This window comes from Erwinia sp. S38 (genome assembly GCF_016624545.1).
GTDB classification, from domain to species: Bacteria; Pseudomonadota; Gammaproteobacteria; order Enterobacterales; family Enterobacteriaceae; genus Erwinia; species Erwinia coffeiphila.
On sequence record NZ_JACVTS010000021.1, the window covers coordinates 57,672 to 112,181 of the forward strand.

Sequence of the window (54,510 nt, forward strand, 5' to 3'; positions counted from 1 at the left end):
CGGGGTTTCAATGCGGGTCAGCATATGGTGCAGGCCGTGACCGAACTCATGGAACAGGGTGGTCACTTCGTTGTGGGTAAACAGCGCAGGCTTGCCGCCGAGCGGGCGGTTGAAGTTACAGGTCAGATAGGCCACCGGCTTTTGCAGGCTGCCGTCGGCTTTGCGCATCTGGCCAACGCAGTCATCCATCCAGGCACCGCCGCGCTTGTGCTCGCGTGCGTAAAGGTCCAGATAGAAGCTGCCGCGCAGCTCGCCGCTTTCGTCAAACAGGTCGAAGAAACGCACGTCGGGGTGATACACATCGACATCGTTGCGTTCGCTGGCGGTGATGCCGTAAATGCGTTTCACCACTTCAAACAGGCCGCTCAGCGCACGCTGCTCCGGGAAGTACGGGCGCAGCTGCTCGTCGCTGATCGAGTACAGGTGCTGTTTCTGCTTTTCACCGTAGTAAGTCAGATCCCACGGCTGCAGCTCGTCCACGCCGAACTCTTTTTTCGCAAAAGCGCGCAGCTCGGCCAGCTCCTGCTCCGCCTGCGGACGCGCACGTTTCGCCAGATCGGTCAGGAAGTCGATTACCTGCGCCGGGCTTTCCGCCATCTTGGTCGCCAGTGATTTATGCGCGAAGGAGTCAAAGCCCAGCAGCTGGGCCAGCTCGTGGCGCAGGGCCAGCTCTTCGGCCATCACTTCGCTGTTGTCCCACTTCCCGGCGTTTGGACCCTGGTCAGACGCACGAGTCGAGTAGGCGCGGTACAGTTCTTCACGCAGCGCCTGGTTGTCGCAGTAGGTCATCACCGGCAGATAGCTTGGGATGTCCAGGGTCAGCAACCAGCCCTGCTGCTCTTTCGCTTCCGCCTGCGCTTTCGCGGCAGCCAGCGCGCTTTCCGGCATTCCGGACAGTTCGCTTTCATCGCTAATCAGCTTGCTCCAGCCCATGGTCGCATCCAGCACGTTGTTGCTGTAGGTCGACCCCAGCTCGGAGAGGCGTGCGGCGATTTCACCGTAGCGCTGCTGCTTCTCTTTCGACAGACCGATACCGGACAGTTCGAAATCACGCAGCGCGTTATCGACGGCTTTTTTCTGTGCCAGATCGAGTGCGGCGTAGTGGCTGCCCTCTTTCAGATCGCGATATGACTGATAAAGCCCTTCATGCTGGCCCGCCCAGGTGCTGTATTCCGACAGCAGCGGCAGGGTTTGTTCGTAGGCCTGGCGCAGCTCCGGGCTGTTTTTTACCGAATTCAGGTGGCTGACCGGGGAGAACAGGCGGCTTAAACGATCGTCGACTTCTGCCAGCGGCTGCACCAGGTTATCCCAGCTGTAAGGCGCACCCTGGGCAACAGCTTTCTCAACCGCCGCACGGCAATCATCCAGTGCCTGGGTCACGGCGGGAACCACATGTTCAGGCTTGATGGCGGAAAACGGAGGAAGAGTAAACGAAGAAAGTAACGGGTTGGTCATAGCGCAGTAGTCCTTTAATCGGTGTAAGGAGCGCGTTTTTACGCACGATTTCTTTAACATGAGGCTAAGTGTAGCGAAAATCAATGGTTGCCAGCGTAACATCTCCCCTTCATCAGCTATCGGAGCAGCTTCTCACCGCACGTTCGGCTTTGCTGGTGCCGGTGCGGCATTGCATACTCTTTCGCTTTGTTACGCTGTATTACTCATTTAAACAGGGAGTGAAATGATGTGGTTTTTGCTGGCGCTGTCTTTGCTGTTCTTGTCATTTAGTCTGCGCAGCTCACTGGTATTGTTATTTATTGCTCTGGCAATGGCGATTATCGATCAAACGCTGCTGCCACCGGGCATTATTGCGCTTGGCATTATGTTCTGCATCGCCATTTGCTGGGGATATCGCCAGCGGCAAACGCCGTTTGCGCTACCGGGCGAGATCCTGCTGGTCGCCGGCGCAATCGCGCTGGGGCTGCATATGATTCCGGGTTTTAATAATCAAATCGCGGCTTCAGGCGTGCAGGCCGGGCCGCAAAGCCTGCCGTTCACGTTTTACTTTAATCTCGATAAGGCGTTGATCCCGTTCCTGCTGCTGGGCTGCATGCCAACGCTGATCGCACGTCCGTCACAGCAGCCGCAGAATCCGCTGTGGTGGCTGGTACTGCTGCTGTCTATGCCTCTGCTGCTGTTAGTAGCGACCGTTATCGGCGCGCTGCGGGTGGAGCCCCATATTCCAGCCTGGATTGGCTCGTTTATGCTCGCCAACCTGTTTTTCGTCTGCCTGGCGGAGGAAGCCCTGTTCCGTGGCTATATTCAGCAGCGCCTGAGCCCGCTGCTGGGCGACAAGCGCGCGCTGTTGATTGCCTCGGTATTATTTGGCCTGGCGCACTTTTCTGGTGGACTGATGCTGGTATTTTTCGCCACGCTGACGGGCGTGATTTACGGTCTGGCCTGGCTGTGGAGCGGACGTCTTTGGGTGGCTACGCTGGTGCATTTTTCCTTTAATATGCTGCACCTGCTGTTCTTCACCTATCCTGTATGGCAACGCCTGCCGACCTGATATAATCGGCGCAATTCGTTCTCATGCTTTTTCCTGCATCCGTTGCTGTGCGCCGTTCTGTAGGGTAATCCGTGGGGTAATAATTGTAGAAAATTGATTCACCATCAATTAAAGCCGCATAAAATCAACAGGATAAATAATGCTCAGCTATCGCCACAGTTTTCACGCCGGCAACCACGCCGATGTACTTAAGCACACCGTACAAAGCCTGATTATCAGTTCGCTGAACGAGAAAGATAAACCCTATCTTTACCTCGACACCCACGCGGGCGCCGGTCGGTATCTGTTGAGCGGTGAGCATGCGGAGCGTACCGGCGAATATCTGGAAGGTATCGCACGTATCTGGCAGCAGGACGATCTCCCTGCCGAGCTTGAGCCGTATATTAAAGCGGTCAAGGATCTGAACCCTAACGGCAAGCTGCGCTACTACCCGGGTTCGCCGCTGATTGCGCGCTACCTGCTGCGTGAATACGACAAGCTACAGCTGACCGAACTGCACTCCAGCGATTTCCCGCTGCTGCGCGGTGAGTTCCTGAAAGACAGCCGCGCGCGCACCGATCGTGCCGATGGCTATCAGCAGCTGAAAGCCAAGCTGCCGCCGCTGTCCCGCCGTGGTTTTGTGCTGATCGACCCGCCTTACGAGCTGAAAAGCGACTATCAGGCCGTCGTGAAGGGCATTGAAGAGGGCTATAAGCGCTTTAGTACCGGCGTTTACGCGCTGTGGTATCCGGTGGTGCTGCGTCAGCAGATTAAGCGCATGTGTAAAGATCTGGAAGCTACCGGCATTCGCCGTATTCTGCAGATCGAGCTGGGCGTGCGCCCGGACAGCGACCGTTTCGGCATGACGGCGTCGGGGATGATTGTGGTTAACCCGCCGTGGAAGCTGGAGCAGCAGATGAAGAATGTGCTGCCGTGGCTGGAAAAAGTGCTGGTGCCGTCCGGGACCGGGCATTCTAAGGTTGAGTGGATCGTTCCGGAGTAATTTCTGCGGATTCGCTGCGTGGGTCGTGCGGGGAGTTCGGTATTTACTGCGGGTGGCTGCGTGAATCGTGCGGGAGCACGGCCTCTGCGGCGGCGTCGGGCGGTCCTCGCGCCGCGCTTTGCGCGGTGTCTTCGGCTCCGGCATCTGGCCGACGGACCGTTTGAGAGCGGGCTTCCTGCCCGCGCTCAAACTGACGCCAGCGTCCCTGCTGTCGTCTCCTGGCCAGCTGCCTCCACCTCAGCGCTGCGGATTGCCACTTTGCCGCCGCAGAGGCCGTACTCCTTCAGTTCTCGTGCTCGCTTTTCGTTAAGCCCAGGGGCGATCTGCGTTCGATAAATCGGCTTTACTTTCCCAACGATCAAACTGTGCGCAGGTAAAAGCACAGCATCGACATCGCCCGTTTCGCTCGCATCGTGCTGATGCAGCACACCAATGCTTTCAGATCTGAAGACAGCTCCGGGATCACAGCGCTGACGGGGCGTGGCCACGGCTGGCAATTCGCAGCGCTGAGCGGAGAGAGGAAGCCAGGATGTGCCCGCAGGACGCGGGCACAAGGCTCGGCCGGCACAGGGACGTGACGTCCGAGCCGGTCCGACAGGCTGACGAACGAAGCGAAGGCACCACGCAACGCGTGGCGCGAGGGCCGCCAGACGTGGCCACGCCCCGTCAGCGCGGGCACCAGAGCATCAGACTGCACAGCCCCCTTACAACGCAGGCACCCTGCTCCCTGACAACACAACCCCGATCTGTCAGACAACAAACACCGCAAAATCATGCGCCATCTCCGTCGCCGGAAACACCGCCCGACACTCATCCAACAGCCGCTCACAGTCCTGGCGTAAATAGCGCGAACTGAGATGGGTGATAATCAGCCGCTTCGCCCCGCTCTCCTTCGCCACCCTGGCCGCCTGAACCGTCGAGGAATGACCGCGACCGTTGGCTTTTTCTTCCATCGCCACTTCCAGCGTCGCCTCATGCACCATCAAATCAACACCCGCCGCCAGATCGTTTGCCGCCGCGGTGGGCGCCGTATCGCCAAAGATCGCCAGGCTGCGCCCTTTGATTGTGCTGCCAACATAATCCCAGCCATTCACCACCCGACCATCATCGAGCGTTACGCTGCGCCCCTGCTTTAAATCGTAATAGTAAGGGCCGGGCAGATAGCCGTCCGCTTTCAGCCGTTCCGCATCCAGCGCGCCGGGTTTGTCATGCTCATCAATCCGGTAGCCGTAACACTCCACCGGATGCGTCAGCGGAAACGCGGTAACGCGAAACTGCTCGTCGTTACACACCTCTCCGGCGGTAATCTCGACAATCTCCAGCGGGAAGGTGAGCCACGACCCGCTCAACTGCAGCGAGGTTTCCACAAAGGTCTTAATCCCCACCGGGCCGTATAGCGTTAACGGCTCGGTAGCACCGTTCATCGACCGGCTGGTCAGCAACCCCGGCAGGCCGAAAATATGGTCGCCGTGCAGATGCGTAATAAAGATTTTCTCAATTTTCCCCGGCTTAATCGGCGTACGCAGGATCTGATGCTGGGTCCCTTCTCCGCAGTCAAACAGCCAGCTGCCGCGATTGTATTCACTCAGGTTCAGCGAAATGCTGGTAACATTTCGCTCGCGGCTCGGGGTACCTGCACCGGTACCTAAAAACTGTAATTCCATACGCTTTCTACTCCGTCATAGCGTTGTTTCCTGCGGCGAACAGGAGAAAAGGGGGCGAGTTTAGCACTGGTTATCCCCGTGCAGCTGCTCCCAGCTCAGATCGAAACGGGCCAGATACTTACGCAGGCGGTCGGCATCGTTGGGCTGCTTTTTCTGCTGGCGGGATACGGCAAACAGCCTGCGCCCGGCATCGGATAGCGACGCTGACGTGCGGCAAATCGCCAGTACGCTTTCCAGCTGGGTATGATCAAAGAGATCCAGCTCAACCATCCCCTCCGGCAAACTGCCGCCCTCTAACTGATACCAACTGCGGCGCAGTCGGGCAATCTCCTCTTCCACCTGATCGATACCGATACGCCCTTCATCCGCCAGCGTCGCCATCCGCGTTACAGAAGCGCTTAACTCGCGAAAATTTCCCGGCCAGCGGGCTTCAGGCGAACAGGCAAACTGCAAAAAACGCTGCCTCGCTGGCGGCTCAAACCGCACCTGTGACTGGCTGTCACCAGCATAGCGCAGCAGTTCATATTCCAGATTAGGCTCGATGTCTTCACGCCGCTGCGCCAGACCCGGCAGCGTAAAGGTCCACATATTGATACGCGCGAAGAGATCTTCGCGGAAGCGCCCTTCCGCCACCCGCTGCCGCAGGTCGCGATGCGTACCGGCGATCAGCTGAAAATCGCTGCTCACCTCTTTATCACTGCCGAAAGGCAAAAAACGCTTTTCTTCAATCGCCTTCAGCAGCATCGCCTGCTCATCCAGCCCCAGCTCGGCGATTTCATCAAGGAACAACATGCCACCGTCCGCTTCACGCAGCAGGCCGTTTCGCGCCTGCTGCGCGCCGGTGAAGGCACCTTTCACATGGCCGAACAGCGTCGACATGGCATTATCACCGCGCAGGGTAGCGCAGTTAACGGCGACCAGCCTGCCCTTGACCCGATGCCGTGACTGGCGCAGCTGCCAGATGCGCTCGGCCAGAAACGATTTGCCCGCCCCGGTGGGGCCGGTAAGCAGAATGGGAGCCGTGGAACGCAGCGCCACCCGTTCAATCTGTTCGATAAGCGCGTTGAAGGTGGTGTTTCGCGTGGCAATACCGCCCTTCAACAGCGAAACCGATGCGGCCTGTTCGCGCATGAAGCGGCTGGTCAGCGTGGCATAACGGCGCAGATCCAGATCGATAATCGAATAAGCCCCTGCCGTTTTCGCCTCACCCTCGTTCTGGCCCGGTCCGGTTTGCAGCAGGCGGGCGGGCAGATAGCGCGCTTCCGTGAGCAGGAACCAGCAGATCTGCACCACGTGCGTCCCGGTCGTAATGTGGACCAGATACTCTTCATTTTCCGTATCAAACGTATAGCGGCTGGCAAACTCAAGCAGTGCGCCGTAAACCTCTTCAAAATCCCAGGGATCGCGGAGCACGATTTCGTTGAGCTGAACCTGCGTCGCCGGTGATACCTGCGCCACGTCTTCCACCACCTGCCCGGCCAGCTGCAGGCTGTTGTCGCCGTGCAGCAGCTCCAGTCGGTCAATGGCAAAACCCGGCTGCATGCAAAGTCCGACGGTGGGCCGCCATTTGTTCCAGCGGTTATGGCGTTTCCCGCGTTTATCCAGCGTGGTGCCCAGCATGCCAATCACAACCCGGCGCTTCATGTTTATCCTTAAATATAAAAAGCGAGATAAAAAGATAATAATCTAACTTGCGGCACCAATATCGATCATCAAAAATATTTTTTAAAAACCATATTATTCATAAAGTTAAATATAAATTCACGGCTTAAACCCGCAATGGCACGCTTCTGGCAATAGTGGTTCGTCACCCACGTTAAGCAAAAGGAATAACAGATGGCAAATGAATGGCAGCAGTTGCAGAACCCCGACGGCGCTGCGGTAAAAATGTGGACACACGGCGTACCCGTCGATCCGAAAGCGCAGCAGCAGCTGCTGAATACCGCCAAAATGCCGTTTATCTTTAAACATCTGGCAGTAATGCCGGACGTTCACGTCGGAAAAGGCTCCACGATTGGCAGCGTGATACCGACCAAAGGGGCGATTATCCCGGCAGCGGTCGGCGTGGATATTGGCTGCGGCATGATTGCCGTGCGCACCTCGTTAACGGCCGCCGATCTGCCGGATAATCTGCTCGGCATTCGCAGCGCAATTGAACGGGCGGTGCCTCACGGCCGCAGCAGCGGACGGTCGGGCCGGGATCGCGGGGCGTGGCAGAATCCACCGGGCGTGGTTGATAACCACTGGCAGGCGCTGGAACAGGGCTTCAAACGTATTACGGATAAGTACCCTGCACTGCTGAAAACCAATAACTACCAGCATCTCGGCACGCTCGGTACCGGTAATCACTTTATCGAACTTTGCCTGGATGAAGCCGAGCGGGTATGGGTGATGCTGCACAGCGGGTCGCGCGGCGTTGGCAATGCTATCGGCAACCTGTTTATTACTCTGGCCCAGCAGGATATGCGCCAGCACATCGCCAACCTGCCGGACCGCGATCTGGCCTATTTTGCCGAAGGCAGCGCGCATTTTGATGACTATCTGCAGGCGGTAGAATGGGCACAGGACTACGCCCGCCACAACCGCATGGTGATGATGCAGCAGACGCTGGCGGCGCTGGCGCAGGCGGTAACCAAACCGTTTATCTCCGAGGAACAGGCGGTTAACTGCCACCACAACTATGTGCAGCGCGAACAGCATTTCGGCGAAGAGGTGCTGATCACGCGTAAAGGTGCGGTTTCCGCGCGCAAAGGCGAAATGGGGATTATTCCCGGCTCGATGGGGGCGAAAAGCTTTATCGTGCGCGGGCTGGGCAATGAAGAGAGCTTCTGCTCTTGCAGCCACGGTGCCGGGCGCGTGATGAGCCGTACCGAGGCGAAAAGCCGTTTCACCGTAGCCGACCAGCAGCGCGCAACGGCTCACGTTGAGTGCCGTAAAGACAGCAACGTCATCGATGAAATCCCGATGGCCTACAAAGATATCGACGCGGTTATGGCCGCCCAGGCCTCGCTGGTAGAAATTGTCCACACCCTGCGCCAGGTGGTGTGCGTAAAAGGATAAGGAGTGAATGATGGAACAGACGATAAGCCGCGAAATGCGCAGCAGAATATTGGCAACGCTGGAAGAAACGGAAGCAAAGCACGGGGTGCGTATCCTGTACGCCTGCGAATCGGGCAGCCGCGGCTGGGGTTTTGCCTCACCGGACAGCGATTATGATGTGCGCTTCATCTATGTACATCAGCCGGAATGGTATCTGCGGGTCATGCCGCCGCGCGATGTGATCGAAATGCCGATAGATGACGAGCTGGATGTGTGCGGCTGGGAGTTACGTAAAACGCTTGGCCTGATGCAGGCCGCTAACCCCACGCTGATGGAGTGGCTGGACTCGCCGATCGTTTATCGCCAGCATACCGAAAGCAGCAGTGCGCTACAGGCGCTGGCCCGCGACTATTGTAGCGATCGACGTGCGCGCTACCATTACCTGTCGATGGCGAGAAAAAATTTTCGCGGCTATCTGCAAGGGGAGCAGATACGACTCAAGAAATATTTCTACGTGCTGCGTCCACTGCTCGCCGTGATGTGGATCGAAGCCGGTCTGGGAACCCCACCTATGCGGTTCGACAAACTGGTCGCAGGCACGGTGACCGAGCCGAAACTGCTGGCCGAGATTGAGTCGCTGCTGGTGATGAAACGCAGCGCGAATGAGGCGGAATATGGCCCGCGCCGCCCTTACCTGCACGCCTTTATCCGCAGCCAGCTGGAGCAGCAGGATCGCCCACCGCTGGCCGACAGTGAAAGGCGCGATGCGACAAAGCTGGATCGGTTCCTGCGCGATACAGTCATGGCCCAGAGGTGAAATGGCAGAGGCATCGTTCGGCTCGGTGCCTCCGCCCTATCGCAATCATAGACGCAATCTTTGCGGCATTTGGCCGAGTGGCGTTACACTTATGCCCAGAAAAATAACTCACTTACTGAACTGGAAGATTCGATGACCAAACATTATGACTATCTCGCCATCGGCGGCGGCAGCGGCGGTATCGCCTCCATCAACCGTGCGGCCATGTACGGACAGAAATGTGCGCTGATCGAAGCGAAAGATCTTGGCGGCACCTGCGTGAACGTGGGCTGCGTACCGAAGAAAGTAATGTGGCATGCCGCTCAGATTGCCGAAGCCATCTATCAGTACGGACCGGACTACGGCTTCGACACCACCGTTAACCAGCATAACTGGGACGTGCTGTTGAAGAACCGCAGCGCCTACATCGATCGTATCCACACCTCATACGATAACGTGCTGGGTAAAAACAACGTCGATGTGATCAAAGGCTTTGCGCGTTTTGTTGATGCGCACACCGTGGAAGTGAACGGCGAAAAGATTACCGCTGACCATATTCTGATTGCTACCGGCGGTCGCCCGGTTCAGCCGAACATTCCGGGTGCCGAGTACGGCATCAACTCCGACGGCTTCTTTGAGTTACAGGCTCTGCCGAAACGCACCGCCGTCGTCGGCGCAGGCTATATTGCGGTTGAAATTGCCGGCGTGCTGAACGCGCTGGGTTCTGAAACCCACCTGTTCGTTCGTAAGCACGCGCCGCTGCGCACCTTCGATCCGCTGATCGTCGATACGCTGCTGGAAGTGATCAACACCGAAGGCCCGACGCTGCACACCGAATCGATTCCAAAAGCGGTGGTAAAGAATGCCGATGGCAGCCTGACCCTGCAGCTGGAAAACGGTAAAGAGCAGACCGTTGACTGCCTGATCTGGGCGATTGGCCGCGAGCCGATGACCGACAACCTGAACCTGGACGTGACCGGCGTTGCGCTGAACGACAAAGGCTATATCAACGTTGATAAGTTCCAGAATACCAACGTGAAAGGCATCTACGCGGTGGGCGATAACACCGGTGCGGTAGAGCTGACTCCGGTGGCGGTTGCCGCCGGTCGTCGCCTGTCCGAGCGCCTGTTCAACAACAAACCGAACGAGTATCTGGACTACAGCAACGTGCCAACCGTCGTGTTCAGCCACCCGCCGATCGGCACCGTGGGCCTGACCGAGCCGGAAGCGCGCGAGAAGTTTGGCGATGACCAGGTCAAAGTGTACAAATCGGCCTTCACCGCGATGTACACCGCCGTCACTCAGCACCGCCAGCCCTGCCGGATGAAGCTGGTCTGCGTCGGTGCCGATGAGAAGATTGTCGGCATTCACGGCATCGGCTACGGCATGGATGAAATGTTACAGGGCTTTGCGGTAGCGCTGAAAATGGGTGCCACCAAGAAAGACTTCGATAACACCGTTGCGATCCACCCGACCGGCGCGGAAGAATTTGTGACTATGCGTTAAGCACTGTTCTGATTATAAAAAAACACCTGCAGGTCGTTCTGCAGGTGTTTCTTAGCGGGTTTGAAATTAACAGTATAGAATCCATAACCCATTGATTGTTAACCATTAACAAGGCGAAAGTTTAAGAAAACGGCCATTCAAAGAAGGATAAAAACACGGAAATAAAAATATCTCCTTATTACACATTATCATGATTCTAAAATTAAACTTCCCTGATGCATGACGCTGAAAGATTAAAATAAATTTAAAATAATTGTTATACTCAACCCGCCAGAACAGTAACACACTTCACCAAAAAAGATAATCTGTACAAAGGGTCAGTCATTCGACTGTACTTTCTACCTGTACCCGTGAAAAATGATGAATAACGAGAATAAAAATAATCACAAGTAAAAAATCCTTATTATATAATAGCGTTCATAAACCTCTTGCTATCAAGGCTAAAAATACCCGATGAAAAGCGATAAAGACATTGAGTTATTTATAAAAAATTATGTTGAAGATGCATTGGGTGATTTTAGTGAGTTGACGTGGGCATATGTTGTTCTGTCAAAGAGTAATATGTCATTAAATTTTTACGTGACAAACTATCCGGACGAATGGGTTATGCTTTATAAGGAAAAAAGATTATACTTCACCGATCCGGTTGTTATCACTGCACGCACCAGATTAACGCCTTTTGAGTGGGATAAAAGTCTGATAATTAACTCCGGATATCATTACACCGGGTTGTTTGATCAGGCTGAAGAATTTGACTTGATTAAAGGAAATACTTTTGTTGTTCATGACTTTAATAATAACCTCGCGACGTTAACTTTCATTACCAGTCGGGGAAGTAAACCTGAGGTAGTTGATAAATTAACTCTAAAAAGGGGAGATATTTCATTACTTCTCGCATCCATACATGAAACATATCTTGCTCTTACTTATCCGCCAACGGAAAACATGAATAAAATAGATAAGAAAACCATTTTCACGAAGAGAGAAAATGAAGTTCTTTACTGGTACAGCATGGGTAAAACCTATCAGGAAACCAGTATTATTCTTGGGATCAAATTACGCACGGTAAAATTTCACATGTCGAACATTGTCAAAAAAATGGGTGTAACAAATGCACGACATGCCGTACGTTTTGGGATAGAGCATGGCTTGATAAAGCCCGAAATATAAAAATCAGTGGCAGCAACACTTGATCACCGCTATTGGAGCTAAAAACTCCGCAGGGGTTCATCCTGCCCCGACCTGGCATGGCTGCGCTATGTTGCACTATGCTGCAATGCCAGAATCAGTGAGGCATTATCTCTGAAAAAGATATTTACTGCCCGTAATACGCATTCGCCCCGTGCTTACGCAGGAAGTGTTTATCCAACAGCGTCTGCTGCATACTGTCAACGCCGGGCTGTAGCTGACGGGTGAACAGATTCATATAGGCGATCTCTTCCAGCACTACGGCATTATGCACGGCGTTATCCGCATCGGTGCCCCAGGCAAAGGGACCGTGGCCGTTGACCAGCACCGCAGGGATATCCTTCGCGCCAATCCCCTGCTGATTCACCGTTTCCACAATGACATTCCCGGTTTCGTGCTCATACTGACCGTTAATTTCCTCATCGCGCATCAGCCGGGTGCAGGGGATCGTGCCATAGAAATAATCGGCGTGAGTGGTGCCCAGCGCCTTCAGCGGCTGACCGGCCTGCGCCCAAATCGTCGCGTGGCGCGAGTGGGTGTGCACCACGCCACCGATATGTTCAAAGGCACGATACAGCACCAGATGCGTCGCGGTATCGGAAGACGGTTTTTTATCCCCCTCCACCACTTTACCGGTTTGCAGATCGACCACCACCATATCCTCCGGCTGCATATCTTTATAATCCACGCCGGAAGGCTTAATCACCACCAGACCGCGTTCACGATCGATTCCGCTGACGTTTCCCCAGGTAAAGGTAACCAGCTTGTGGGTGGGTAATAATAGGTTTGCTTCAAATACCTGTTGTTTTAATTTCTGCAGCATAGTTAAACCTCACGTAATAAATAATTTATTTGCAGATAACAACCAAGGCTCTGCAAATATCTATTTCATCAATTAATAAGGGAGTAGATGGGTTATTACGTTACGTCTAATACTTTGCTGCGAAAAGCCTGCGAGAATGGTAAAAGTCGCCAAACAAATACAAACGGTCGCATTCGGTCATAAATGGGCATTTATAACTTGACCGTTTATGTTGATTTAAAGCTGTTGATGATTTTTTATCTGCAATAACGCCCGTTTTTACGTGATAAAAATCACATTAAAATGCACAAGAAACATCTCAACCATCACTTAATAGTGATCTTTATCACATTAAGGCATATGGAAAAACTAGCTAACGGGTTTCTTGAAATCAGTCACTTTAAAAAAAACTGAAAAGTATGAATATTAGGCCATGTGGTAAGCAATGGGATCGGGCTATTTATGTTACAGGCTGAGCGTTACAAGATGATTTGTAGCTATGTGCAACAAAATGGCTCCGCGCTGGTTGCTGAACTGTCGACTATGTGCAGCGTTTCGCAGGAAACCATCCGCCGAGATTTAAATCTGCTGGAACGTAACAAGAAACTGATCCGTAGCTTTGGCGGCGCAGTGTCGCTTGATGACTATGACGACCGTACCCGCCCCGTGCAGGACGCTTTCTACAAAGCGGATACTATCGATCGGGCAGAATCGTTACGTAAAAGAACGGAAGAGCATCCCGACGTTAAAATGAAGCTGGCCAAGGCGGCGCTGCAGTTTATTCAGCCCGGCGACTGCATCCTGCTGGATAACAGCAGCACCTGCTGGTTCCTGGCACGGCAGATCCCGGATATTGATATCACCGTCGTAACCAACTCGGTCAAAATCATCCAGGCGCTGGCCTGCCGCGATAAGGTGCGTATCATCGGCTGCGGCGGTGAATACTCGGAGCGCCACGACGATTTCCACGGCCCGGTGGCAGAAAGCGCGATTCGTAACTTTCAGATCAATACCTTCTTTTTCTCCTGCCAGGGGCTGAATCTGGAAAACGGCATTCGTGACGGTAGTGAAATTAACGCCCGCTTAAAGCAGGTAATGCTACAGGTTTCCGGCAAGAAAATTCTGCTGGCCGATTCCAGCAAGTTCGATCAGTTCGCGTTTTGTAAGATTTGCATGCTCGATGACATTGATATTTTAATCACCAATAAAGTGGCTGAAGAAAGAAACTGGGGAGACAGCCCTGAATTTAGTGTGATTGAAGTCGACAAGTAATTTGTTAGCGAAAATAAAATCCGTCCGTTCTGGCGCAATCAGCCAGAACGATTTTATTACCGTCAACACCAGTGAAAGCTGCAATAAATAACCGGAACCGAAATACACCATCACCATTGTTTTATTCAATGGCTAAAGCGGATTAATGCATCCTTTGCATTAGCCGTTGCCGCTCATTTGATTTAGCAACGCACGGTGTAATGGCGAAGGGGATACAAACCGAATAATGCACTATTCGGCAACCATGATAACTAAAATAACCTTCTGAGGATCTAATAATGAAAAAATTACTCTTACCCTGTGTAATCGCCTCACTGATCGCTTCATTTTCCACCCTGGCTGATGACGCAGCGGTCCCTCAAAAAGCCAACAAGCCTTTTACCATGGGCGTGGTGGTGAAAGTGGGGGGAATTCCCTGGTTTAACGTGATGGAACAGGGGATTAAAGAAGAAGGTAAAGCCCTGGGCGTGAACGCCTGGCAGGTGGGGCCAACCACCGCCGACCCGGCCGAGCAGGTCCGCGCCATTGAAGATTTGATCGCCAAGAAAGTGGATGTCATTGGTGTAGTACCAAACGATGCCAAAGTGCTGGAGCCGGTACTGAAACGCGCGCAGGAAGCAGGCATCAAGGTGATTACCCACGAATCACCGGCACAGGCCAATGCGGACTGGGACTTTGAACTGCTCGATACCCAAACTATGGGCGCTAACCATATGAAAGATATGGCCGCCTGCATGGGTGAAGAAGGCAAATATGCCATGTTCGTGGGTAGCCTGACCGTTCCGCTGGTAAACGACTGGGCCAACGCGGCCATCGCCTATCAGAAAGAACACTACCCGAAAATGCAGCTGGTTGAAGACCGTTTTGGCGTCGCCGAATCGGTAGATGACTCCATGCGCACCGCCAATGACCTGATGTCCAAACATAAAGATCTGAAAGGCATTATGTCCTTCGGCTCGCAGGGCCCAATCGGCGCAGGCCGCGCGATCGACAAACGTAAGAAAAACAATGATATCTGCGTCTTTGGTACGTTTACCCCGGGCCAGGGCATCAAGCTGCTGGAAAAAGGCGCGATCGATGGCGGCTATATCTCTAACCCGATGACCGCTGGCAAGGTCTTTGTGCAGGTGGCGACCGCGATGATGAACGGTGAACCGATCAAAGACGGCGTCAAACTGGGCGACATGGGCGAAATCAAAATCAAAGGCAACACCATCCTCAGCGATAACCCGGAAAAACTGGATGTGGAAAACACCAAACGTCTGGTGAAACTGGGCCTCTGACCCTGAGCCGTATCGCCGGAGCCATTGCGCTCCGGCTTTATTCACGTCTAACACCAGGGCAAGAACGATGCTTAATAATAACAATGTCGATAATGCCGCCGCGCTGATCACGCTGAACGCGCTGTCAAAAAGCTTTGGCGGCCATCAGACATTAAAAAACATCACGCTGACCTTAAACAAGGGCGAAGTCCACTGCCTGGCCGGGGCCAACGGCTGCGGTAAAAGTACGCTGATTAAAACCATCAGCGGCGTCTACGCGCCCGATGCCGGCAGTGAAATCATCATCGACGACAAAACCCATGCACGCCTGACGCCCGATCGCGCCAGGGCTTTAGGCATTCAGGTGATTTATCAGGACCTGTCGCTGTTCCCGAATCTGACCGTCGCCGAGAACATTGCCTTCGAATACAACCTTAAGGGCTATTTCGGCTGGTTTAAGCAGAAAAAACTGAAAGAAAAAGCACAGCAGATCCTCAGCGAGCTGGCGTTCAATATCGATCCGGACGCGCTGGTGCAGCATCTTCCCATAGCCCAACGCCAGCAGATCGCCATCTGCCGCGCGCTGGTTGCCGATGCCCGGCTGGTGATTATGGACGAGCCAACCGCTTCGCTGACGCGCACCGAAGTGAACCAGCTGCTGCGCACGGTGAACTACCTGCGGGATAAAAACATCACCGTGGTCTTCGTCAGCCACCGTCTGGATGAAGTGAAAGAGATTTCCGACCGTATCACCGTGATCCGCGACGGCGAGAAGATCGGCACCTGGGACGCCGCCGCGCTCTCTACCGGCAAAATCACCGAGCTGATGACCGGATTAGTCATTGAGCATCAGCAGAAGCTGCCGAACGCCGAGCTGGGTAAGGTGGTGCTGGAGCTGAATCACCTCAGTCGCAAAGGCCAGTTTGACGATATCTCACTTAAGCTGCATCGCGGCGAAGTACTGGGCCTGTGCGGCCTGCTGGGCTCCGGCCGCACCGAGCTGGCACTGAGCCTGTTTGGTATCACCCACCCCGATAGCGGCGAGATCCTGCTGGACGGTAAAAAGGTCCGGATCAAAGACAACACTCAGGCACGGGAAATGGGCATTGCCTATGTTTCAGAAGACCGCCTGACGCTGGGTGCCATTCTGCCGCAGTCGGTTGCCGACAACATGGTGATTTCCATTCTCGATGAGATCAAAACGCCGTGGCACATGATCGATGAACAGCGCAAAGACGCGCTGGTGCAGGAGTGGATCAAAGATCTGGATATCAAGGTGACCAACCCGGATAACCCGCTTTCAACCCTTTCCGGCGGCAACCAGCAAAAGGTGGTGCTGGCGAAATGGATACTCACCCGGCCAAAAGTGTTGATTCTTGATGCGCCCACCGTCGGCGTGGACATCGGTGCAAAAGACAGTATTTACAAGCTGATCCATCGCCTGTCCGGCGTCGGTATTTCGGTGCTGTTAATTACCGATGAAGCCCCGGAAGCCTATTACAACTGCGATCGCGTGCTGCATATGAAGCAGGGAAAAATCGTTAACGAGTTAATTCCTTCAACGCTGAGCGAACCTCAACTCGCGGAGGCCATCAATGGCTAACATTTTTAAAATGCCACGTTCGGTCGAAGGCTGGCTGGGCTGGGTTATCGCATTAATGCTGGTGCTGTTTTCCACCTTAAGCAGCGAGTTTTTGTCGATCCAGAACCTACTGGATTTGACCGAAAGCTATGCCGTAACCGGGATTTTCGCGCTGGGTTTATTTGTGGTGCTGGTGACCGGCGGTATTGATATTTCCTTCGCCGCCGTGGCTTCCGTCGCACAGTATTTTATTGCCTCGCTGTTGCTCAACGATGTGATTGCCAGCCCACTGCTGTGTATCGTGCTGGCGATTGTCTGCGGTGTGGTCTTCGGGCTGATTAACGCCGTGCTGATCTACTACCTCAATATCGTCTCGATCATTATCACCATCAGCATGCAGTCGCTGCTGTTCGGCATGCTGATGTGGATCACCAACGGCCACAGCATTTACGACCTGCCCGACTGGTGGATAAACCAGCGCACTATCCTGCCATTCGAATACGGCGGCGACAGCTATCAGGTTGGCCTGCCGGTGGTGGTGATGCTGGGCATGGCGCTGCTGACCTGGCTGCTGCTGAACAAAACCCATATCGGTAGGCAGCTCTACGCCGTCGGCGGCAGCAACGAATCCGCCCGTCGTATCGGCATCCGCGTCTCCGTTATCTATCTGTTTGCCTACGGCTATTTAGGCGCGGCGGCGGCGATTGGCGGCATGCTGCAGGCGTACCGCATGAGCGAAGTGGTGCCTAACGCGCTGGTCGGCGGCGAGCTGGATGTGCTGGCGGCGGCGGTGCTGGGCGGTGCCAGTCTCTCCGGCGGCAGAGGTTCGGTGATTGGCACGCTGATGGGCGTATTCCTGATCGGCATTCTGAAAAACGGCCTGAACCTGATCGGCGTTTCCAGCTATTTCGTCAACATCGTGATTGGCGTCGTTATCGTCGCCGCGATCTGCGTCACCCACTACAAGAAACGCAAAGAAACCGATGTCGGCTTCGTCTGACGGAGACTGTTTAATGAAAAATAAACCCTTTTTACCTTTGGACGGCACCAGCACCGGCCTGCTGGCTATCTGCCTGATCGCCACGGTGGCCTTTTCACTGGCGATGCCGGGCCGCTTTCTGACCGAAAACACCTTTCTGAGCATTGCGTTTCAGCTGCCGGAACTCGGCCTGCTGACCTTTGCGATGTTTGTACCGATGCTGAGCGGTGGCCTGAATCTGTCGATTATCGGCACGGCCAACCTCACCAGCCTGTTTATGGCCTGGCAGCTGATCCACTACGTTCCGGTTGATGCCAGCGTTGGCGTACAGCTGATGTGGCTGGTGCTGGCGCTGCTGGGTGCGGCAGTGATTGCGGTGCTGATTGGCGTACTGACCGGGCTGATGATTTCCCGCGTGGGTGCGCACCCGATTCTGGTGACTCTCGGCAGCATGACCATTATCAGCGGCATTGGTGTGTACCTGACCAAAGGCGCGGCGCTGAGCGGAATGCCGCCGATCGTGCGCAGTATGGGATCGGAAGTGGTCTGGGGGGTCCCGGTTCCGCTGATTATCTTTATCGTCGCTACCGTATTTTTGGCCCTGTTACTGGGCAGAACGCGCCTCGGCAAAAATATCTATATGTGCGGCAGCAACATCAACGCCACCTGGTTCAGCGGCATCCGCACCGACCGCATCATGATGGCGATTTACGCCATTTCCAGCCTGCTGTGCGTGCTGGCGGGGCTGATCATGATGGCCCGCTTTAACTCTGCGCGCATGGGCTACGGCGACTCGTATCTGCTGCTGACGGTGCTGGCGATTGTGCTGGGCGGAACCGATCCGTTCGGCGGCGTGGGCAAAGTGATCCACGTCTTCTGCGCGCTGCTGGTGCTGCAGGTGATCGCCACCGGGCTGAGCCTGGCGGGGGTCAGCCTGCACTTCAATCTGGCGGTATGGGGCATCACGCTGATTTTCGCCCTGGCGTTCAAATTCTTTAAAAACAAATGGCAGGCGCAGCGGGCGATGAAGCTGAACCGGAAAAAGCACCAGCAGCTGCTGGCAACACGTGGGGAAAGATAATGCGTAAGCATCCATTAGGGATTTACGAGAAGGCGCTGCCGAAAGGGACCAGTTGGGTGGAGAAGCTGGCCGTGGCGAAATCCTGCGGGTTTGATTTCGTCGAGATGTCGGTGGATGAGAGCGATGAACGCCTGGCACGACTGGACTGGACGCAGGCAGAGCGCATGGAGATCATCCAGGCGATTCAGCAGACCGGCGTGCGCATCCCTACTCTGTGCCTGTCGGCACACCGCCGCTTCCCGTTCGGCAGCCGCGACACGCAGACCCGCCAGCAGGCGTATACCATTATGGAAAAAGCGGTGCGGCTGGCGCAGGATCTGGGCATCCGTACCATTCAGCTGGCCGGCTACGATGTCTATTACGAACCGCAGGACGACGACACTATCGCCCGCTTTGAGGACTCCGTGGCCTGGGCCGTTGAGCTGGCCGCCGGGGCGCAGGTGATGTGCGCGGTGGAAATCATGGACACGCCGTTTATGAACTCCATCAGCAAGTGGCAGGCGCTGAATGCGAAAATTAACTCGCCGTGGTTCACCGTCTATCCCGATATCGGCAACCTCAGCGCCTGGGGAAATGAGGTGGACAGCGAGCTGACCGGCGGTATCGATCGCATTGCGGCTATCCACCTGAAAGATACGCTGCCGGTCACACCCGACTCGCCGGGCCAGTTCCGCGATGTGCCGTTTGGTGAGGGCTGCGTTGATTTCGTCCAGTTCTTTAAAACCCTGCACCGCCTGAACTATCGCGGCACCTTCCTGATTGAAATGTGGACGGAAAAAGCCGACGAGCCGCTGCTGGAAATCATTCGCGCCCGTCAGTGGATTGAAGACAAAATGGCCGCAGCAGGCTGGGGTGAAACCCGTAGCGCGCTGCTCAGCCCGGAGGCAGTATGAGCCACTACTTTATGGGCGTTGATTTAGGCGGGACGGTAACCAAAGCGGGGATTTACACCGCCGACGGCCAGGAGATCAAAGTCGTTGAGCTGGCGGTCCCGCTGCTCAGTGAACAGATGGGGTTCTGCGAGCGCGATATGGCCGAGCTGTGGTCCGCCACTAGCCAGGTAATTCGCCAGGTGCTGAACGACAGCGGTATTGCGGCAGAGGCGATTCACGGCGTGAGCTTTTCCGCCCACGGTAAGGGTCTGTACCTGGTGGATAAGCAGGGCCAGCCGGTACGTAGCGGCATCGTCTCCTCCGACTCACGCGCGCAGCGGCTGGTCAGCCACTGGAAAAGTGAAGGCCGCGACGCCGAAGCTTACGGCCGTAGCCTGCAACAGCTGTGGCCGTCGCATCCGGCGGCGCTGCTCGGCTGGCTGAAGGAGCATGAGCCGGACAGCTATCAGCGCGCGGGCTATATTCTGATGGTCCACGACTATATCCGCTACTGCCTGACCGGCGAGTTCGCCTGCGAAGAAACCAATATCTCCGGCAGCAATTTGTTTAACCAGCAGCAGGGGGCATTCGACCCGACGCTGTTTAACATCTTCGGTATTTCCGAGATGGCAGAGAAAGCGCCGCCGGTGATCGGTTCCGCCGAATGCGCCGGATACGTCACCGAACAGGCTGCCGCGCTGTGCGGTTTAAAAGCCGGGACACCTGTCTTCGGCGGACTGTTTGACGTTGTTGGCGCGGCGCTGGCCTCGGGCGTGCACGACAGTTCCTGCCTCAGCGCCGTGGCGGGCACCTGGAGCATCGCCACCCGCGTTTTCGACCGTATTGAATCCTCTGACTATCCCTACGTGTGGGGGAAATACTGCATTCCCGGCACTTTCTTTGTTCATGAAGGCAGCCCGACCTCGGCCAGCAACCTCGCCTGGTTTGTGCAGCAGTTCTTCCCGGATCTGCCGGACAGCTATCGCCAGCTTAACCAGTGGGCGAAAAACGGCTACGAAAAGGATCTCAACATCCTGTTTTATCCGTGGCTGTACGGCTCCAACTTCCACGACAGCCTGCACGGCGGCTTCCTTGGCTTAAGCGGCCACCACAGCCGGGAAGATATGGTCTACGCCATTTATCAGGGCATCGTCTTCTCGCATCTGCTGCATCAGGACCGCGTGCAGGACCTCAGCGCGGGCAGCGATATCATCCGCTTTACCGGTGGGCCAACGCACTCGGATATCTGGATGCAGATGTTCTGCGACGCCAGCAACCTGCCGCTGGAAATCGTCGACGTGAAGCAGTCCGGCTGCCGCGCTGCGGCGATCTGTGCCGCGGTGGGCGCGGGTGAATACCCTGATTTCCAGACGGCAATGAAGCACTGCCAGCCGCCCACTCTTCGCCTGGAGCCAAACCCGGCTAAACACGCGATGCTGAGAAAACGCTTCGCGCGCTTTAAGCAGATTGCCGGGGCGTTAAGTGAAGTGAAGTAAACACGATCTCCCACCCCGGCCCGAGTGGCCGGGGTATCAGCTGCGATGATGTTTTGCCAGCGGTGAAATACCGTATCAAGTATGACTCGCCGTCAGCCTCACAAGACAGGGATGAGTTATCCACTATTTTCTTAAATACGCTCATTCCTCACACAATCCGCTGTCATTTTTTAATCCCGCTTCCTATTGTGTCATGCCGGGCCACACGCCTAACAACAACGCCTTCAGGAGCTTTCCATCATGAGCGATCCCCTGATAAAAAATAACAATCGGGATATTAACGGCGGCGAAAACACGTTAATTCAACAAAGACGCCGTCAGGCGAATATCAGCGACGATCTGCCTGTCAGCGCGCTGGCACTCTCCGGCGGCGGCATCCGCAGCGCCACCTTCTGCCTCGGTCTGGTCAGATCACTCGCGGCGAATAAAGTCCTGCGCCGCTTTGATTATCTTTCCACGGTATCCGGCGGCGGTTATTTTGGCGGGGCGCTGGGGCGGCTCTATAACGAAGATCAGCAAGCCGAAGCGGTGGAAGCCGGTCTGGCAGAAAAACGCTCATTCTTACTCTGGTGGCTGCGAAATAATGGCCGCTATCTTGCTCCGGCAGGATTTCGCGATGTCTCACAGGCGATGGCCTACACCCTGCGTGGCCTGCTGGCCTCGCACTTTGAGGCCGCGACGGTAATACTGTTCCTGGCGGCGCTGATGTTCTTTCCCGGCCTGCTGCTCACCAGTTTCAACCCGGCCAGCGATGCGGCTCCGGCATGGCTCGGCCTGATGCTGATCCCGCTTGCCTGTGCCCTGTGGCAAATTTGTGCCTGGTGGATCATCCGGCCTGCCGGTGCAAAGGGCGATAGCACGGCAAAAGGCCGCTATCAGGATTACTACTCCACGATTTCCGTGCCCCTGGTTACCCTGGCGCTGCTGCTGGCGTGGCATTTCAGCCCGCACATGGTTTATCGTGATAAGTCGATATGGCTGGGTGCGGTCGTCCTGCTGTTCTCCTGCCTGCCGCTGGCCGCTAAGCTGGTACAGGATTTCTGTGCATTAAAAATCACCACACTTTCTGTTCCTGAGCAGCGGCTTATTCGCACCAAAAGACTGGCCGTGGCGCTGCTCGCTGCGCTGGCCTGCCTGTTTTTCTATGGTGCCAGCGAATTCTGCTACTGGATAAAAGTCCGGGCGAACTTTCTCATCTTCCTGACCGTGCTGGCCCTGCTGCCACCCGCTATTTCGCTGCTGCGCCATGCGATAAGAGCCCCCGCCAGAAACCCGGTAAAGAAAAAGCCGGTGGCAGGCATAATCAATCAGATCGGTTACCTGTTTTTACTGGCACTGTTCCTGACCTGGTCAACCCTGCTACTGATCCTGCTCACCGAACTGTTTATCCCGGAAAAATCGTCCGGCTACCCGGCGCTGCTGATGGATACTTTTTTCCTCGCGCTGATGGCGGTCTATTTCTGGCTGACCCGCAAGCGGGTTGATGTCCTGAATCTGTCCTCGATGCACAACTTATATCGCGCAAGGCTGGAACGCGCTTATATCTCAGTGGGTAACTATTTTCGTCGCAACAGGCCGGAAACCGCCGATGCGCGATTTCCGTTAACCCTGCTCTCCGCCTATGAAAGGGATCGGGTAGGGGAAAATCAGAAGTGGCGCATTACCGATGTGCAGCCCGGTGATGACGTGCTGCTGCGCGACTATCATCCTCATCGCTACGGCGGGCCGCTGCACCTGATCAACTGCTGTATCAACCAGACCGTCGATGACCGCACCGGTAACTTTAACGCTGACCGTAAAGGCATGGCGCTAACGCTCAGCCCGCTGGGCATTGAAACCGGCACGCATCTGCCGCAGGCAACGGACTGGCAGGAGGAACATTTATCGAAATGGCTGGCGATCTCCGGCGCGGCGCTGGGTACGGGGATGGGTTCGAACACCCGCACGGGCACGGCCGCCCTGCTGTTTACTTCGGCAATTCGCCTGGGCTACTGGAATGAAAATCTGTTTGCCCGCAAGCATCAGCGTATTGCCACGACGGCAGAAAAGCAGGATCGGCCTAAGCGGGAAATTAAACCGGAGAAATTCCCTCATCTCAGGGCGCTGCTCGGTGAAATGCTGGCCTTTTTCCCCGGCATGAACAGCAGCCTGTGGTACGTATCGGACGGCGGTCATTTTGAAAATACCGGCGTGTATGCCCTGCTGAAGCGCCGGGTGCCGCTCATTGTGCTGGCCGACTGCGGCGCAGACCCGGACTACGGCTATGAAGATATCGAAAACCTGGTCAGGAAGGCGCAAATCGATTACGCCACCCGCATTGAGTTTCTTGATAGTGATGCGGTTGAGCCCACGATGTCGGCACTGTTCACCACGCCCGACTTGCTGAACAAAAGAGAGAATCCGGCTCCGTTTATGCTGGCGCGTATCGTCTACCCAGACCAGGAAGATTACGCCGCGCTGATCGTGGTGAAACCGCACCTGATTGAAAACCTCGGGCTGGACACCGAACGCTATGCCGACAGGCAACCCGCATTCCCGCAGCAGCCCACCAGCGATCAGTTCTTCGATGAAAACCAGTGGGAAGCGTGCCACGAACTTGGCTGGAAGATGGGGGAACGGCTGAGTGGGGAGATTCTGGATAAGGCCCTGGGCTGGGTAAATACGTCACACAGGGATATCGGCAGATAATCTGCTCCCGGCCGGGGCTTTACCCTGGCCGGGAGCCGGAACCGTTAACCAGCACGGCGGTCAAGCCCAGCCGTCAGGCCGGAACGTACACTTCGTGAATACCGTTGAAGTTCTGTAGCCGCTCGCGCCACCACATTGCCGCGTTACCGGTGGCGCTGGACTTCCACGCCAGAAACGCCTGGTCGCGGCGGGTTTCGCTATCCAGCTGGCGCTCAACCAGCGCGCCGCTTTCCAGATGCGGTGCGGCCAGATAGCGCGGCAGATAGCCGCAGCCGAGCCCCGCCACCTGCGCCTGTACCTTATCACTAAAGCTGTGCACGCTGAGGATCGGCTGATCGTCGAGGATCCTCAGATCCATCCCCTCCGCGTGGCGTGAGCTGTCGCGCACCACCACTGCACGATACTGGCGGATCTGATCGCGCAGCAGCGGTTCAGGCAGCGCGGCCAGCGGATGCTCCGGCGCAATGGCAAAGACATATTCCAGCCAGCCAATCGGCACGCACTCAACGCCCGCATGGCGCGCGGGCTGCTGCACGGCACCAAACACAATATCGGCATCGCCGTAGCTCAGCGCTTCCCAGCATCCGGCCAGCACGTCGTGGCGGAACATCAGCCGCGTGTGCTGGTGCTGCTGGTAAAACTCATCAATCAGCCCGGAGAGCAGTGAAAACGGCACCGAGGCATCCAGACTGATGGTCAGCTTGCTCTCCCAGCCGCTTTCCACGTACTGCGCCTGCTGCTCAAGTTCGCCAACCGCCCGTAATAAAACGCGTCCTTTCTCCAGCATCAGCCTGCCGGTTGGCGTGAATGTCGCACGATGGCCGGAGCGATCCAGCAGCGTGATATTCAGGTCACTCTCCATTTTTTGCACGGTATAGCTCAGTGCGGAAGCCGTTTTAAACAGCCTGGCCGCCGCTGCGGCAAAGGTGCCGTGCCGGTCCAGCGCATCCAGAATCAGCAGCGCTTCAAGGTTTAATCGCATGGTGTTCCCCAAACCCAAAAATTGTTTAACAACAACCTAAATTCTTTCCGTTATCAACCAAAGCGCGCCTCTCGTATTGTGTAAACACGCAAGACGAACTGCAAACCAACAACTTAACGAGGATTAAAAAATGTCTAAACTTGACCTGCTGGACCCACAGAACTCCACCCTGATTTTCATCGACCACCAGCCACAAATGTCTTTCGGCGTCGCCAATATCGATCGCCAGCAGCTTAAAAATAACACCGTTGCTTTAGCCAAAGCAGGCAAAATTTTTAACGTGCCGACTATTTATACCTCGGTTGAAACCGAAAGCTTCAGCGGCTACATCTGGCCTGAACTGTTAGCGGTTCACCCGGAGTCTACCCCGATTGAACGTACCTCGATGAACTCCTGGGAAGATGAAGCTTTCGTCAAAGCGGTGAAAGCCACCGGCCGCAAAAAGCTGATTATCTCCGCCCTGTGGACCGAAGTGTGCCTGACCTTCCCGGCGCTGATGGCGCTGAAAGAAGGCTTCGAAGTCTACGTGGTGACCGACACCTCCGGCGGCACCAGCGTGGATGCCCACGAGCGCTCCATCGACCGTATGGTGCAGGCCGGTGCGGTGCCGGTGACCTGGCAGCAGGTGCTGCTGGAGTACCAGCGCGACTGGTCACGTAAAGAGACCTACGACGCGGTGATGGACCTGGTGCGTGAGCACAGCGGTGCCTACGGCATGGGCGTGGATTACGCCTACACCATGGTCCACAAAGCCCCGGCCCGCAAAGCCTGATCCCCCGGCCGCCGGCTCGCATCCGGGGGCGTTTAGGAGAGTAACATGGATTATCCACATCAGCCTGAGCACGTAACCCTGGTCATCACCCACCGTCTGCTGGCGGGTAAGCAGCCGGAGTATGAACAGTGGCTGGAAAAAGTGATGCCGCAGGCGGCATTATTCGACGGCCACCTCGGCGTTAACATTTTAAGACCGGTTCACGGGGAACAGACGTATACGGTGCTGATCAGGTTTGACACGCTGGATAATCTTTATCGCTGGATTAACTCGACCCAGCGCCACGCGCTGATAGCCGAACTGCCGGCCATGCTGTGCGGCCCGGAACATATTGAACTGCGGCCGGGCGCGGCATTCTGGTTTACCCCGCCAACCCCGGAGCGCAAAGCGCCGAAAAAGTGGAAGCAGTTTCTCATCACCCTGGCGGTGATCTATCCCTCCACCAATCTGGTGCCCTGGTTCTGGGGAACGGTACTGCCCGCGGCCAAAGGCACGCTGTGGGGACATTTTCTTAACGACGCATCCGTTGTCGCCCTGGTGGTGTTTATGTGGATGCCGGTGGTAACACGTTTATTAGCTAACTGGCTCGCACCGCGCGGGAAACAAAACCTGGAGAGTAATGATGAATAATGCTTCATTGATCCTGACCAACGGCAATTTCCACACTGTCGATCGTGAAAACCCGCTGGCGACCGCCGTGGCCATCAAAGACGGCAAATTCCTCGCCGTCGGTAGCGAAGCGGAAGTGATGCAGTTTGCCGGTCACGACACCAAAGTTGTCGATTTGAAGGGCCACACCGGTATTCCGGGCCTGAACGACTCGCACCTGCACCTGATCCGCGGCGGGCTGAACTACAACCTCGAACTGCGCTGGGAAGGCGTGCCGTCGCTGGCCGACGCGCTGCGGATGCTGAAAGAGCAGGCGCTGCGTACCCCGAACCCACAGTGGGTGCGCGTGGTGGGCGGCTGGAACGAATTCCAGTTTGCCGAGCGCCGCATGCCGACGCTGGATGAGATCAATGAAGCGGCACCGGACACCCCGGTATTTATTCTGCACCTTTACGACCGTGCCCTGCTGAACCGCGCCGCCCTGCGCGTGGTGGGCTATACCCGCGATACGCCGAACCCGCCGGGCGGCGAGATCCAGCGTGACAGCAACGGCAATCCGACCGGCATGCTGATTGCCCGCCCGAATGCGATGCTGCTGTATTCAACCCTGGCAAAAGGACCGAAGCTGCCGCTGGACCAGCAGGTGAACTCCACCCGCCAGTTTATGCGTGAGCTGAACCGTCTGGGCCTGACCAGCGCCATCGATGCGGGCGGCGGCTTCCAGAACTACCCGGACGATTACGAAGTGATCTCTGAGCTGCACGCGAAAAAGCAGCTGACGGTGCGTATCGCCTATAACCTGTTTACCCAGCGCCCCGGCCACGAGCTGGAAGATTTCGAGAAGTGGACCGATATGCTGAAACCGGGCCAGGGCACCGACTTCTATCGCCACAACGGTGCCGGTGAAATGCTGGTGTTCTCCGCCGCCGACTTCGAAGATTTCCTTGAGCCGCGCCCGGACCTGGCGCCGGGCATGGAAGATGAACTGGAGCGCGTGGTGCGCCATCTGGTGGAACACCGCTGGCCGTTCCGCCTGCACGCCACCTACAACGAATCCATCAGCCGCATGCTGGACGTGTTCGAGAAGGTGAACCGCGATATTCCGTTTAACGGCCTGCACTGGTTCTTTGACCATGCGGAAACCATTACCGAAGCCAACATCGATCGCGTTAAGGCGCTCGGCGGCGGTATCGCCGTGCAGCACCGTATGGCGTTCCAGGGCGAATACTTCGCCGATCGTTACGGTAAAGAAGCGGTGAAGCACACGCCGCCGGTAGCCAAAATGCTCAACGCCGGCGTGCCGGTAGGTCTGGGCACCGACGCGACCCGCGTCGCCAGCTACAATCCGTGGACCGCGCTTTACTGGCTGGTTTCCGGCCGTACCGTAGGCGGCATGGCGATGTACGACGACAGTGCCCGCCTGGATCGTGAAACCGCGCTGATGCTGTGGACCCAGGGCAGCTCCTGGTTCTCCAGCGAGCAGGGCCAAAAGGGCCAGATCAAAGTCGGCCAGCTGGCGGACCTCGCCATTCTGTCGCAGGACTACTTCAGCGTGACGGAAGAGGCGATTAAAGGGATTGAATCGGTGCTGACCGTGGTCGATGGCGAAATCGTTTATGCCGCTGGCGGCTTCACCCCGCTGTCGCCGCCGCCGGTGCCGGTGCTGCCGGAGTGGTCACCCGTTGTCACCGTACCCGGCCACTACCGCAGCGCCCCGCCGCAGGCCAACGGCCGTGCCGCCTTCGCCTCGCAGCCGCACCAGTGCAGCGGTCCCTGCGGTGTGCACAGCCACTCGCACGACGTGGCGCGCCGCTCAACGGTGCCGGTCTCGGATGACAGTGCCTTCTGGGGCGCGCTGGGCTGTTCCTGCTTTGCGTTTTAACTGAGGGTTGCGCCGTTATCGTTTGGGTGACGGCGTATAACGATCGTCATGTCGTCTGATGTGTTTTTTTGCCCATTAAGGTGGGTACTGAGCGCTTCAGACGACAACTCGTCAGGCAACTCTGCGGGATGATTGCACCAGAATCCATCCGTTGCCAGCACCACCGGCAGAGACAAATCCAGGCTAAGTTGTCGATAATCCGGCTTCTCAAGCCGCCGCGCGGTTAACTGCCGAAACACAACATGGCGCTGAGGATGAAGGCAGAGCTGTTGCTCATCAAGGGCACCGAGAGCAAGAGGTAGGCTGTGGGGCTGAGTATGCCAGGTGATAGCGCCATCCATAACCTGACCAACACGGCAGTCGCCGAGATAAAAACAATGTTGAACATCCGTTTTTTTATCGATGAAAAGCAGAAGGAAGCTGCCTTTCGCACAAATGAATCTTCGCTTAATTTTCTCGTGAGTCATGTTGATAGCGTCAGGCACATGCTTGACCGCCAACCGATCGCCCCATGAAAGCAAACTGCCCAACAAGCTCGCGCAAAACAACGAGATAAACTCACCGCTGTCCTTTGCATTCGTTGCTCCATCGGCAACGATCCAGATCTCTGCATTTTCGCCTATGTGAAAATTTGCATAGTCCTGATAGCTATCGCGGAGGCTTCCTTTTAGCGAAGTGATGATTCCTTCAATCATTACTCAATCCGATAATTTGCTGAATTCGACCTTCGAGGTACGTCATCCTGGCCCGATCACCGTTGGTGCTGGTTTGAAGCAAATACTCGAAGTCATCCTCAGCAGTCAGTTTTACAAACTCCTGCGAGATATAGCTCAACATGTCTGGCTCGCTCGGGCTGATTTCTTCGATAAGCGTATCGCGACCATTGATGAGATTCATAATATCTTCCAAATCGCGGCTCGTTAAAAGATCGCCTTCACCCCGTCCATTCCACGCTTCAAGTTTTGTCGCAATAAAATACACCGGGCTCAGTAATCTGATGATAAGACCCGGGCGTAGCTCATAATTTTCTGCCGACTTCAATGCATCAGCGTACCATCTGTTAGTAAAACCTAAGGTGTTATCCGTGGGCATAAAATCCACCTGGATTTCACCCAGGCGTTTCCTGCAGATAACAGAGGATTCAGCATCATCCCTGAATCCTCTCCGCCTAAGTTCCTCTTCAAAGCTGGCATGCTGCACATAGCCCAACGCGCTGGTTATCAGATCGACATCATCCGTTGTTCTCACTGACTGACGCGTATAATCATCGGTAATTAGCAGTCCCGTTGTCACCCCACCAACAAAAGCCGTTTGCTCTAGCAGGTCATTACCCAACGCTTCGGCAACATGAACAATCATTTCTCGTAAGGCGTCAAAATTAGACGTTTTCATTGAAGAGTTTGTCCTCCAGTTTCTCCAGCGCCAGCTTCATCTCCCGCGGATTTCCTATTCGTACGGCATCAAGCAGGGCCAGACAGGCATACAGCTCAGGATCCTGACGGACCGCAAACGGGACCGATTTGTATAAAGGTGCTATTGAAAGCCCCATTTCTTTGCCCAGGGGGTCGGGCCACACCAGCATAAAGTCGCCAGCCGAATAGAGGCTTCCCTGTAAGACGGGCGCGGAGAACGTAGTGGGGATACCCCGCATCAGTTCCGCAGGTTTGACCGGAAAAACCAGTCTTAGACCATAGCGAATAAAATTAAACAGCGTTTTTTTATTCACTTCAATTCGCTGATTGATTCGGCTTATTTTTGCAAGATTCACATTCAGACAGCGCGTTATACAGTTATTAATTTCACTTTTACTGATGCCCAGTGATTCTGACAGCCCTCTGACGCTAAAAAGATACTCTCGCTGCTTTTCAGCCTCGTTTAGACTATCGATCTGGCGTAGCTGATCCGCTTCCCAGCTATCCCCATTCCCCCATGTATCATCAGACCAGCCAGCATCGTGTTGTGATACAGCCGAGTGGAGCAGCAATTCGCCAGCCGCAGCGCGGGTTATGCACAATATTTTAAACAACACCAAAATATCTTGACTTTTCATAAAAATAAAAATGATCCTTGTCCATGAACTTTGATTTATGGACAAAGACTTTCATTACACATTATAAATGTCAATAAATTTTTTATAATCGTATGCCGGAACCTGGCAAAAATGCCTGGGGGAATAGCCTCAGGCGTTTTGTCATATCTGGACCTTACCTGATTCAAATTTCAATAAAATGGTCATATTTGATTAAAAAATCTCTAAAAAAGTCATATTTAAACCATTTACATTCATTTAACCCATAAAAGCTCAATATTGACACCCACGACCTTTAACGATCAAATAATGAGCTAATTGAGCCATTATCTTCGCAAAAAAGGTCATCAATGAACGCTCGTCCTGACAACGCTACTGCCGACAGGCTGCGCAATATCACCAGACAGCTCAACGAGCTGCAGCACGCGCCTTCGCTATAATCCTTCAGGCATAAAAAAAGCCGGGCTAAGCGTCAGCTTAACCCGGCTCGATCGTTTTACAGAAAGTTACGGCAGCGCGTAAGCGATCACGTCATCGCCACGGTTGTCGTTGGTTCCGGTACGGGTTGCGCCACCCGCAACCACCACGATGTACTGCTTACCGTCTTCACCGATATAGGTCATCGGCGCACCCTGTCCGCCAACCGGCAGACGACCACGCCACAGCTCTTTACCGGTGTTGTTATCCAGTGCGCGTACGTAGTAGTCCAGAGAACCGTGGAAGAAGGTCAGGCCGCCTTTGGTCACCAGCGGGCCGCCCATGGTTGGCATACCCAGAGGGATGTCCAGACCCGGCGCGACGCCGTGAATTGGTGCATCCTTGATGGTGCCCATCGGAACCTGCCAGCGGGTTTTACCGGTCGCCAGATCGATAGCGGTCATCGAACCGAACGGCGGCTTGAAGCACGGTACGCCCAGCGGAGAGATAAACATGCCGCGCTCAACGCCCCACGGGGTGCCCAGCTGCTCGGAGTATTCCCCTTCGGTCGTTGCCTGCAGGCCACGGGCATCGGCATCTTCACGCTTGATAAACTGGCCCCACTGCGCCATGCGGATATCGTTAACGATCAGCGTACCGGTAGAAACGTCAATCGCGCCGCCACCCCAGTTAAAGCCACCGTAGTAGCCCGGGTAGATCAGCGTACGTTTTTTATCGGACAGCGGGGTAAACTCGCCTTCCCAACGCATCTCTTTAAACTGCACGCGGCAGTAGAGCTGGTCGAAGATTGATGCGCCCCACATATCGGACTCTTTCAGCGCCTTGGTGCCCACGGAAATCGCCGAGTACGGCTGGGTTTCGGCCACTTTCATGCCCGGCATCGCGTCGGTCGACACTTTGCGCTGTTCCACTTCCACCACCGGCTTACCAGTACGGCGGTCCAGCACAAACACCTGGCCACGTTTGGTCAGCTGGATCAGCACCGGCGTTACGGTGCCGTCTTTGCCCGGCATATCGTACAGAATCGGCTGGGAAGAAACGTCGTAGTCGAACTGATCCTGATTCGCGGTGCGGAAGTGCCACACTTCTTTACCGGTTTTCAGCTCAACGGCCACCACGGAGTCGTTGTACTCGTCAGAGTAAGGATGGCGGTTGCCGGTCCAGAAGTCGGGAGTCTGGTTGCCGGTAGGGAAGTAGGCAATGCCCAGCTTCGCATCGTAGGCCGCCGTGCCCCAGAAGTTCGGCGTTTCAATCGGATAGATTTCGCCTTCAGGCAGCGGGGTGCTGTCTTTCGCACCGCGTGACGCATCCCATGCCCACAGCAGTTTACCGCTGCGTGAGTCATAGCCGCGCACCACGCCGGAGGCTTCGCCGGTGGTCAGGTTGTCGTTAAGCTTACCGCCCACCATCACCACGCCATCGGCAGCCAGCGGCGCAGAGGTCAGGTAGTAAGATCCGTGCGCGGTTGGGCCCAGGCCGTTCAGCAGGTTAACGAAACCTTTATCACCGAAACTCTCATCCAGCTTGCCGGTTTCGGCATCCAGCGAGAAGATACGGCCATCGTTGGTGGTGCTGATAATGCGCTTGTTACCGGCGATCGCTGGCTGGGTGCCGTCCTGCGGCGCCTCGCTCAGCTCGGTGTAAGCCACGCCACGGCAGCGTTTCCAGGTTTTATTCCCGGAAGTCTCTTCGATTTTTGGATCGAAGCGCCACTTCTCTTTACCCGTCACCGGGTCCAGCGCAATCACCTTGTTCAGCGGCGTACACACGTACATGGTGTTGCCGACTTTCAGCGGGGTGGTCTGGTACTCAGAACCATTAATCGCCAGATCGCCGGTGTGATAGGTCCACGCCACTTTCAGATCTTTCACGTTAGCGGTGTTGATCTGGTCGAACTGTGCGAAGCGCTGCCCGCCGGTGTTACGGCCGTAGGCGGTCCAGTCATTGCCGCTGTCGTCCGCGGCTTTCTCATCCAGCACCGGGACTTTATCGGCGGTGGCTTCCACTTCAGGATGCGGACGGAACATACCGGCAAAGATAGCGATGATACCGATCGCCAGCACCGCAGAAACGCCGGCGGCCAGCTTGCAGGAAATCACGCGGCCCAGGTCGGCTTTACGCAGGGTTGGCGCACTCAGCGTCACCAGCAGCGCCACCACCAGGAAGGTGACCGTACGCGGCACCAGCTGCCAGAAGTCGGTACCGACTTCGCTGAATGCCCAGATCAGGCTGACGATCAGCAGTGCCCAGGCAACATACAGCGCCCAGCCTTTCTGGCGGATCAGGCCCAGACCGCTGGCGGCCATCGCCAGACCGGCAGGCAGATAGAACCAGGAACCGCCGAGGGAGATCAGGTACGCGCCGCCCGCCGCCAGGCCTAAGCCCAGCAGCAGAAGCGCAATCCCGATGAGTGTAACCACAATTTTTTTACTGTTATTCATGATCAGATATTTTCCATTAAGAAAAAGTCATTCAGGAAGATAGGTAAAACGACTTTTGCCCAGCACAATGTAGTGTTCGTTCTAATTATTTGATTTTAAATACGTAATCCCCGGATTTCTTCCCCCCTCTGCACCCCTTCTGCGGCATATTCTCTGAACGCAGGCAACACTCATCCCTGACCCATTACATTTGTTGTGGGTTTGAGCCTGCCCGGTTAATTTATTTAAAAATATGATGCAGCAATGTTTGATGTTTGTGACTTAGATCAAATGTTACCGGAGTTTGCTACCGTTGGCAAAACTTTGCCAACGGTAGCAACGATAATTGTTCTCATTTTATACAGCGAAGAAACGACGCAGCTAACACAATCACCAGCGCGAGCTGTCTCCCCGGTGAGGATTTGTTTATTCTGTGGCTCGTAATCTGAGGGCCACGAAGATAAAACGATGAAAAACAAAGTGAGAGAGAAGCAGCAGCAGAAAGCGACCGCCAGCGACGTTGCCGAACTGGTGGGCGTATCAAAATGGACGGTCCTGCGCGCCTTCAAAAACGGTGCATCTATCTCACCGAAAGTTCGGGAACAGGTACTGGAAGCCGCAAACCGGCTGGGATTCCGCCCCAACCTGTTGGCCAGAGGACTGAAACAGCGGAAAACCAATATTATCGGCGTGGTCACCGATGAATTTAACAACCCGCATACCCTGAAAATGCTCAGTGAAGTCAGCCATCAGCTGAACGAACGCGGCTATATGATGCTGCTGCTGAACACCGATTCGCAGGAGAACTATCGTTCGGTGCTGGAAATGGCCGGGCAGCTGCAGGTGGATGGCCTGCTGTTTCTCGCCACCATCCTCAGCGATGAACTGATCCTCACCGCCGAAAGCGTGCATCAGGTGCCGTCGGTTCACGTCTGCCGCAATACCGATACGCCGGATGTTGAAGTAGTCAATATTGACGGCTTCGCCGCCGGGATGGAAATGGGGCAACTGCTGCTGGACCAGGGCTATCAACGCTTTGGTTATATGGAAGGCCGCAACACGGAAACCACCCATTTACTGCGTATGGAAGGCTATGAATCGGTGCTACAGGCGGCGGGGAAAAAGCTGGATATCCTGCTGAAATGTAACCACTACGACCGCGAAATCGCGTATCGCGCCATGAGTGATTACTTACGGGTAACGCCCGCTGAATCACGAATTGATGCGCTGTTTTGCGAGAACGACGTGCTGGCTTTCGGGGCAATGCAGGCGATTCGGGATTATGATGCCGACCTGCACATCGGCATTGTCGGCTTTGATGACGTGGAAGAAGCGCGAACCACCACCTGGAATCTGACCACCTGGGCGCAGCGCTCCGACCTGCAAATTGCCGAAGCGCTCAACCGGCTGCTGGGTTCTCCGGCTGACGAACAGGGTCCGTGGCGATATGGCGAGCTGCGTATCCGCCAGTCCCATCTTAACCCTGCCGCCGACCCCATCAGTGAAGCGAAATAAAGTGATGCACCTTCGGTTTATCCTCCCCCTGATGGAAGCGGGTCACGCTGCTCTGTAAATCGGCATCAGCATTCGATACTCGCTGGTGCTGGCGCAGATGCTCGTGCCAGGACTCCACCAGGAACCACTCCATCAGCGTGCCGCTATCGTGGCTGTGTTCCGCAATCCCCCAGGCATAGGCTCCGTCACGGCGGCGCGTCAGCGACAGCTTCTTAATTTCCGCCAGGAACGCCGGACGATCTTCCACCGCGACCTGGTACTCAATCTGAATCATCACCGGGCCGCGATCGGTAGTCACTTCACCGCTCAGCTCGGGCGCATCCCAGTGGCCGGAAGGCTGCAGATCAGCTTCACCCGCCGGAAGTTTCAGGCGCAGACAGAGCAGTGCGGAAACCAGCAGCAGCAGCGCGGCAACAATCAGCGTCGGCACCAGGCCAATCTGCTGGCCCACCAGACCCCAGACCAGGCTGCCCGCCGCCATCGCCCCGTTGAAAATCATCAGGTAGACCGCCAGCCCACGGCCACGCACCCAGTCCGGCAGTACCGCCTGTGCCACGCCGTTCAGCGAGGTCAGCGCGGTGATCCAGCTGATACCGAGCAGGATCATCAGCGGCAGCGCCAGCGCTTTCACCGGCAGCAGGGCAATCACCACCATCACCAGCGCAGAGAGCACGGCGGAAAACAGCATCAGTCCGTCAACGTTCATCCGCTGGCGCAGCGCAGGCATAATCAGCGCGCCGACGATAGCACCAGTACCCACCGCGCCGAGCATAATGCCGTAGAATCCGGCGCTGCCCTGCAGCAGGTTACGCGCCACCAGCGGCAGCATCGCCCAGATAGCGCTGGCAAAGAAGAAGTAGATAGCCGCCCGTAACAATACGCGATGCAGTTCGCGGCTGGCCTTCACGTATCGAATCCCCGCCCGGAACGCGCCGAGGAAATGCTCGGACAGTTCGTTCTGTGCCTTATGCGGACGCTTCCACCAGATCAGCGCGGCAATAACAAACACGTAGCTCATCACGTCGGCACCGTAGGCCGCCCAGGCACCCAGCGCCGCCAGCAGCAAACCACCGGCAGCAGGGCCAACCGCACGGGCAATGTTGATCCCCAGCGAGTTGAGCGCTACGGCGTTTTTCAACTGTGGGCGCGGCACCAGCTCCGGCACAATTGCCTGCCAGGCTGGCCCCATCAGCGCGGCGCCAATCCCGCCGATAAAGGTTAACGCCACCAGATATTCCACGGTCAGCATATTATTATGCGACAAAATCAGCAGCGTTCCGCTGACGCTGGCCAGCAGCAGCTGCACGAAAATCAGCAGGCGACGGCGGTCCAGGATATCCGACAGCACCCCGGCAGGGATCGCCAGTAGGAAGATCGGCAAGGTCGCGGCGGTCTGCATCAGGGCAACGGCGGCCGGGTTGGAAGACAGCCCGGTCACCAGCCAGGAGCTGGCGACATCGCGCATAAAGCTCCCGGTATTACCGAGGATGGTTGCCGCCCAGATGGCGGCGAACAGCCCCTGTTTCAGCGGAGCGAAGGCCCCTGATTGCGTACTGGTGGTCATTTGCTGTTCCTCAAATCATTGCAGGCGACGTAAACCAGCGCACCGGCCAGTCCAAGGTGTTCAAAAAATCCGTTCATCACCATGCCGCGCTCCGCTACCGGCACCTGCCAGAACGCGTTAGCCATAAAGGTCGCGGCCACGGTAAACAGCGCCAGGGCCAGTGCGCCCAGCCAGCGCAGGCGGCCGCTCAGGATCATCAGTGATGCCCCCAGTTCCAGCACAATCACCGCAGCGGCCATCGGTGCCGCCGGTGACAGACCAAAATGCTGCATCTCGGCTATCGCGCCGGGGAAGTCCAGCAGCTTGACCAGGCCGCCCTGAATATAGGCGGAACAGAGGGCTAACAGCGCCAGCCAGCGAACGGCCGGGAACGGCACGCGGGACGTTAAAGCAGGAATAAGGGCATTACGCATGATTCTCTCCTGCCGGAGCCGCCTTCAGATCGGCTCCGGCATCGGGTTAATGGATCAGGCCTTGCGGGCCGGGGCTTTGTGAACCAGGGTGTAGGCGTAATCCACGCCCATGCCGTAGGCACCGCTGTGCTCACGCACCAGGTCCATCACCGCGTCGTAGGTCTCTTTACGTGACCAGTCGCGCTGGTACTCCAGCAGCACCTGCTGCCAGGTCACCGGCACCGCACCGGCCTGCACCATACGGTCGATGGAGCGCTCGTGGGCATCCACGCTGGTGCCGCCGGAGGTGTCGGTCACCACGTAGACTTCGAAGCCTTCTTTCAGTGCCATCAGCGCCGGGAAGGTCAGGCACACTTCGGTCCACAGGGCGGAGATAATCAGCTTTTTGCGGCCGGTCGCCTTCACCGCTTTCACGAAAGCTTCATCTTCCCAGGAGTTCATTGAGGTACGCTCAATCGGGGTGGATTCAGGGTGAACCGCTAACAGCTCAGGCCAGATGTAGCCGCTGAAGCTTTCGGTTTCAACCGAGGTGTAGATGGTCGGCACGTTAAAAATCTTGCCCGCTTTGGCTAAAGCGACGGTGTTATTTTTAAGCTGCTGGCGATCGATGTTGGCAACACCGAAGGACATCTGCGGCTGATGGTCGATGAAAATCAGGGTGGAGTTCTGTGGGTCCAGCAGGTCGAATTTAGACATTTTCAATTCCTCTTAATGTTTAGTTTTTCAATTTTGTGAGTGATGTTGTGCTGCTGGAAATAAGATTACGGCAGGAGATAAAAAGCGGATAGCGGAAAGAATTTAGCAACTCGTTAAGTTTTTTTTGACAGGTTTTTAGCCATTATATAGAAGAGATTATCCATACATATCATCAAGATAAGTTGATAAGAATTTTCTAACAAGTTGTCAAAATCTCTGCGATATCTATCATTCGACAGGGCATCTAAGATTAATTCCAACAAGACGCAATTAACCTAATTAACAATTCGAGGAAATAACCATGAGCACATTCAATACGCAAGACGGCACGCAAATCTATTACAAAGACTGGGGTACAGGTAAGCCGGTACTGTTCAGCCACGGCTGGCCGCTGGATGCCGACATGTGGGACAGCCAGATGAATTTCCTCGCCGAGCGCGGCTACCGGGTAATTGCTTTTGACCGCCGTGGTTTTGGCCGTTCAGAGCAGCCGTGGGAAGGCTACAACTACGATACGTTCGCTTCCGACATCAACGACCTGATCCAGCACCTTGACCTGACCGACGTGACCCTGGTGGGCTTCTCAATGGGCGGCGGCGATGTGTCCCGCTACATTGGCCGCTACGGCAGCGAGCGCATCAACGCACTGGTACTGCTCGGCGCCGTTACGCCAATCTTCGGCCAGACTGAAGATCACCCGGAAGGGGTTGAGCAGTCGGTGTTTGCCGGTATCCGTGACGGCCTGCGTAAAGACCGTGCTCAGTTTATCAGCGACTTCAGCACGCCGTTCTTCGGCACCAACGCAGGCCAGACCGTCTCTGAAGGCGTACTGACCCAAACGCTGAATATCGCCCTGCTGGCGTCGCTGAAAGGCACCATTGACTGTGTGACCGCCTTCTCGGAAACCGATTTCCGCGGCGATATGGCGAAGATTGACGTGCCAACGCTGGTTATCCACGGCAGCAACGACCAGATCGTACCGTTTGAAGCCACCGGAAAACTGGCGGCAGAGATGATTAAAGGCTCAACGCTGAAAGTGTATGACAATGCCCCACACGGCTTCGCGGTCACGCATCAGGACCAGCTGAATCAGGATCTGCTGGCCTTCCTGCAGCGCTAATTTTACTTCTCATTAAAGGGGGCGATTATGGCAATCGCCCCCTTTTTTATTACTCAGGTTTTTCCAAAGCAAAATTCACCCGCGTGCCGCCAGCCACACCGCGTAGGCTTCATCCCAGATTGCGGCCGGGGTGCCCACCTTACCCAGACCAAAACCGTGGCCGCCCTTGGAAATGCGGATCATCTGTACCGAAACGCCCATCCGGCGGCAGGTATCGTGCATGATCACGCTGTTTTCCGGGTTAGAGGTGGTGTCGTCTTCCGCCTGCGCCATAAACAGCGGCGGATAGGCGCGGGTCACGTAGTTTTGTACCGACCAGTTGGCCTCTTCGGCAGGAGAAGGATGATTGCCCACCAGCGACAGGTGGGTATTGGTATGGGTGTAAGGCGCTTCGAGAGTGATCACCGGATAAATCAGCCCCACGCTGTCGACCTTCGGCACCAGTTCGTCCAGCGCATCCTGCGGCTGATAGGAATCGTATTCAGGCCGGGCGGCGGCCATGCCGAACAGATGTCCTCCGGCGGAGAACCCGAGCAGATGTACGCTGCGCTCCATTGAGCGCACCAGACGGATAGCCCGCTGAGCATCCTGCAACGAAACGAGGTTACCGTCCTGCCAGTGTTCACCGGGAAGACGATAGCTGAGTACATAGGCAGTAAAGCCCTTCGACGTCAGCCAGCGCGCCACCGGCCAGCCTTCGCGCCCCATGCCGATCCAGCGATATCCCCCACCGGCAGCAATCAGCACGCCTTTTCCATTCGGCACTTCCGGCTGAAAACGCTGGATGCCGGGGCTGACGATATTCGACCACGAACCGTTAGGCGAGATGCGCAGCGCCCCTTTAGGGCCTCCACCGCCCGGCGGATCGTCCGGCCACAGAGGAAAAAAGTCCTGACGTGCGAACAGGTTATCGGTGCTCATGGCAAGGACAAACGCGCCGGAGCCAAGCAGCAGGCGGCGGCGACTAATCATCGTACATATCCAACATTCTCAGCAGGAAACAGGGAGGTTATCGTTGAGCGCCAGGACGGCGGATCTCAGTGGCGAAATAGTATTCACAAGCGTGGCAAATTGCTACAGGCGTCACACTTTTTTCATCACTAAATGTGGGATTACTCAGACGGAAACAGACAATAGCGGGTCCTGTTGATTCAGGACCCGGCGGGAAGGTTACTTCACGTTCTTTTTGGTGAACTCTTCGTAGTTTTCTTTGGTGATCACCTGATACGGAATCCACATAAATTTGTCTTTATTAGTACCGTCAATCACCTGCTTCGCCATGGTCACCGCGCCAACACCCTGGCCTGCCGCATCCTGGAACACGGTTAACGCCAGCTTGCCGTTTTTAATAAACTGCAGGGCATCCGGGGTGCCGTCGATGCCGGCGACCAGAATATCTTTTTTACCACTCTGGCCGAGGGCCATAATCGCGCCGATAGCCATCTCATCGTTGTTGGCGGCAATCGCATCAATCTTATCGCCGGAGAGCAGCCAGCCGGAGGTCACATCCACCGCTTCGTTACGCATCCACTGGGCGGACTGCTTCTCGATCACTTTCATATCTTTATATTTGGCGATCACTTCTTCCGTCGCTTTGGTACGCTGACGGGCTTCCTCCGCCGACAGCGCCCCCATCAGAATGGCGACGTTACCTTTGTAATTCATCTTTTTCGCCAGCGCTTCCATCTCCATCTGGCCGCCCAGCAGCGAGTCGGAGCCCACGTAGGCCATCTTGCCGGTCAGCTCAACTTCCGGCTTACGGTTAACAAAGATCAGCGGGATATTGGCTTTTGTGGCCGCATCCATCATGCGTTTAACGCCCTGAGTATCCACCGGGTTCAGAATAATCGCGTCAACGCCCTGATTAATAAAGTTCTCAACCTGCTGAACCTGGACCGCCACATCGCCCTTGGCATCTTCAAACTGCCCCTGAATGTTCTCTTTCTTCATCTCATTAGCCATCTGGGTACGCAGAGTGGAGACAAAGTTAAGATCGAAGTTAGCCAGCGCAACGCCAATGCGCAGGTCTTTCGCCTGGGAAGCCGGAGCCAGCGCCATAGCGCAAACGAGCAGTGCGATTTTTTTCGTGTTCATAGCATGATTCCTGTAGGTATAGGTAAGTTATTATTTTTTAACTACAAAACATCGGGTGAACGTCTTACTTCTTGGAAAAAAAATTGCGGCCAGGGCTGGCCGCATCGGTACTGCATTACTCAAAGTGCGCTTTAAAGCTTGCCAGAGCTGTTTCAGTGTCCCCTGACGCCCAGCCTTCCAGCGCAATTACCCCCCGGTAATTCATGGCGCGCAGCGCTTTCGCCACCGCGCGATAGTTGATCTCTCCGGTGCCCGGCTCGCAGCGGCCCGGTACATCCGCCACCTGAATTTCACCGATCGCATTACCGCTGCGCTGTACCAGCTCAATCAGGTTGCCCTCGCCGATCTGCGCGTGGTAGAGGTCCAGATTCATCTTCAAATACGGGCTGTTGACCGCTTCCACCAGCGCCAGGGTATCCGCCGCTTTGGCGAACGGCGTACGCGGATGATCGACGGCGGTATTAAGGTTTTCCAGGGTGAACACCCGCCCGGCTTTCTCGCCCAGCGCCGCCAGCTTCTCCAGCGTTCTCACCGCTTTCACCCACATCTCACCGGTGACGATATCCACCGGCTTCACCGGCAGGCCCTTATTATCCAGCCCGGTGCCGTGCAGATTCAGCGACGGGCAGTTCAGCCGCTCGGCCACCGCCAGCGACTCGGCGGCGCTGCTCAGCAGGTTTTCAATTTCTGCATCGTCGGTCAGGTTGCCGGTCAGATAACCGGTCATCGAGGTGAAGCGTGCACCGGTCGCCGCCAGCGCATCGATATCTTTATTTTCCCAGTGCCAGATCTCCACGCCGAAGCCCAGCTGGTGAATGCGCTGCACGCGTTCAATAAACGGCAGATCGAGGAAAACCATTTCGGCACTGACGGACAGGCTGTAATCGGACATGGTGACGATCCTTATAATTTAACCGGGAGGTTTTGCTGTACGGAGGCGATACAGGCCAGCGCAATCGCCAGCGCGTTCCGCGCATCTTCACCGGTAGCACGCGGGGTTTCGCCGGTGGCAGCGCAGCGGACAAACTCAGTGAGTTCAGCAATGTAGGCGTCGGCCAGCAGATCGGTGTCCTGGCGCGACGTATCAATCGAGATACCTTCCGCCGTGTAGCGCACCGCGTTGTTGACGTTGATATTGCCGATTTGCAGCATGCCGTTGCTGCCGAACACTTCGCCGCGCACGTCGTAGCCGTACACCGCCTGGAAGTTAGCTTCGGCAATGGCGATCGCGCCGTTATCAAAGCGGATAGTGACCACGGAGGTATCCAGCAGGCCTTTGTCCTTGAAGTCCGGGCGCACCAGCGCGTCGGCAATGGCATAGACTTCCACCGGTTTCGCACCCGGGTTGCAGTGCAGCAGGGTGTCGAAATCGTGGATCAGCGTTTCCAGATAAATCGTCCACGGTGGGATTGGCGTAGGATCGCGCAGCGGGGCCGGGTCGCGGGTCAGCGAGCGCAGCAGCTGCGGCGTACCGATTTTACCGGCCTTGATTTCCGCCAGCGCGGCGGCAAATCCGCTGGCAAAGCGGCGGTTGAAGCCCACCTGCAGCACCACACCGGCCTCGCGGGCGGCGGCAATGGCGCGATCGGCTTCTTCAAGGGTCACGGCCATCGGTTTTTCGCAGAAGACGTGCTTACCGGCGCGCGCGGCGGCGACCACCAGTTCAGCATGAGTACGCGCCGGGGAAACGATGACCACCGCGTCAATATCCGGGCTGTCGAGCATCGCCTGCGGTTCGCTGTAGAAACGCTCCACGCCGAGTTTTTCCGCCAGCCGCTGGGCCGCGCCCGGAACAGGATCGGCCACCGCCGCCAGTACTGCACCCGGTACACGCTGAGCCAGAGAGGCCGCGTGAAAGCTCCCCATCCGTCCCGCGCCAATCAGACCTACGCGTATAATTTTTTTTGTTGCAGACATCTTGTTCCCCTTCAGGTTACTGGCAGACATTCGTTGTGTCTTTGTCATAAGCAAAGGCTATGCCAGCCTGACAATCCCCTGACGTCGCGCTTTTCTCTGCCCGCTGCGATCACAAAATGGACATAAAAAAAACATGTCAACTTAACATGTCGATAAAATGGACACTCGATTAGCGGAGGGAAGAGCATGAATCATCAACCCGTTCTGAGGGCAGCCATTGGCGCAGAGTGCGACGGTAAGCTGAGCCTGCCGGAAAACAGTCAGGAAGCCCGGCGCTGGGATGCGCTGCTTGAGCAGGCACGCCGTGATTTTGATGCCGGTAAAGAGCCGGATTTCGTGCGCCCCGACATTCTGAACTCGTGGAAATACAGCCGCGATGCCGGTATCGACCCGGCTTTTTTTGCCTACACCTTCCCACCGCAGGATGAGGTGAAGCAGATTCTGGCGGATAACGCCGTGCTGATTGAGGTGGCGAGAGGGATTATGGAAAATCTGCTGGCCTATAATCCCGACGGCCATATTAATCTCACCGACGCCAACGGCATCACCCTCTCCTACTGCGGGCTGGATATCACCCCGGTGGGCAGCATCCTGCATGAATCCGAGATGGGGACCAACTGCACCGCGCGCTGCCTGAAGCAGCAGCGGGTGGTCTATCTGCTCAGCGGTGAAAACTGGAAGTTTGCTCTGCGCAGCCGCCACTATCCCTGTGCCGCAGCGCCAATCCGCGATGCCGAAGGGCGGATGATTGGCGTACTGACGCTGACCGCCACCCAGGACAACTTCCACTATCACACCCTCGGCACCGTACAGGCGGCGGCGGAAGCGGTGGGCCAGCAGCTGATCCTGCGCGCCCTGCTGGCGGAGCAGAAGTCGATCCTGGAAACATTGAATGAAGGGGTGATCGTGCTGGATCGCAGCGGGACGATCAAAACCATCAACCGCTACGCGCGGCAGATCTTCCACGGCTTCGCCCGCACCGGCCATCAGGTGGATGCGGTGCTGAATCCGCAAAACGCGCGGCTGGCGACCATGACCTTCTGCAACGACCGCGAAGTAGTGTTTGTACCGTCAGAAAATCAGCACGTCTCCTGCCTGGTGTCGGTGATGCCCGCGCCGACCGGCGGCAAGATTATCGCCCTGCGGGAAAACCAGCGTATTCGCGCTATTACTCGCCGGGTGATGGGCGTTAACGCCAGCTATACCTTCGACATGCTGTGCGGCAGCGCGCCCACGCTGATGGCGGCAATGGAAAAAGCGCGCAGCTGCTGCCGCAGTGACAGTACGGTGCTGCTGACCGGCGAGAGCGGCACCGGCAAAGAGCTGTTTGCCCAGGCGATCCACAATGAAAGCCTGCGCAGCGGCGAAGCGTTTATCGCCGTGAACTGCGGCGCGCTGCCGCGCGATCTGGTGCAGAGCGAGCTGTTTGGCTACGCCGACGGCGCGTTTACCGGCTCGCGTCGCGGCGGCGCGGCGGGGAAATTTGAGCTGGCCGACGGCGGCACCTTGTTCCTTGATGAGATTGGCGATATGCCGCTGGAGGCACAAACCAGCCTGCTGCGCGTATTGCAGGAGAGTGAAGTGGTGCGCATCGGCGCATCGCAGGCGGTGAAGGTGAACGTGCGGATTATCGCCGCGACCAACTGCAATCTGCTAAAAGCGGTGGAGACCGGCGCGTTTCGCCGCGACCTGTACTACCGGCTGAACGTCATCTCGATCCCCATTCCGGCACTGCGCGAACGCAGTAGCGATATTCCGGCACTCACCGAATGGTTCCGGGAAAAGGTCTGCACCCAGCTGAAAAAGGTGAACGTGCAGTTTACGCCACGGGCGATTGAGGCGCTGTGCCAGTATCCGTGGCCGGGCAACGTGCGCGAGCTGGAAAACATCGTCGAGCGCGTGATCAATACCCATAACGGGCTGCATATTGACGCCGTCGATCTGCCGGAAGAGGTGATCCAGGCAGGCCGCTCACAGCCGGAGTTGGCGGTTTCACGGGGCACCGCCACCCACGCCGTGCGGCTGGATGAAAATGAGCGTGTGCATATTATTGCCACGCTGAATTCGCTCAACGGCAATCTGCGGCAGGCCGCACAGCAGATGGGGCTGTCGCGCGCCGGGCTGTATAACAAACTGAAGAAGTACGCGATAAGCGTGGATGAGTTCCGCCGGTAGCACAGTGCTACCGGCAGGAGTCTGAGCAAATCAGATTAAGGTTTTGTCTTTATCTTTGCGCGACATGCTGTCGAGGTAGCCCATCACAAAGGCGGACAGCACGAAGGTCAGGTGAATAATCACGTACCACAGCAGCTTGTTGTCGGGCACGTTGCGCGCGTCCATAAAGATCCGCAGCAGGTGGATCGAAGAGATCGCCACAATCGACGCCGCCACTTTGTTCTTCAGCGAGCCGGAGTCCATTTTACCCAGCCAGCTCAGCTTTTCGCGGTGCTCGTCCAGATCCAGCTTGGAAACGAAGTTTTCATAGCCGGAGAGCATCACCATTACCAGCAGCCCACCGACCAGGGTCATGTCGATCATCGACAGCAGCATCAGCACCATGTCGTTTTCGGTCATCTCAATCACGTGCGGCAGCAGGTGGAAGACTTCCTGGAAAAACTTAATGCCCAGCGCCAGCAATCCCAGCGACAGCCCAAGGTAGATTGGAGCCAACAGCCAACGTGAGGTGTAAATCAGATTTTCAACGAAACGTTCCATAGCATCCAGTTCAGAGTTCAACACGGTGCACAGTATAACTGATGGTCGATGAACTTTAGCAGGCGCGGAGGACCGGAATCGGAACAATTTAAACGACTTTACGTTGCGGGAAGGTCATCCCGCAGCGAAGGCAGCTGGCCACCGGGTGGCGAAAGGCATTAGTGATACTGACGGTACTGCACGCGGTAGTCGCGCGGAGTGACGTTGAAGTGCTTTTTAAACACCCGCTGGAAGCACTGCTGGGAGGAGAAACCCAGATCCATCGAAATCGTCATAATGCTTTTGGTGGAATTAACCAGGCACTGTGCGGCCTGATCCAGGCGGCGGCTGCGGATAAAACTCGCCAGCGTAATGCCTTTTTTCTCTTTGAAGGCCCGCTGTAAATGCCACTTGGAGTAGCCTGATTTGGCCGCCACGGCTTCGATATTCAGCCCTTCTTCCAGATGTTCATCAATCCAGTCTACGATGACGTCTACGATTTCATTTTTCATTTCTACACACTCCACAACGGCAGCGAATTACCCGCATCTGCTTCTGCCATTCATTTTTACGATGGAATTATCTTTTTGATTTATATAATGAAACAGGTGATATGCAAAAATTAACGGTACATATCAATAAAAAGTAGAAAGGATGTTATTAGCAAGTTTAAAATAGCTCAAATAGATAATTTGAATCTGCTGATATAGACAGGAACTATATAACCCTATGATGGATCTTAATCTGGTTCGGGTTTTCATCGCCATTTATGAAACCCGCAGCGTCAGCGGTGCTGCCGATCGGCTGTTCATCACCCAGCCTTCTGCTAGCTATGCGCTAGCCCGTCTGCGGTCTGCGACGGATAACGAGCTGTTTAAACGCAGCCGAAAAGGGATGCTGCCGACGCCGGTTGCCAGCCATCTGTATAAGGTTTTTAAGCAGTCGCTCAGCGGGATCGAAAAAGCCGTGGCGGATACCCGCAGCTTCTCTCCGGAAACATCTTTTCACAAATTTAGCCTCGCGCTCTCCGACCTCGGCGAACAGCTGCTGCTGCCCAGGCTGGTTAAGCATCTGCGCGAGCTGGCGCCAAATGTGCAGCTGGAAGTGATGCCGATCGAGATGATGCGCATCGATGAATGGCTATTGACCGGGAAAGTGGATGCCACGCTGTGCAGCCGTAACGAAAGCATTTCACCAATTGCCCAGCGCGACAGAATTATGGATGAGCGCTACGTCTGCCTGGTGAATAACCAGCATCCGCGCATCGGCGGCGAGCTGACGCTGCATGACTATCTGGCCGAGCAGCACATTATCGTGTCGACCATCAGCGGGCATCATATGGTGGAGGCGCAAATTAAGGAGTATGGCTTTGAGCGGCGCATCGCGCTGGAGGTGCCGCACTTTACCGCGCTGGGCGAGATTATCGCCAGCAGCGAGCTGCTGGTGACCATTCCGCTCAGCGCGGCGAAAATCTATGCCGCGCGCGGCAACGGGCGCATCGTCGAACTGCCGTTCCAGCTGCCGAATCTGGAGGTTTATCTCTACGGCCATACCGAGATCGGCGACATCACCGCCAAGACCTGGTTCTATAACACGCTGAAAGAAGCCTGCCCGGTACTGATGGAGAACTGACCCGGCAATCAGCCTTTGCGGCGTGGGCCACGGCTCCAGTAGGCCATAAAGCTGATGCAGTCCTGAGCCAGGCCGCGCTCGCCGATCAGGTAGCGGCGCAGGTGCTTCACCGCGCTCGATTCAGCCGCCACCCAGCCGTGGAAGCGCACGTCGTCGTGGTCGGCGCGATCCCACACCAGCTGCCCTTCGGCCTCTTCGCGCAGATCTTCCCGCGCCAGCGCACTGTCCGGCAGGCGCACGTGCTCGCGCACCGCGCTCAGCAATGCTTCACCGTAGCTGGCTCCGCTGGCGTCACGCGGCAGCCAGTGAATATCGGCAAAGGCGTACTGGCTGAGATCGACGCAGTCGCCGCGCTCGGGCACTTCCAGGAACACCTGTAACTGCGGCGGGTTCTGCCAGCTGGAGAGCTGCTCAAGAATTGCCTTCGCCGCCGGTAGCGCGGTTTCATCCGCCACCACCAGCCCCTGCTTCACCTGCTCGTGCGGATTCCATTCGTAGCCACCGCTGTCCTGACCATATTCGCGATTCGGCGCGGCGATTTGCATCGCGTCGCCCGGCTGCGCGTCCAGCGCCCAGGCCGACGCCGGGCCTTCGGTGCCGTGCATCACGAATTCCACTTCCATCTCCGGCACCTCGGCGTCGGCGTTAACGTGGCGAAGAGTATAGGTGCGCATAATCGGGCGATCTTCCACCGGCAGCTTACCGAGGTTTTCCCACCACGTCAGGCCGTTATCGACCAGTTCGAACGGTTTGCCGCTCGGCGGTGGCAGCAGCAGCTTGATGCGCTGGTCCGGCGCATCCATCTTCATCTGGCGCACTTCCTCACCGCTAAACACGCAGCACAGCATCGAAGGAGACAGTACCTGCTTGCGCGCCAGTACGACATTGAATAAGCGATAACTCTGAGCAGCCATAGATCCACCTTGTTAACCGAAAGCCGTGCGCGCGTGCCGCACATAAGGGCAGCAAGAATAGCAAAGGCAAATGATAATGAGAATGCGTATTACCCCAATCCGTATCCAGCTGCATTTATCCGCGTGTGCCACCCGGGCGGAAGGCGTTGATCTCCGTCGCGAAAGCGTTCAACGTAAGGTTTTTCTTTATCGCGGAGTCTGTCGATGTCATTAAGCCTTCTGACGCAGCTGGCCGATATCCCGGCCAGTCAGTGGGATGCCCTGGCCCTCAACGACCAGCCTTTTATGCGCCACGCTTTCCTCAGCGCGCTGGAAGAGAGCGGCTCGGTGGGCGGACGCAGCGGCTGGCAGCCGCAGCATTTACTGTGGCGCGAGGGTGACCGCGTGCTGGCGGCAATGCCGGGCTACGGCAAACGGCACTCCATGGGCGAATACGTCTTCGATCACGCCTGGGCGGATGCCAGCCAGCGGGCGGGCATTCCCTACTATCCCAAGTGGCTGTCGGCGGTGCCGTTCAGCCCGGTGGGCGGCGCGCGGCTGCTGGGCGAAGCGCAGGCAGCCGACCGGCTGCTACAGGCGCTGCCGGAATTTCTTTCCACCCATGGTTTTTACAGCGGCCATATCAACTTTAACGACGCTGCGCTCGGCGATCGGCTGGCGGAGGACGGTCGCTGGCTGCCGCGCCTCGGCTGCCAGTATCACTGGCACAATCGCGGCTACCGCGATTTTCAGGATTTTCTCGACGCGCTGACCTCGCGCAAGCGTAAGCAGCTGCGCAAGGAGCGCGAAGGCGTACGCCAGCAGGACATTGAATTTTGCTGGTATCAGGGACACGAACTGAGCGAAGCGCAGTGGGATTTTGTTTACACCTGCTACGCCAACACCTACTTCGTTCGCGGCCGCCAGCCCTATCTCACCCGCCCGTTTTTCAGCCTGCTGGCGGCACGCATGCCGGAAGCGCTGCGCATCACCATCGCCAGCCAGCATCGCCAGCCGGTGGCGATGGCGCTGAGCCTGGTCGACGGCAGCACCTTCTACGGCCGCTACTGGGGCTGCCTGGCGGAGTTCAACCACCTGCACTTTGAAACCTGTTTCTATCAGGGGATGGAGTATGCGATCGATAACGGGCTACAGCGCTTTGACGCCGGGGCGCAGGGGGAGCACAAGCTGATACGCGGTTTTGAACCGGTACTGACCGAATCCTGGCACCTGCTGCGCCACGGCGGCCTGCATGACGCCGTGGCGGATTTCCTGCAGCAGGAGCGCGACGGCGTGCGCGCCTGGGCTGAGGAAGCCCGCGACGCACTGCCGTACCGGCTTAACGCCGGATAACGCTACTGTTCGCCGACGAAGCCGCCGGTCTGATGCCGCCACAGCCGCGCATACAGGCCGTCCTTCGCCAGCAGTTCGGCGTGGCTGCCGATCTCGACAATCCGCCCCTGTTCCAGCACCACCAGCCGGTCCATGCGGGCAATGGTCGACAGGCGGTGGGCGATGGCGATCACCGTTTTGCCGCCCATCAGCCCTTCCAGACTTTCCTGAATCGCCGCTTCCACTTCGGAATCCAGCGCCGAGGTGGCCTCATCCATAATCAAAATCGGCGCATCCTTCAGCAGCACACGGGCGATGGCGATACGCTGGCGCTGACCGCCGGAAAGCTTCACGCCGCGTTCGCCGACGTGTGCATCCAGTCCGGTGCGGCCCTGGAGATCCGACAGCAGCGGAATAAACTCATCGGCCTTCGCCCGGTGGATCGCCTGCAGCATCTCCTCTTCGCTGGCGCCGGGGCGGCCATACAGCAGGTTTTCGCGAATGGAACGGTGCAGCAGCGAGGTATCCTGAGTAATCATCCCTATCTGCGCGCGCAGGCTCTCCTGGCTGACGTCGGCAATGTTCTGGCCGTCGATCAGAATCCGCCCGCCGTTGAGGTCGTAGAGCCGCAGCAGCAGGTTAACCAGCGTCGATTTCCCGGCACCCGACGGGCCAATCAGGCCAATTTTCTCGCCGGGACGAATGGTCAGTTGCAGGCCGTCAATCACCCGCCGTTCGCCGCCGTAGTTAAAGGTAATGCCGTCAAACTGGATTTCGCCACGGCTGACATCCAGCGCCGCCGCATCGGGTTTATCACTCACGCTCAGCGGCTGGGAGATGGTTTTCAAGCCGTCCTGCACCATGCCGATGTTTTCAAAGATGCCGTTCACCACCCACATGATCCAGCCGGACATATTCACGATGCGGATCACCAGCCCGGTAGCCAGCGCGATCGCGCCGACGCTGATCAGCGACTGGCCCCACAGCCACAGCGACAGCCCGGTGGTGCTGACAATCAGCAGGCCGTTGAGCGTGGTGACCACCACATCCATCCCGGTCACCATTCGCCCCTGGCTGCGGGTTTTCTGCGTCTGATCGTCCAGCGCTTCCCGCGCATAGCTGCGTTCCAGATCGCCGTGGGCAAACAGCTTGAGGGTGGCGATATTGGTGTAGCCATCCACAATAAAACCCATCAGCCGCGAGCGTGAATCCGAGGAGGCCACCGAACGCGCTTTGATCCTCGGCACAAAATACTTCAGGCACAGCACGTAGCCGATAATCCACAGGATCAGCGGAATGGTCAGCCGCCAGTCGGCTTCGGCGAACAGCACCAGCGTGGTCACCGCGTAGATCACCACGTGCCACAGCGCGTCCACCATCTGCACCGCAGAATCGCGCAGCGCGCTGCCGGTCTGCATAATGCGCTGGGCGATGCGCCCGGCAAAGTCGTTCTGGAAAAAGTTCAGGCTCTGGCGCAGCACGTAGTTATGATGCTGCCAGCGGATCATATTGGTCATGCCGGGGTTAATGGTCTGATGCACCAGCAGATCGTGAAGGCCGATAAACAGCGGACGAAACAGCATTGCCACCGCAGCCATCCAAAGCAGTTCGCCGTAGTGATCCTGAAAGAAGCTGGCGGCCGGGGTGCTGTTCACCAGATCGATAATCCGGCTGAGATAGCGAAACAGCGAAACTTCGATTAAAGACGCAATCAGGCCAATCACCAGCAGCAGCGCAAAGACCGGCCACACCTGGCGCAGATAGAACAGATAGAAGGGCCACACGCTGTCGGGTGGCGTGGTGCCCCGGGCTTCCCTGAAGGTATCGATCATCCTTTCAACACGGTGATAAAACATAAGACAGGCTCAGTTGACCAACGGAACCCTGAAGCTTAGTGCATCAGACCGGTCATCAGGCGTCAGTCAGTGCCTTTGTATCGTAAATAATCCACCGATGCGGCGGCCGGACGGCGAAATGCAGATTCCTGGATGCACAACGGCCGCAAAGGCTGCTTTAATAACGCCAGCGCCTGCGGCCACGGAAAAACGTGCCCGCAGGGATTTCTGCCCCTCGGAATCAGGAAAAGCATGTGGAACGTCTGGACTGCGATCGGATGTTTGTAGCGGTAATGGAACTGGGCAGCTTCGCGGCGGCGGCCGCGCGGCTGGGCACCAGCAGCGGGCAGGCGTCCAAGCTGGTCGCCAGGCTGGAAAGCGAGCTGGGCGTACAGCTGCTCAAGCGCAGCACCCGCGCTCTGTCGCCGACCGAAGTCGGGCTGGCCTACTTCGACCGCATTAAAAACCTGCTGGAAGAGTGGGACGCGCTGGATGCCTCGGTGCGACATGCGGCGGGGAAACCGACCGGTCGCATCAAGCTCAGCGCGCCCATTACCTTTGGTGCCAGCCAGCTGGCCCCGGTACTGATCGCCTTTGCCCGCGAATACCCGGAAATCGAGCTGGACGTTAACTTCTCCGATCGGCTGGTCAACATCGTGGATGAGGGCTTTGACGTGGCGATCCGCATCGGCAGGCTGAGCGACAGCCGCCTGATTGCCCGCCACCTCAGCGATATGCGGGTGGTGATTGCCGCCAGCGATGAGTACCTGAGCGCGCACGGCACGCCGATCCGCTATCAGCAGCTGGCCGATCACAACTGCATTATCGACACCAATTTTCGCGATCCCTTTAACTGGCCGTTCAGCGTAGACGGCGAAGCGGTTACCCTGCCGGTGCGCGGCCGCCTGCACTTTTCCAACGCCGAAGCCAGCCTGACCGCCGCGCTGAGCGGGCTGGGCATTGCCCGGCTGCCGACCTTTATTGCCGGTCCGGCGCTGCGGGCGGGCACCATTCGCCCCCTGCTGCGCCACAGCGAAATCCCGCCGCTCGGGCTGTACGCGGTATATCCCCCGGCGCGCCATCTGGCGCATAAAGTCCGGGCGCTGATCGACTTCCTGGTCAGCCACTATGACGGTGAGCCGGAGTGGGATCGCGGCTGGTGATTACTTCCAAAACGGAAGGAATGTTTGCGTTTCTGGCGGGATAATCAGCGTCAGGGAATCAGTGTAAAGTACGTTCCATCAACCCCCGATGGCATACTGAATAAGGTAAATAACATGACTGATACCCGCACCGCTCCCTGGGCCGCACTCATTCTGCGTCTTTCTCTCGGCATCCTGTTCCTGGCCCATGCCGGTCTGAAACTGTTTGTCTTTACGCCCGCAGGCACCGCAAAATTCTTCGCCTCGCTGGGCCTGCCCGGCGGCCTGGCATACGTCACTATCGTCTGGGAAATTCTCGGTGCGGTGGCGCTGATCGTCGGCTACCGTCCGCGCATCGCTGCAATTGTGCTGATCCCGGTGCTGCTCGGTGCGATTTTCACCGTACACGGTCCGGCAGGCTTCTGGTTCACTAACCCGAACGGCGGCTGGGAATATCCGGTATTCTGGGCCATCAGCCTGGTGGTACTGGCGCTGATCGGCGACGGTAAGTACGCGCTGAAAGCCTCCCTGCCTTCTTCACGTCTGCGCTAAGGAAGTTGCTATGCTGGTAAACGGTAAATGGACGGCGGACTGGCACCCGGTGCAGGCCACCGATGAGAAAGGCGGCTTCGTCCGTCAGATCTCCAGCTTCCGCCACTGGGTGACACCCGATGGCGCACCCGGCCCCACCGGTGACGGCGGGTTTGCCGCCGAAGCGGATCGCTACCACCTGTACGTGGCGCTGATCTGTCCGTGGGCATCACGCACACTGATCGCCCGCAGCCTGAAAGGTCTGCAGGATGTGGTCAGCGTCTCGGTGGTGGAGCCGAAGCTGACCGATGAAGGCTGGCGCTTCGGCGACTATCCCGGTTCCGACCGCGATACGCTGAATCACGCCGAGTATCTGCATCAGCTTTACACCCGCGCCGACGACAGCTTTACCGGCCGCGCAACGGTGCCGGTGCTGTGGGATAAAAAAACCGCTACCATCGTCAGCAACGAATCCGCCGACATTCTGCGGATGTTTAACAGCGGTTTCGGCAACCTGGCGAGCAACAACCTCGACCTCTGTCCGCTGGCGCTGCGGGACGAGATCGACGCCCTGAACGCGGAAATCTATCCCCGGCTGAACAACGGCGTGTACCGCGCCGGGTTTGCCACGACCGAAGTCAGCTACCGCGAAGCCTTTAACGATGTTTTCGGTATGCTGGATACGCTGGAGATGCGCCTGAGCCAGCGCGGCCCGTGGCTGTTTGGCGAGTCGCTGACCGAGGCCGATATCCGCCTGTTCGTGACCCTGATCCGCTTTGACGTGGCCTATCACGGCATCTTTAAGTGCAATCAGCGGCAGCTGCGTGATTACCCGGCGCTAAACGGCTTCCTGCTGGGCATGCTGGCGCTGCCGGGCGTTCGCCAGACGGTGAGTATCGACCATATTAAGCAGGGCTATTACTCGATTAAGAGCCTGAACCCGAACGGAATTGTGCCTGCCGGTCCCGATATGACCGCGTACGGTTTGTAATCTGCATCAGGAGAAATGTCATGACAGGTCTGGTTATTTTACTGCACGGCGTGGGCAGCAACGGCAACGATCTGGCCGGGCTGGGTCGCCACTGGGCACCGAGCCTGCCGGGCGTGAGTTTCGCCAGCCCTGACGCGCCGTTCCATTTTGAGCACGGCGCGGGCTATCAGTGGTTCAGCCTGGCCGGTATTACGCCGGCTAACCGCCCGGCGCGCGTGGCCGCAGCGCGGGAAGCATTTGACCGCGAGCTGACGGCGATCCTTGAACAGCATCAGATGACCGATAAGCTCGACAAAGTGGTGCTGGTCGGCTTCTCGCAGGGGTCGATTATGGCGCTGGATGCGCTGGTGTCCGGCCGCTGGCCGGTCGCGGGGATCGTGGCCTTCTCTGGCCGCCTGGCCTCACCGCAGCCGTTGACTCCGGCGCTCAATACTCCGGTGCTGCTGATCCACGGTATGGCCGACGGCGTCATCCCGGTGGCAGAGAGCGAAGTGGCGGCGGAGACATTGCGCGATCTGGGCGTCAGCGCCCGCAGCGACTTCGAGCCGGGGACCGGACACACTATTTCGGCACGCGGGGCACAGCTTGCGGCGGAGTTTATTGCCGGGCGTTTGAATTTAAGCTGAGTGGATGTATCATCCTGATGTCAACAGAGGATAATTCCTCTATGGTCAGAGTTACCTCTTCTGAACCGAAAACAAACCGACCTCACCCGTCGGTTTTTTTTCGTCTTAATACTGCTGCCTGCTGCCCGGAATCATCCTTATCTTCTGATGAATGTCCATCGCCTGACCCTTTCCTGACGACAACCACTCCTCCTTTTTCACTGACTGAACAAGGGCTGATCCATATCATCTGTTTATCGAAAAGTTAGCACGATCATGGTTACCGCACTTATTGTTAATCAACTCATAGTAACTTACGTTACTATTCATTCATCGGAGGCAAACAACCTCCTCACCATACAAATGAAGGAATACGACCATGAAAACTATCAAAACACTGTCTGTTGCTGCCGTTGCTGCTCTGTCATTGATGTCTTTCGGTAGCTTTGCTCAGAGCATTACTGCCACCTCTTCTACCCTTGACGGCGCTGAAGCGAAAATCGCCGCTCAGGCTCAGCAGGCGGGTGCAGGCTACAAAATCACCAGTGCACGCGTTGAAAACGGCGCATACGTTTCTGCGGAATTGATCAAATAAAAATGGTCGCATAAGGATATGCCAGAAGAGGGGGGCCCCGGGGGGGGGGGGGGGGGGGTTGGTGGGGGGGGGAATGGTTTTAAAAGCGGGAAGG

The 54,510-nt window shown here is 56.6% G+C and carries 47 protein-coding genes (1 of these 47 cut by a window edge); 27 read left to right on the forward strand and 20 right to left on the reverse strand.

Going from position 1 to position 54,510, the window contains the following annotated elements:
* Positions 1-1,455, reverse strand: partial view of an oligopeptidase A gene (gene prlC, locus IBT46_RS20595; protein WP_200547196.1) — the 5' portion only. 588 nt of this gene lie to the left of the window's left edge; only the first 1,455 of its 2,043 coding nucleotides appear in the window; the start codon lies at positions 1,453-1,455; its stop codon lies beyond the left edge, outside the window.
* Between the two features lie 226 nt (positions 1,456-1,681).
* On the opposite strand from prlC, the gene IBT46_RS20600 reads away from it, so the two are divergent.
* Positions 1,682-2,506, forward strand: coding sequence for a CPBP family intramembrane glutamic endopeptidase (locus IBT46_RS20600; RefSeq protein ID WP_200547233.1), 825 nt, complete (start codon positions 1,682-1,684; stop codon positions 2,504-2,506).
* A 139-nt stretch (positions 2,507-2,645) separates the two neighbouring features.
* Complete coding sequence (locus tag IBT46_RS20605; protein ID WP_200547197.1) at positions 2,646-3,488, forward strand: 23S rRNA (adenine(2030)-N(6))-methyltransferase RlmJ; 843 nt, start codon at positions 2,646-2,648, stop codon at positions 3,486-3,488.
* Positions 3,489-4,237: 749 nt separating this feature from the next.
* On the opposite strand, the gene rnz is transcribed toward IBT46_RS20605, so the two are convergent.
* Entirely contained in the window at positions 4,238-5,152 is a 915-nt protein-coding gene (gene rnz, locus IBT46_RS20610; RefSeq protein ID WP_200547198.1) for a ribonuclease Z, read from the reverse strand.
* A gap of 60 nt (positions 5,153-5,212) precedes the next feature.
* Positions 5,213-6,796, reverse strand: coding sequence for an RNA repair transcriptional activator RtcR (gene rtcR, locus IBT46_RS20615; RefSeq protein ID WP_200547199.1), 1,584 nt, complete (start codon positions 6,794-6,796; stop codon positions 5,213-5,215).
* A gap of 192 nt (positions 6,797-6,988) precedes the next feature.
* On the opposite strand from rtcR, the gene IBT46_RS20620 reads away from it, so the two are divergent.
* The 4 genes from IBT46_RS20620 (at position 6,989) to IBT46_RS20635 (ending at position 11,663) form a co-directional block, all read left to right on the forward strand.
* The gene (locus IBT46_RS20620; RefSeq protein WP_200547200.1) at positions 6,989-8,212 is read left to right on the forward strand and encodes an RtcB family protein; all 1,224 of its coding nucleotides are present in this window, start codon (positions 6,989-6,991) and stop codon (positions 8,210-8,212) included.
* 7 nt (positions 8,213-8,219) lie between these two features.
* Positions 8,220-9,008 carry a nucleotidyltransferase domain-containing protein gene (locus tag IBT46_RS20625; RefSeq protein WP_200547201.1) on the forward strand — a complete coding sequence of 263 codons (789 nt, stop codon included), beginning with the start codon at positions 8,220-8,222 and terminating at the stop codon, positions 9,006-9,008.
* Between the two features lie 132 nt (positions 9,009-9,140).
* The gene (gene gorA / locus IBT46_RS20630) at positions 9,141-10,493 is read left to right on the forward strand and encodes a glutathione-disulfide reductase (protein ID WP_200547202.1); all 1,353 of its coding nucleotides are present in this window, start codon (positions 9,141-9,143) and stop codon (positions 10,491-10,493) included.
* Positions 10,494-10,946: 453 nt separating this feature from the next.
* Positions 10,947-11,663: a LuxR family transcriptional regulator gene (locus IBT46_RS20635; RefSeq protein WP_200547203.1), complete on the forward strand. Its 717-nt coding sequence runs from the start codon at positions 10,947-10,949 to the stop codon at positions 11,661-11,663.
* A 145-nt stretch (positions 11,664-11,808) separates the two neighbouring features.
* Here IBT46_RS20635 and araD read toward each other — a convergent pair whose 3' ends face one another.
* Positions 11,809-12,504 (reverse strand): L-ribulose-5-phosphate 4-epimerase, encoded by a 696-nt coding sequence (gene araD / locus IBT46_RS20640; protein WP_200547204.1) that lies wholly within the window; start codon positions 12,502-12,504, stop codon positions 11,809-11,811.
* A 441-nt stretch (positions 12,505-12,945) separates the two neighbouring features.
* On the opposite strand from araD, the gene IBT46_RS20645 reads away from it, so the two are divergent.
* The 8 genes from IBT46_RS20645 (at position 12,946) to IBT46_RS20680 (ending at position 23,715) form a co-directional block, all read left to right on the forward strand.
* The gene (locus IBT46_RS20645; protein WP_200547205.1) at positions 12,946-13,755 is read left to right on the forward strand and encodes a DeoR/GlpR family DNA-binding transcription regulator; all 810 of its coding nucleotides are present in this window, start codon (positions 12,946-12,948) and stop codon (positions 13,753-13,755) included.
* Positions 13,756-14,033: 278 nt separating this feature from the next.
* A complete protein-coding gene (locus IBT46_RS20650; RefSeq protein WP_105595712.1) occupies positions 14,034-15,038 on the forward strand; it encodes a substrate-binding domain-containing protein in 1,005 nt (334 codons plus the stop codon).
* Positions 15,039-15,105: 67 nt separating this feature from the next.
* Positions 15,106-16,620, forward strand: coding sequence for a sugar ABC transporter ATP-binding protein (locus tag IBT46_RS20655; RefSeq protein ID WP_200547206.1), 1,515 nt, complete (start codon positions 15,106-15,108; stop codon positions 16,618-16,620).
* Positions 16,613-17,599, forward strand: coding sequence for an ABC transporter permease (locus IBT46_RS20660; protein WP_200547207.1), 987 nt, complete (start codon positions 16,613-16,615; stop codon positions 17,597-17,599). Before IBT46_RS20655 ends, IBT46_RS20660 begins: the two co-directional genes overlap by 8 nt.
* 13 nt (positions 17,600-17,612) lie before the next feature.
* Positions 17,613-18,659 (forward strand): ABC transporter permease, encoded by a 1,047-nt coding sequence (locus IBT46_RS20665; protein ID WP_200547208.1) that lies wholly within the window; start codon positions 17,613-17,615, stop codon positions 18,657-18,659.
* Entirely contained in the window at positions 18,659-19,552 is an 894-nt protein-coding gene (locus IBT46_RS20670) for an L-ribulose-5-phosphate 3-epimerase (RefSeq protein WP_200547209.1), read from the forward strand. Before IBT46_RS20665 ends, IBT46_RS20670 begins: the two co-directional genes overlap by 1 nt.
* The gene (locus IBT46_RS20675) at positions 19,549-21,027 is read left to right on the forward strand and encodes an FGGY-family carbohydrate kinase (protein ID WP_200547210.1); all 1,479 of its coding nucleotides are present in this window, start codon (positions 19,549-19,551) and stop codon (positions 21,025-21,027) included. The genes IBT46_RS20670 and IBT46_RS20675 overlap by 4 nt, the downstream gene beginning before the upstream one ends.
* Before the next feature lie 240 nt (positions 21,028-21,267).
* Positions 21,268-23,715 (forward strand): hypothetical protein, encoded by a 2,448-nt coding sequence (locus IBT46_RS20680; RefSeq protein ID WP_200547211.1) that lies wholly within the window; start codon positions 21,268-21,270, stop codon positions 23,713-23,715.
* Between the two features lie 73 nt (positions 23,716-23,788).
* On the opposite strand, the gene IBT46_RS20685 is transcribed toward IBT46_RS20680, so the two are convergent.
* On the reverse strand, positions 23,789-24,697 hold the full coding sequence (locus tag IBT46_RS20685; RefSeq protein ID WP_105595721.1) for a LysR family transcriptional regulator: 909 nt from the start codon (positions 24,695-24,697) through the stop codon (positions 23,789-23,791).
* 130 nt (positions 24,698-24,827) lie between these two features.
* Here IBT46_RS20685 and IBT46_RS20690 point away from each other — a divergent pair, with 130 nt between their 5' ends.
* From IBT46_RS20690 to IBT46_RS20700, 3 genes are read left to right on the forward strand one after another with little or no spacing between them, the layout of a single operon-like run.
* Positions 24,828-25,469 (forward strand): hydrolase, encoded by a 642-nt coding sequence (locus IBT46_RS20690; protein WP_105595705.1) that lies wholly within the window; start codon positions 24,828-24,830, stop codon positions 25,467-25,469.
* A 45-nt stretch (positions 25,470-25,514) separates the two neighbouring features.
* Positions 25,515-26,099 (forward strand): antibiotic biosynthesis monooxygenase, encoded by a 585-nt coding sequence (locus tag IBT46_RS20695; RefSeq protein WP_105595704.1) that lies wholly within the window; start codon positions 25,515-25,517, stop codon positions 26,097-26,099.
* Entirely contained in the window at positions 26,089-27,960 is a 1,872-nt protein-coding gene (locus IBT46_RS20700) for an amidohydrolase (RefSeq protein ID WP_200547212.1), read from the forward strand. Before IBT46_RS20695 ends, IBT46_RS20700 begins: the two co-directional genes overlap by 11 nt.
* On the opposite strand, the gene IBT46_RS20705 is transcribed toward IBT46_RS20700, so the two are convergent.
* From IBT46_RS20705 to IBT46_RS20720, 4 genes are all read right to left on the reverse strand, one after another.
* Positions 27,957-28,655, reverse strand: coding sequence for a hypothetical protein (locus tag IBT46_RS20705; protein WP_200547213.1), 699 nt, complete (start codon positions 28,653-28,655; stop codon positions 27,957-27,959). The two genes, IBT46_RS20700 and IBT46_RS20705, sit on opposite strands and share 4 nt — an antisense overlap.
* Positions 28,648-29,352, reverse strand: a complete 705-nt coding sequence (locus tag IBT46_RS20710) for a hypothetical protein (protein ID WP_234480220.1) — start codon at positions 29,350-29,352, stop codon at positions 28,648-28,650. The genes IBT46_RS20705 and IBT46_RS20710 overlap by 8 nt, the downstream gene beginning before the upstream one ends.
* Positions 29,339-30,010 (reverse strand): hypothetical protein, encoded by a 672-nt coding sequence (locus tag IBT46_RS20715; protein ID WP_200547214.1) that lies wholly within the window; start codon positions 30,008-30,010, stop codon positions 29,339-29,341. Before IBT46_RS20715 ends, IBT46_RS20710 begins: the two co-directional genes overlap by 14 nt.
* Before the next feature lie 485 nt (positions 30,011-30,495).
* Entirely contained in the window at positions 30,496-32,868 is a 2,373-nt protein-coding gene (locus IBT46_RS20720; protein WP_200547215.1) for a membrane-bound PQQ-dependent dehydrogenase, glucose/quinate/shikimate family, read from the reverse strand.
* A gap of 447 nt (positions 32,869-33,315) precedes the next feature.
* On the opposite strand from IBT46_RS20720, the gene IBT46_RS20725 reads away from it, so the two are divergent.
* The gene (locus tag IBT46_RS20725) at positions 33,316-34,362 is read left to right on the forward strand and encodes a LacI family DNA-binding transcriptional regulator (protein WP_200547216.1); all 1,047 of its coding nucleotides are present in this window, start codon (positions 33,316-33,318) and stop codon (positions 34,360-34,362) included.
* Here the strand turns inward: IBT46_RS20725 and IBT46_RS20730 are convergent.
* The 3 genes from IBT46_RS20730 to IBT46_RS20740 are packed head-to-tail and all read right to left on the reverse strand — an operon-like array spanning position 34,346 to position 37,035.
* On the reverse strand, positions 34,346-35,926 hold the full coding sequence (locus tag IBT46_RS20730) for an MFS transporter (protein ID WP_200547217.1): 1,581 nt from the start codon (positions 35,924-35,926) through the stop codon (positions 34,346-34,348). The two genes, IBT46_RS20725 and IBT46_RS20730, sit on opposite strands and share 17 nt — an antisense overlap.
* Complete coding sequence (locus IBT46_RS20735; RefSeq protein ID WP_105593566.1) at positions 35,923-36,339, reverse strand: DoxX family protein; 417 nt, start codon at positions 36,337-36,339, stop codon at positions 35,923-35,925. The genes IBT46_RS20730 and IBT46_RS20735 overlap by 4 nt, the downstream gene beginning before the upstream one ends.
* Positions 36,340-36,393: 54 nt before the next feature.
* A complete protein-coding gene (locus tag IBT46_RS20740; protein ID WP_105593567.1) occupies positions 36,394-37,035 on the reverse strand; it encodes a hydrolase in 642 nt (213 codons plus the stop codon).
* A 301-nt stretch (positions 37,036-37,336) separates the two neighbouring features.
* Between IBT46_RS20740 and IBT46_RS20745 the strand changes: the two genes are divergently transcribed.
* Positions 37,337-38,155 (forward strand): alpha/beta fold hydrolase, encoded by an 819-nt coding sequence (locus IBT46_RS20745; protein WP_200547218.1) that lies wholly within the window; start codon positions 37,337-37,339, stop codon positions 38,153-38,155.
* 75 nt (positions 38,156-38,230) lie between these two features.
* Here IBT46_RS20745 and IBT46_RS20750 read toward each other — a convergent pair whose 3' ends face one another.
* From IBT46_RS20750 to IBT46_RS20765, 4 genes are all read right to left on the reverse strand, one after another.
* The gene (locus tag IBT46_RS20750) at positions 38,231-39,127 is read right to left on the reverse strand and encodes an alpha/beta hydrolase (protein ID WP_200547219.1); all 897 of its coding nucleotides are present in this window, start codon (positions 39,125-39,127) and stop codon (positions 38,231-38,233) included.
* A gap of 198 nt (positions 39,128-39,325) precedes the next feature.
* Positions 39,326-40,249 (reverse strand): substrate-binding domain-containing protein, encoded by a 924-nt coding sequence (locus IBT46_RS20755; protein WP_200547220.1) that lies wholly within the window; start codon positions 40,247-40,249, stop codon positions 39,326-39,328.
* Between the two features lie 115 nt (positions 40,250-40,364).
* A complete protein-coding gene (locus IBT46_RS20760) occupies positions 40,365-41,141 on the reverse strand; it encodes a TIM barrel protein (RefSeq protein WP_200547221.1) in 777 nt (258 codons plus the stop codon).
* 11 nt (positions 41,142-41,152) lie between these two features.
* Positions 41,153-42,166: a Gfo/Idh/MocA family oxidoreductase gene (locus IBT46_RS20765; RefSeq protein ID WP_200547222.1), complete on the reverse strand. Its 1,014-nt coding sequence runs from the start codon at positions 42,164-42,166 to the stop codon at positions 41,153-41,155.
* Between the two features lie 186 nt (positions 42,167-42,352).
* Here IBT46_RS20765 and IBT46_RS20770 point away from each other — a divergent pair, with 186 nt between their 5' ends.
* Positions 42,353-44,341, forward strand: coding sequence for a sigma-54-dependent Fis family transcriptional regulator (locus IBT46_RS20770; RefSeq protein ID WP_200547223.1), 1,989 nt, complete (start codon positions 42,353-42,355; stop codon positions 44,339-44,341).
* A 30-nt stretch (positions 44,342-44,371) separates the two neighbouring features.
* On the opposite strand, the gene IBT46_RS20775 is transcribed toward IBT46_RS20770, so the two are convergent.
* Positions 44,372-44,881: a TIGR00645 family protein gene (locus IBT46_RS20775; RefSeq protein ID WP_105593574.1), complete on the reverse strand. Its 510-nt coding sequence runs from the start codon at positions 44,879-44,881 to the stop codon at positions 44,372-44,374.
* Between the two features lie 158 nt (positions 44,882-45,039).
* Positions 45,040-45,372, reverse strand: a complete 333-nt coding sequence (locus IBT46_RS20780; RefSeq protein WP_105593575.1) for a helix-turn-helix domain-containing protein — start codon at positions 45,370-45,372, stop codon at positions 45,040-45,042.
* Between the two features lie 217 nt (positions 45,373-45,589).
* On the opposite strand from IBT46_RS20780, the gene IBT46_RS20785 reads away from it, so the two are divergent.
* Positions 45,590-46,492 carry a LysR family transcriptional regulator gene (locus IBT46_RS20785; protein WP_200547224.1) on the forward strand — a complete coding sequence of 301 codons (903 nt, stop codon included), beginning with the start codon at positions 45,590-45,592 and terminating at the stop codon, positions 46,490-46,492.
* An 8-nt stretch (positions 46,493-46,500) separates the two neighbouring features.
* Here IBT46_RS20785 and IBT46_RS20790 read toward each other — a convergent pair whose 3' ends face one another.
* Positions 46,501-47,406, reverse strand: coding sequence for a siderophore-interacting protein (locus tag IBT46_RS20790; RefSeq protein ID WP_200547225.1), 906 nt, complete (start codon positions 47,404-47,406; stop codon positions 46,501-46,503).
* A gap of 204 nt (positions 47,407-47,610) precedes the next feature.
* Here IBT46_RS20790 and IBT46_RS20795 point away from each other — a divergent pair, with 204 nt between their 5' ends.
* Positions 47,611-48,738: a GNAT family N-acetyltransferase gene (locus IBT46_RS20795; protein ID WP_200547226.1), complete on the forward strand. Its 1,128-nt coding sequence runs from the start codon at positions 47,611-47,613 to the stop codon at positions 48,736-48,738.
* Between the two features lie 2 nt (positions 48,739-48,740).
* Here IBT46_RS20795 and IBT46_RS20800 read toward each other — a convergent pair whose 3' ends face one another.
* The gene (locus tag IBT46_RS20800; RefSeq protein ID WP_200547227.1) at positions 48,741-50,573 is read right to left on the reverse strand and encodes an ABC transporter ATP-binding protein; all 1,833 of its coding nucleotides are present in this window, start codon (positions 50,571-50,573) and stop codon (positions 48,741-48,743) included.
* Positions 50,574-50,806: 233 nt separating this feature from the next.
* Between IBT46_RS20800 and IBT46_RS20805 the strand changes: the two genes are divergently transcribed.
* The 5 genes from IBT46_RS20805 to IBT46_RS20825 all read left to right on the forward strand — a co-directional run bounded on the left by IBT46_RS20805 (position 50,807) and on the right by IBT46_RS20825 (position 54,416).
* Complete coding sequence (locus IBT46_RS20805) at positions 50,807-51,715, forward strand: LysR family transcriptional regulator (RefSeq protein ID WP_200547228.1); 909 nt, start codon at positions 50,807-50,809, stop codon at positions 51,713-51,715.
* Positions 51,716-51,829: 114 nt separating this feature from the next.
* Positions 51,830-52,246 carry a DoxX family protein gene (locus tag IBT46_RS20810; protein WP_123334348.1) on the forward strand — a complete coding sequence of 139 codons (417 nt, stop codon included), beginning with the start codon at positions 51,830-51,832 and terminating at the stop codon, positions 52,244-52,246.
* 10 nt (positions 52,247-52,256) lie between these two features.
* Positions 52,257-53,216, forward strand: a complete 960-nt coding sequence (locus tag IBT46_RS20815; protein WP_200547229.1) for a glutathione S-transferase family protein — start codon at positions 52,257-52,259, stop codon at positions 53,214-53,216.
* A 20-nt stretch (positions 53,217-53,236) separates the two neighbouring features.
* Positions 53,237-53,842, forward strand: a complete 606-nt coding sequence (locus IBT46_RS20820) for an alpha/beta hydrolase (protein ID WP_200547230.1) — start codon at positions 53,237-53,239, stop codon at positions 53,840-53,842.
* A gap of 358 nt (positions 53,843-54,200) precedes the next feature.
* Positions 54,201-54,416 (forward strand): YdgH/BhsA/McbA-like domain containing protein, encoded by a 216-nt coding sequence (locus IBT46_RS20825; protein ID WP_105593585.1) that lies wholly within the window; start codon positions 54,201-54,203, stop codon positions 54,414-54,416.
* Positions 54,417-54,510 lie beyond the last annotated feature (94 nt).

Excerpts from the sequence above, each read along its gene's own strand:
- araD (WP_200547204.1), bottom strand. The coding sequence starts at position 12,504 with ATGCTGCAGAAATTAAAACAACAGGTATTTGAAGCAAACCTATTATTA.
- IBT46_RS20765 (WP_200547222.1), bottom strand. The coding sequence starts at position 42,166 with ATGTCTGCAACAAAAAAAATTATACGCGTAGGTCTGATTGGCGCGGGA.
- IBT46_RS20725 (WP_200547216.1), top strand. The coding sequence starts at position 33,316 with ATGAAAAACAAAGTGAGAGAGAAGCAGCAGCAGAAAGCGACCGCCAGC.
- IBT46_RS20750 (WP_200547219.1), bottom strand. The coding sequence starts at position 39,127 with ATGATTAGTCGCCGCCGCCTGCTGCTTGGCTCCGGCGCGTTTGTCCTT.
- IBT46_RS20635 (WP_200547203.1), top strand. The coding sequence starts at position 10,947 with ATGAAAAGCGATAAAGACATTGAGTTATTTATAAAAAATTATGTTGAA.
- IBT46_RS20680 (WP_200547211.1), top strand. The coding sequence starts at position 21,268 with ATGAGCGATCCCCTGATAAAAAATAACAATCGGGATATTAACGGCGGC.
- IBT46_RS20815 (WP_200547229.1), top strand. The coding sequence starts at position 52,257 with ATGCTGGTAAACGGTAAATGGACGGCGGACTGGCACCCGGTGCAGGCC.
- IBT46_RS20745 (WP_200547218.1), top strand. The coding sequence starts at position 37,337 with ATGAGCACATTCAATACGCAAGACGGCACGCAAATCTATTACAAAGAC.
- gorA (WP_200547202.1), top strand. The coding sequence starts at position 9,141 with ATGACCAAACATTATGACTATCTCGCCATCGGCGGCGGCAGCGGCGGT.
- IBT46_RS20800 (WP_200547227.1), bottom strand. The coding sequence starts at position 50,573 with ATGTTTTATCACCGTGTTGAAAGGATGATCGATACCTTCAGGGAAGCC.
- IBT46_RS20650 (WP_105595712.1), top strand. The coding sequence starts at position 14,034 with ATGAAAAAATTACTCTTACCCTGTGTAATCGCCTCACTGATCGCTTCA.
- IBT46_RS20795 (WP_200547226.1), top strand. The coding sequence starts at position 47,611 with ATGTCATTAAGCCTTCTGACGCAGCTGGCCGATATCCCGGCCAGTCAG.
- rnz (WP_200547198.1), bottom strand. The coding sequence starts at position 5,152 with ATGGAATTACAGTTTTTAGGTACCGGTGCAGGTACCCCGAGCCGCGAG.
- IBT46_RS20695 (WP_105595704.1), top strand. The coding sequence starts at position 25,515 with ATGGATTATCCACATCAGCCTGAGCACGTAACCCTGGTCATCACCCAC.
- IBT46_RS20760 (WP_200547221.1), bottom strand. The coding sequence starts at position 41,141 with ATGTCCGATTACAGCCTGTCCGTCAGTGCCGAAATGGTTTTCCTCGAT.
- IBT46_RS20735 (WP_105593566.1), bottom strand. The coding sequence starts at position 36,339 with ATGCGTAATGCCCTTATTCCTGCTTTAACGTCCCGCGTGCCGTTCCCG.
- IBT46_RS20770 (WP_200547223.1), top strand. The coding sequence starts at position 42,353 with ATGAATCATCAACCCGTTCTGAGGGCAGCCATTGGCGCAGAGTGCGAC.
- IBT46_RS20715 (WP_200547214.1), bottom strand. The coding sequence starts at position 30,010 with ATGAAAAGTCAAGATATTTTGGTGTTGTTTAAAATATTGTGCATAACC.
- IBT46_RS20675 (WP_200547210.1), top strand. The coding sequence starts at position 19,549 with ATGAGCCACTACTTTATGGGCGTTGATTTAGGCGGGACGGTAACCAAA.
- IBT46_RS20600 (WP_200547233.1), top strand. The coding sequence starts at position 1,682 with ATGTGGTTTTTGCTGGCGCTGTCTTTGCTGTTCTTGTCATTTAGTCTG.
- IBT46_RS20670 (WP_200547209.1), top strand. The coding sequence starts at position 18,659 with ATGCGTAAGCATCCATTAGGGATTTACGAGAAGGCGCTGCCGAAAGGG.
- IBT46_RS20780 (WP_105593575.1), bottom strand. The coding sequence starts at position 45,372 with ATGAAAAATGAAATCGTAGACGTCATCGTAGACTGGATTGATGAACAT.
- IBT46_RS20740 (WP_105593567.1), bottom strand. The coding sequence starts at position 37,035 with ATGTCTAAATTCGACCTGCTGGACCCACAGAACTCCACCCTGATTTTC.
- IBT46_RS20820 (WP_200547230.1), top strand. The coding sequence starts at position 53,237 with ATGACAGGTCTGGTTATTTTACTGCACGGCGTGGGCAGCAACGGCAAC.
- IBT46_RS20785 (WP_200547224.1), top strand. The coding sequence starts at position 45,590 with ATGATGGATCTTAATCTGGTTCGGGTTTTCATCGCCATTTATGAAACC.
- IBT46_RS20605 (WP_200547197.1), top strand. The coding sequence starts at position 2,646 with ATGCTCAGCTATCGCCACAGTTTTCACGCCGGCAACCACGCCGATGTA.
- IBT46_RS20710 (WP_234480220.1), bottom strand. The coding sequence starts at position 29,352 with ATGAAAACGTCTAATTTTGACGCCTTACGAGAAATGATTGTTCATGTT.
- IBT46_RS20705 (WP_200547213.1), bottom strand. The coding sequence starts at position 28,655 with ATGATTGAAGGAATCATCACTTCGCTAAAAGGAAGCCTCCGCGATAGC.
- IBT46_RS20690 (WP_105595705.1), top strand. The coding sequence starts at position 24,828 with ATGTCTAAACTTGACCTGCTGGACCCACAGAACTCCACCCTGATTTTC.
- IBT46_RS20685 (WP_105595721.1), bottom strand. The coding sequence starts at position 24,697 with ATGCGATTAAACCTTGAAGCGCTGCTGATTCTGGATGCGCTGGACCGG.
- IBT46_RS20665 (WP_200547208.1), top strand. The coding sequence starts at position 17,613 with ATGAAAAATAAACCCTTTTTACCTTTGGACGGCACCAGCACCGGCCTG.
- IBT46_RS20620 (WP_200547200.1), top strand. The coding sequence starts at position 6,989 with ATGGCAAATGAATGGCAGCAGTTGCAGAACCCCGACGGCGCTGCGGTA.
- IBT46_RS20810 (WP_123334348.1), top strand. The coding sequence starts at position 51,830 with ATGACTGATACCCGCACCGCTCCCTGGGCCGCACTCATTCTGCGTCTT.
- IBT46_RS20625 (WP_200547201.1), top strand. The coding sequence starts at position 8,220 with ATGATGGAACAGACGATAAGCCGCGAAATGCGCAGCAGAATATTGGCA.
- IBT46_RS20775 (WP_105593574.1), bottom strand. The coding sequence starts at position 44,881 with ATGGAACGTTTCGTTGAAAATCTGATTTACACCTCACGTTGGCTGTTG.
- IBT46_RS20730 (WP_200547217.1), bottom strand. The coding sequence starts at position 35,926 with ATGACCACCAGTACGCAATCAGGGGCCTTCGCTCCGCTGAAACAGGGG.
- IBT46_RS20825 (WP_105593585.1), top strand. The coding sequence starts at position 54,201 with ATGAAAACTATCAAAACACTGTCTGTTGCTGCCGTTGCTGCTCTGTCA.
- IBT46_RS20790 (WP_200547225.1), bottom strand. The coding sequence starts at position 47,406 with ATGGCTGCTCAGAGTTATCGCTTATTCAATGTCGTACTGGCGCGCAAG.
- IBT46_RS20660 (WP_200547207.1), top strand. The coding sequence starts at position 16,613 with ATGGCTAACATTTTTAAAATGCCACGTTCGGTCGAAGGCTGGCTGGGC.
- IBT46_RS20755 (WP_200547220.1), bottom strand. The coding sequence starts at position 40,249 with ATGAACACGAAAAAAATCGCACTGCTCGTTTGCGCTATGGCGCTGGCT.
- IBT46_RS20720 (WP_200547215.1), bottom strand. The coding sequence starts at position 32,868 with ATGAATAACAGTAAAAAAATTGTGGTTACACTCATCGGGATTGCGCTT.
- IBT46_RS20655 (WP_200547206.1), top strand. The coding sequence starts at position 15,106 with ATGCTTAATAATAACAATGTCGATAATGCCGCCGCGCTGATCACGCTG.
- rtcR (WP_200547199.1), bottom strand. The coding sequence starts at position 6,796 with ATGAAGCGCCGGGTTGTGATTGGCATGCTGGGCACCACGCTGGATAAA.
- IBT46_RS20645 (WP_200547205.1), top strand. The coding sequence starts at position 12,946 with ATGTTACAGGCTGAGCGTTACAAGATGATTTGTAGCTATGTGCAACAA.
- IBT46_RS20700 (WP_200547212.1), top strand. The coding sequence starts at position 26,089 with ATGATGAATAATGCTTCATTGATCCTGACCAACGGCAATTTCCACACT.